We start from the raw sequence: 56724 nt of genomic DNA, 5'->3' as shown, positions 1-56724 counted from the left end.
GATCTCCTCCGTGCGCATCGCCGAGCCCACCAGCAGCCTGTTCTTCGCGGAGAACACCGTCTGCGGCTTCATGTGGGCGGGTGACCACGGCTTCAAGGTCACCAACAACAGCTACTACACCGACCCGTGGCAGTTCAACTGCCCGGACAACATCGACCAGGCCGCCATCATCGAGGGCGTCCGCCGCGCCCAGGCGTACGCCGAGTCGAAGGGCTCCCTGCAGGTCGCCGCCGCCGGGAACTCGAACTACGACCTGGCGAACAAGACGACCGACTCCGAGAGCCCCAACGACTCGACGCCCACCACCCGTACCATCACCAACGCCTGCATCGACATCCCGACCGAGCTGCCGGGCGTCGTGACGGTCTCGGCGCAGGCCAGCGGTGGCGCGAAGGCCTCGTACTCCAACTTCGGCAACGGCGTCATCGACGTCACCGCGCCCGGCGGCGACGGTGCCACCGGCGTCTACTCCACGCTCCCGGGCGGCAAGTACGGCTCGATGAGCGGTACGTCGATGGCCTCGCCGCACGTCACCGGCGTCGCCGCGCTCATCGCGAGCGCCAACCCGGCCTACACCCCGGCCGACATCCGGGCGGCGCTCGGTACCCAGGCGACGGACAAGGCCTGCCCGTCCGACAGCCGTTGCACGGGCACCGCGACGAAGAACGGCTTCTTCGGCGAGGGGCAGGTCGACGCCCTGAAGGCCGTCAGCGGCACGACCCCGCCGCCCACCGGACGGTACTTCGAGAACCTCACCGACGTCGCCGTCGTCGACAACGCCACCGTCGAGAGCCCCATCGCGGTCTCCGGCGTCACGGGCAACGCCCCGGCCACCCTCAAGGTCGGCGTCGACATCAAGCACACCTACCGCGGCGACCTGGTGCTCTCCCTCGTCGCTCCGGACGGCACCGTGTACCCGCTGGAGGACTTCGCGAACAGCGACAGCGCCGACGACGTCGTCAAGACGTACACGGTCAACGCCTCCTCCGAGGTCGCCAACGGCACGTGGAAGCTCCGCGTCCAGGACGTCGCGTCCCAGGACACGGGCCGGATCGACGCCTGGAACCTCACCTTCTAGGCGGCCGGCCACGCCGACAGGCCCCGTATGCACCGAGCCCCCGGGGGCTCGGCGCATACGGGGCCTTCTCCTCCTCGCGACGGCGGGGGTCAGCGGCGCAGCGCGCGGAGCAGGGTGATCGCGCCGAAGGCCGGGACGGCGACGGAGACGCCCAGGACGACGAGGAGCTCGACCGGGCCGAGGCGCGTCGCGGCCAGCAGCACGGCGGCGAAGAGCAGGAGCAGAGGGACGGCGGCGGCGGTGACCGTACCGATGACCTTGTGGCGGTTGTCCCAGTGCGGGGAGGTCCACAGCAGCGCGAGGCCCGCGATCAGGGCCACCCCGCCGGCGAACGCGTTGAACAGGACCAGCAGACCCGCCACGGCGAGCAGTCCCACGGTCAGGCGGGCGCGCGTCGGGCGCTCGGGCGCCGTCGGGGTCAGGGGCACGGGCGGCCGCCCGGCCTGAGGCTCCTCGGCGAGCGCGGAGGCGGCCACCGTGCGGGGTTCGCCGAGCTCGGCCAGGACCTCGCGGAGCCGCTGGTCGTCCCCGGCGCCACTGACCTCGATGTGCTCGCGCAGGTCGGCCAGGAGTTCGGCCCGGCGCTCCACCGGCAGTTCGGCCGTCTCGCGCGCCACGGCGTCGAGGTACTCGGCCACGAGCGGGTGGTCGATGGTGTTCATGCGTGTTCCCCCTGCGGATCGTTGAGAAAGTGGTCGACGGCGTCCCGGAACAGCGGCCACGCCCGGGTGAACTCGGCCAGTGCCGCCCGGCCGACGGCGGTGAGCGTGTAGTAGCGGCGCGGCGGCCCGCTCGGGGACTCGCGGAGCTCGGTGTCGACAAGCCCTTCCCGGCGCAGCCGGGACAGCAGGGGATAGATCGTCCCCTGACTGGTCGTCATCACGCTGACCGCCGACAGCTCGGCGAGCAGCTCCACGCCGTACCGCGGCCTGTCCCTGAGCAGCGCCAGAACGCAGTGCTCCAGAACGCCTTTGCGGAGCTGGCTGGGGACCCTGCCCCCTGCCTCGTTCATTGCTTCACCAGGAACCATGCAATGCAAGATAGCGGTGCGAGGTGGCGGCCAGCAAGTGGAGCCGGCCGACGCGTCCTCTGGCGCGACCCACGACCCGGGCCCCGCTCTCCTGCGCTGTGCGCCCTGTGCCCGGAGCGACGTCCGCGAGATCGGTCCACCTCGACGGTTGGCCGGCCGCATCGTGAAACTCCCTGGTCACACGGGCGTTCGGGCATCTAGGGTGCCCACTGCGACACACGCACGGAGGGAGGGGCGGGGATGGCGGAGACGGCCGAAGATGTCGCCGGGTCGGGCGCGAACGGAGCCGGCGAGGCTCCGGGACCGGCGCTGCGGACGACGGGGGCGGACGAGGTGGGGCAGCAGGACTGTCCCGCATGCGGCGAGCGGATACCCGGCGACCGCCGGTTCGTCGTGTGGTGCGCCGGGTGCGGCTGGAACGTCGACCCGGGAAGCGACGCGCACGAGGACACGGGCGGTCGAACAGACCGTCTGCGGCGGACCCTGGCGCACCGGTACGGCGAGCAGCTCTTCGCCGACCTCGGGCGCGAGTCCGCTCCGGTCCCGGCCCCGGCCGAGCCCATGAACCCGCGCCCGACCTCCGCTCCGACCTCCGCTCCGGCCGCCGGCGCCGGTACGTCAGGAGCCGCCGGCCTGCTCGCGGCCGTCCTCGCCGTGCTCGTGCACGGGAGCACCGTCGTCCTCGCGGTGCTGGGCCTCTGGCTGCTCATCGGACGCTGGGGCGAGGGCTTCCAGCCCGCGGTGGGCGCCCTGTGCCTGGCCCTCGCCGTCACGCTGCGTCCCCGGTTCGGCAGCCTCGCCACGGGCCGGGACGACGCTCCCGTGCTCGAACGGACCGACGCTCCGCAGCTGTTCGCGCTCCTCGACGAGGTCGCCGGAGCGGTCGGAACCCGGGGCGTCGACGTCGTGCTCGTCGACGCGGACGCGAACGCCTCCGTGTGGACCTACGGCCTCCGGCAGCGCCGTGCGCTCACCCTCGGCCTCGGTCTGTGGTCCGTCCTGGACCGTCAGGAGCGGGTCGCCCTGCTGGGCCACGAGTTCGGCCATTACGCCCACGGCGACACCCGCCACGGCGTCCTCGTCGGCAGCGCGCTGCGGTCCCTCGACACCTGGCGGTACATGCTCGCCCCGAACTCCGGGGAGACGATCATGGACCAGTTCGCCAACCTGCTCACGGCCCTCCCGCGACTCGCCGTCCACGGCATGACCCTGCTGCTCGACCAGGCGACCCTGCGCGCCTCTCAGCGAGCCGAGTACCTCGCGGACACCTCCGCCGCCCGCGCGGCCGGGGTGGACGCCGCGGCCGGCCTGATGGACCGGCTCCTCGTCGCCGGCAGCGCCGAGGCCGTGCTCCAGCGCGAGAGCGTCGCCGCCCGCACCCGGATCGGCCGGACCGCCCGCCGCGAGGACCCGGCCGAGGGACTCTGGGAACGCCTCGCGGTCCAGGTCGCCGCCGTACCGGAGCGGGAGTACGAGCGCCTCCGCCGGGTCGCCGAACTGCGGGGCCACAGTGTCGACGCCACCCACCCGCCCACCCATCTGCGACGCCGCCACGTGACCCGGGGCGAACGCGTCCCGCCCGGCGTCGTCCTGGACGCGGCGCGCGCCGCTGCCGTGGACGCCGAGTTGGAGGACGCGGCCAGGAAGGTGGCCCGTGGGGTGATACGCGACGGGCACATCGCCTGAGGCCGGACCCGCACGGCCCGCCGCGCCCCGACATCGCCGCGGTGCGCCGGGGACTCTGCCCTTACGGACCCCGGCCCATCGCCGACGCTGGGGCCGCGCTCACACCGCCGGCGGCCGTACCTGCGCCAGGCAGGGGGCCGGTGACGCCGCACGGGGCACCGTCACCGACGGGAGCGGGCGGCCCGTCAGCGCGCCCGGCCGTCGGCCTGCGGGTAGCCGCACACGTCGACGTCGCCGATGACCACCGGTACGGCGGACGGTTCCGTCGGCCGGCGCACCGGCGCAGGACCAGCGCCGCGAGACCGGGCCGGTCGTGGGCGGCGCGGTCCTCACGGTCGGCGACGTCGCCGCACGCGAGCAGCCCAGGACCTTCGTACGCGGCGGTGAACGCTCCACCGCCCTGGCTGACCCGCATCTCCCGCACGTCCGCGGGCGTGGCGACCGCCCTCTGCGCGGCCCGCTCGGTCATGCCGGAACTCAGCGCGCCCGCAACCTGCGGCAGGCCGAGCCCCGCCCCGGGCGGCGTCTCGGACACGCCCCCGATGGTCCACGGCTACTCCCGGAGCGAGATGGCCTGTACGGGGCAGGCGCGGACGGCCTCCCGGACCAGGGGACTGCCGGCGCCGTCCTCGTGGCCCGGGACCAGGGTGCTGAATCCGTCGTCGTCCTGGGTGAAGACGGCGGGGGAGACCAGGGCGCACTGTCCGGCGCCGATACAGACGCCGGTGTCGATGGAGATGTGCATCGGCCGTTTCCTTTCGTGGGAGGTCACCTCGGAAGGTCTCGGCGGAGGCGCCGAGGCGTCGACGACACGTGACTCACCACGCGACGGGCAGTTCGAGCATCCCCTGGATCGTGTCGCCCGGTTTGAAGGGGATCTCCTCGGCGGGCGCGGCGAGCCGCAGCCCGGGCAGCCTGCGCAGCAGGGTCCCGAGCGCGATCTCCAGCTCCGCGCGGGCCAGGTTCTGCCCCAGGCACTGGTGGATGCCGAAGCCGAACGCCACGTGGTGCCGCGCCGATCGCGCCCAGTCCAGGGAGTCCGGCTCGGGGTAGACGGCGCCGTCGCGGTTGATGACGGACGTGGAGAACACCACGCCCTCGCCCGCGCGGATCACCGTGTCGCCCACCGCCACGTCCTCGCGGGCCACCCGCAGCATGCCGTCGGCGATCGACAGGAACCGCAGCAGCTCCTCCACGGCCGCGGGCACCAGCGCGGGATCGGCCCGCAGCTCCGCCAGACGCTCGGGGTGGCGCAGCAGGGTGTAGGTGCCGAGGGAGATCATGTTGGCCGTGGTCTCGTGCCCGGCGATCAGCAGGATGGACGCCAGCTGCACCAACTCCTCGCGATCGGGCCCGCCTTCCTGGAGTCCGCGGGCGACGAGGTCGTCGAGGACGCCCTCCCCGGGCTTCCGCCGCTTGAGGTCGATGAGATCGCCGAGGTAGCCCTCCAACCGGGCCAGGGCGTCCTCGGTGTCCTCGGCCGTGGGGCCGCGCAGCAGCCGCCGGGACTGCTCCTCGAAGAAGTCGTGGTCCTCGTACGGCACGCCGAGGAGGTCGCAGATCACGATCGAGGGCACCGGCAGCGCGAACGCGCGCACCAGCTCGGCCGGCGGCCCCGCCGCCTCGACCGCGTCGAGGAGCCGGTCCACGGTCGCCTGGATGCGCGGCCGCAGGCCCTCGGTGCGCTTGAGCGAGAAGCTCGGGATCAGCATGCGGCGCTGCACGTTGTGCTCCGGGTCGTCCCACCCGAGCAGCGCGGCACGACGGCGCCGCCGTACGGCGGCGGCGCGCTCGGTCGGGAGCGGGAAGTCCGCACGCGTGGAGTCGGTGGACAGCCGCTGGTCCGAGAGCAGCGCGCGGGCGGCCTGATGGCCGGTCACGAACCACACCTCCCGCCCGTCCCACAGGGTCACCCGCGCCAGCGGGCGGTCCTCGCGCAGGGGGTCGTAGGCGGTCGGCGGGTGGTAGGGACAGGATCGGCTCTGGGGAAACGCCACGGTTTCGGTCATGCGGACCTCGCAGACGGCGGATCGTCGGTTCCGGTGGTCTGGCGTGCACGCCATCTCCACTACATGCCTCAGGCATCTATCTGGTCTATGCGTAGTTCGGCCAAACCGCCGGAACGGGTGGGTCCATTCGGCCTGATCACGCTCAACCGGCGCCCGCCTCTGCGCGTGCGCCCGTCATCACCTTCGTACGCGCCCTGGGACGACGCGTGTTCGCCGACGCGCGCCCGTCCGCGCGCTTCGGCCCGCGCCTCGCTCCGGCTCCGCTGTCATCCCCGCGCCGCTGTCGTCTCCTCGGCCGGCGGCTTCGCCGTGGACCGCGGCGGGGGCACCGACGGCCGCGGGGTCCTGGTCGGCGGGCCGGCGTCGAAGTGGGTCTGTTCGAGGTGGTCGATGAGCCGCTGGAGGGCGGTACGGGGCTGGGGCGCCTCCTCCGGGTGCGCGGCGAGCCGGGTGAGGGCGTGGTGGGCCCGGACCCAGGCGCGGCCGGCGCGGCCCGCGCGGTGGTCGGCGAAGGCGCAGGCGTAGTGGGCGAGGGCGGCCGCCCACGGATCGTCGCGATTGCCCTCCTGGGCCAGGGCGTGGTGCGCGGTCCGCACGGCCGTGTCGGGGGCGGTGTGAGACTGGACGACCGCCAGCGCGGCGAGACTGACACCCGGCGGCGGGCCGCCGGAAGCCGCCCCCGGGATGCAGTCGGCCGCCTGCCGGTAGTACGCGGCGGCCGCGTCCAGGTCGCGCCGCTGCCACGCCAGGGTGCCGTGCACATGCGCGATGCGGCCCACGAGCGCGTCGTCCCCCGCCATGACCGCCGCGGGCCAGGCGAGTTCCAGCTGGTGGCGGGCGGTGGCCGGGTCGTGCGCGGCGGTCAGCCAGGCCGCCAGCCAGCGGCTGCGCGGCACGAGTGGGCTGTCGGCGGGGAGGAGCGGCAGCAGACGCAGCAGCAGGGCGCTGCCCTCCGCGCCGCGCTCGTACGCCGCCCACCAGAACCACAGGTGGAGCACGGTCTCCAGCGCGGCCTCCGCGGCGTCGCCGCCCTCGGCGGACCCCGTCGCCCGGGCGCAGGCGGATGCCGGGAGCGGTCGGGGAGCCGTCGCGCGGTGCACCAGGGCCATGAGGTCGTCGTGTTCGTCCATGACGACCCGGGCCGCCTGGCGCTGGAGCCCCATGTGCCACAGCGTCTCGGCGACGGCCGCCACACCCCGGTAGTGGACCGCGTGGCGGGCCAGCGCGGACGGCATCTCCCCGGCCTGCTCGCAGCGTTCGGCGCCGAAGTCGCGCGCGGCCCGTGCCATGCGGTAGCGGGGCAGGCGCAGCCCACCCGGCTCGCCCAGCGCCTCCAGGACTCCCACCGCGCACAGCAGGGCCAGGCAGGACGGCACCTGATCCGGCTCGACCCCGGCTCCCGCGCAGACGAAGACCGCCGCGGCCTCGGTGAACGAGCCGGCGAAGGCACCGGCGCGCTGCCAGACCCGCCGTACCACCGGCGCGCACAGCGCGTGAACGGCGCCGAGAGCAGCACGCAGCGAACGGTGCCGCCGGAGTACGGGTCCCCGGCCCGCCAGCCAGCACTGGTCGACCTCCAGCCGGGCGGCGAGGTCCCGCACCGTCCGGTCGCCCAGCTGCCCCGCGGCCAACTCGATCGCCAGCGGCACCCCTTCGAGGAGCCTGCACACACGCGTGAGCTCGGGCAGGTCCGCCTCCGCGACCGGTGCCCCGCCGCCCGCCGCGGACAGGAGGAGCGCGACGGCCGCGGCCGGCCCCGTTCCGTCCGCCGGGGGCTCGACCGCCAGCGGTGCCAGCGGCAGCACCCGTTCGTCGCCGAGCCCGAGCGGCCGGCGCGCGGTCACCAGGACCCGCAGCCCGGGCACCGCCGGCAGGAGGCGTTGCACCAGGCCCACGCACTCGGTGTGCACGGGGTCGATGTCGTCCAGGACCAGCAGCAGCCCGTCGGTCCCGGCGACGGCGCACGCCGCCGCGGCGACGTCCGTGCCGTGCGTACCGGGCGGCGCACCCGCGGCGGCCGTGAGGGCGCGCGCGACCCGCGCGGACAGCGCACGCGGCCCCACGGGCACGGCGTCGTGCCACCGCACCCGCACGGTCGCCTGCCCCGCGCCTTCGGCGGGGGAGGTGGCGACGGCCACGGCGAGCCGGCTCTTGCCGACCCCGGCCGCTCCCGTCACGCACACCAGGCGGTGCGTGCCGAGGGCCGCCCGCAACTCCGCCAGCTCCCGCCCTCGGCCGACCAGGCCGCCCGCGGTGTCCACCGGCGGACCCTCCGAGGCCCGCGCCGACGGGTCGCCCGCGCCATGCGCCGGCGGACCGCCGGCAGTGTGCACCGGCGGGCCGTCCGTTCCCCGTACCGACGGGCCGGCCGTTCCTCTTACGGGCGGGTCGTCGGCGTCCCGTACCCGGGCGTCCGAAGCCGCCTCCGCGCCGTCGGCCCACGTCCCCGCAATCGAGTACTCCCACACGATGTAGCCCTTGCTTCCCGTCGCGGCTGCCGCACGCCTCAGTGGTCATGTCAGGTGACCGTAAAACCGCAGGCCCAGCGTGCAGAACCGTCACTGCACGCGGCGTCTTGGCAACCCCAACGCGCGGCCGGTGCACAGGGTGGCGCCCCTGCGCACCGGATCACCCGCCGCGGCGAACCGCCGAACGCCTGATCCAGAGGGCGCCGGCGCCGGCCGGACGCCCTACGAGTCGAGCCCACCCCGCGCGATGACCTCGGCATACCAGCGCGCGCTGTCCTTGAACGTACGGCGCTGGGTCGCGAAGTCGACGTGCACGATGCCGAAGCGCTTGCTGTAGCCGTACGCCCACTCGAAGTTGTCGAGCAGCGACCAGAGGAAATAGCCGCGGACGTCGGCGCCGTCCTCGATGGCCCGGTGCACGGCTGCCAGGTGCGAGCGCAGGTACGCGACCCGCTCCGGGTCACGGACCCGGCCCTCGGGGTCGGCGTAGTCGTCGTACGCCGCGCCGTTCTCGGTGATCATCAGCGGTACGCCGGGCAGCTCGTCGCGCAACCGGACGAGCAGCTCGTGCAGCCCGTCGGCGTCCACCGGCCAGTCCATCGCGGTCCGCGGTCCGGGCGCCGGCAGGAAGCGCACGTGCCGCTCGGCGCCCGCCCAGGGCGACGGCTCCGGAGCCCGGCCGTCGGCCGGGGAGGTGCCTGCCGCGACCACGGTGGGGGAGTAGTAGTTGATGCCCAGCGAGTCGATCGGCGCCGACGCCGTCTCCAGGTCCCCGTCCCGGACGAAGGACCAGTCCGTCACCGAGGCGGTGTCCCGGACCAGGTCCTCCGGCAGGACGCCGCGGAAGACCGGGTCGAGGAACACCCGGTTGCCGACCGCGTCGATCCGGCGCACCGCGTCCAGGTCCTCCGGCGCGTCCGTGTGGGCCCGTACCGCGTGGAGATTGAGGGTGAGGGACACCTCGGCGGAGTCTCCTGGCAGGGCCGCGCGGAGCGCGCCGGTGGCCAGGCCGTGCGCCAGGTTGAAGTGATGGGCGGCGCGCAGCGACGCGAGCGCGCTCGTACGGCCCGGTGCGTGGACACCGCTGCCGTACCCGAGGAAGGCGGCGCACCACGGCTCGTTGAGGGTCGTCCACGTCGTCACCCGGTCGCCCAGCGCCTCGGCCGTGACGGCCGCGTACTCGGCGAAGCGCAGGGCCGTCTCGCGCTGCGGCCAGCCGCCCGCGTCCTCCAGCTCCTGCGGGAGGTCCCAGTGGTAGAGGGTCGCCACCGGCCGGATCCCGGCCTCCCGCAGCTGGTCCGCGAGCCGCCGGTAGAAGTCGAGCCCCCGGCGCACCGCCGGCCCGCGGCCCGTCGGCTGCACCCGCGGCCAGGAGACGGAGAAGCGGTAGTCGGTCACGCCGAGCTCCCGCATGAGCGCGATGTCCTCGCTCACGCGGTGGTAGTGGTCGGCGGCGATGTCTCCGGTGTCGCCGTTGCGGACCTTGCCGGGCAGCCGGCTGAAGGTGTCCCAGATCGAGGGGGTCCGGCCGTGCTCGCGGGCGGCTCCCTCGATCTGGTAGGCGGCCGTGGCGGTGCCCCAGCGGAACCCGGCCGGGAAGCGGAGCGCGGTCGTGGTGTCGGGTGCGGGGAGTGGATCGAGCGCGGTCATGAGGAGGGAACTCCCTGGAGTCGAGACGTCGTCGAGGGACGTGCGGAGGGGGAGGACGGAGATCGGCCGTCGGCGGTCGGACGTGGATATCGGCCTCGGGAGCCAGGAGCCAGGAGCCAAGAGCCAGGCCCCAGGAGCCCGGAGTCAGGCCCCAGGAACCGGGCCAGGCCAAGGAGACCGGACACGGCAGCCGGCGAGCCGAGGCGTTGAACCGGGGCCCCGAGTCCGAGCCCGGAGATCGAGGCCGAGCCTGCCGCCCGGAGGCGCGAGCCCGCAGCTCGAAATCCGAGCCGTGGGGCCCGGATCCCGGACCCCGGAGCCGGAAGGTGCGAGCCCGGGTCCCCAGGGTCCGGAGCCCGTAGCCCCGGGCGCCGGCCCCGGGCACCGGCCCCGGGCACCGGCCCCCCGGGCCCCGGCCAGGGCCCCGATTCCGGCTCAGCCCTTCACCGCGCCCTGCATGATCCCGCCCACGATCTGGCGGCCCAGGAGGCCGAAGACGAGCAGGACCGGCAGGGTGCCGAGCAGGGTGCCGGCCATGATCACGGACTGGTCGTGGACGTATCCGCCGCCGAGCTGGCGCAGGGCGACCTGCACCGTCGGCTCGGAGGAGCTGAGGGCGACGATGGGCCAGAAGAAGTCGTTCCAGGCGGCCATGAAGGTCAGCAGACCCAGCACCGCCATCCCGGGCCGGGCGATCGGGACCACGATCGACCAGAAGATCCGGGCGGTGGACGCGCCGTCGACCCGGGCCGCCTCGATCAGCTCGTCCGGGAGCGACTGCACGAGGTACTGGCGCATGAAGAAGACGCCGAAGGCGGAGACCAGGCCGGGCAGGATCACCGCCTGGAGCTGGTTGGCCCACTGCAGTTCGGCGATGAGCATGAAGAGCGGGATCACGCCCAGCTGGGGCGGGATCATCATCGTGCCGACCGTGACCGCGAGCAGGGCGCCTCGCCCCCGGAACCGCAGCTTGGCGAAGGCGAAGCCGGCGAGCGTGCAGCACAGCACCGTGCCCACGGTGATGGAGCCGGAGACGATGAGCGAGTTGATCAGCGCCTTGCCGATGTCGGCCTCCTCCATCACCGCCTCGAAGTTGCGCATGAGGTGCCGGCCGGGCAGGAGCGCGGGCGGCACCTGCGCCAGTTCGGCGTTGGAGCGGCTGGCCGCGACGATCGTCCAGTAGAACGGGAACGCGGAGACGAGCACCGCGACGGTGAGGAACGCGTACGCGAGCTTCCCGCCCCGCATCGTGCGGCCCGCGCGGGACCGGTGGCGGCGCCCCGCAGGCGCGGTGGACCCCGTGTCCGCCGGGTGGTCCACCGGTGCGTCGGCGAGCGCGGTCATCGGCCGGCCTCCTTGGACGAACGACGTCGTACGAGCAGGGCGTTGGCGCCGACGACGATCAGGATGAGCAGGAACATGACCCAGGCGATCGCGGCCGCGCGCCCCAGGTGGAAGAAGCCCCAGCCCTGTTCGTACAGGTACAGGCCGAGTGTCTGGTACTGGTGCGCGATGCCGCCCGAGACCGAACCTTCGAAGAGCAGCGGCTCACCGAAGAGCTGGGTCGCGCCGATCGTGGACACGACGACCGTGAAGGTGATCGTCGGGCGCAGACCCGGCAGCGTCACGTGGAAGAACTGCCGCCACCGGGACGCCCCGTCCATCTCCGCCGCCTCGTACAGCTCGTGCGGGATGGACTGCATGCCCGCCAGGTAGATCAGCGCGTTGTAGCCCGTCCAGCGCCAGACGACGATGCTGGACACGGCGACCTGCGAGGCGACCGTGCCCGTCTGCCAGTCCACCGGGTCGATGCCGACCAGCCCGAGCGCGTAGTTGACCAGCCCGAAGTCGCGGCCGAAGAGCTGGGCGAAGACCAGGGTCGCCGCGGCGACGGAGGTCGCGTACGGCAGCAGCATCGCCGTGCGGAAGAAGGTGCGGCCGCGCAGCCGGTAGTTGAGCAGGTGCGCCAGGCCCAGGGCCATGAGCAGCTGCGGGACCGTGGAGAGCACCCCGATGGTGAACGTGTTGCGCAGGGAGGTCCAGAAGAACTCGTCGGTGAACAGTGCGGTGTAGTTGTCGAGGCCCCGCCACTCCATGTCGCCGGGGGTCTGCAGTTCGACCCGGTAGAGCGAGACGAACGCCGTGTAGACCAGCGGGAAGAGCCCGAACGCGGCGAAGAGCGTGAAGAAGGGGGCGATGTAGGCGTACGGCGATGCCTTCCGCCACGCGCGCCGGAGCGCGGGCGGTCGGGGCGGTGCGATCGGCTTCGCGGGCGAGACGAGGGTCACGGGCGGCCCTTGGGGTGAGTCGGTGCCGGGGCGGGGGAGGAGTCTCCGGGTCGACGAGGTGCCGGCCCGGAGGGGGGGCGGAGACGCGAAGGCGGCGCCGGGGCGCCGCCCCGCGGCATCAGCCCATCGTGTTGGCGACACCCTTCCGCGCGTTCTCCCACGCCTTCTCCGGCGCTGTTCCCTTGCGCTCGACCTCGCTCAGCGCATTGGTGATCTGCTGGGCGATGTTCTGGTCGTGGGAGCCGAGCACCTGCACCGGGGCGGCCTTCGCGGCGTCGCCGAAGATGCGCCCGATGGGGGCGTCGGAGAAGTACGGGTCCTTGGCGCCGGCGGCCTTGTCGATGGCGCCGGTGGCCGAGGGGAAGTTGCCGTTCTTCTCGAAGAGCCGGGCCTGCTGCTCGGGGGCGGTGAGCCACTCGATCAGCTCGTAGGCCTCCTTCTTGTGGCGGGCGGCCTTCGGGACCGCGAGATACGAGCCGCCCCAGTTGCCGGCGCCGCCGGGCAGCGTCGCGACGTCCCACTTGCCCTTGCCGGCGTCACCGGCCTGGCCCTTGATGTAGCCGAGCATCCACGCCGGGCAGGGGAGGGTGGCGAAGGAACCGGCGGCGAAGGCCTGGTTCCACTGCGGCGACCACTGGTCGAGCTTGGCGCTCAGTCCGTCCTGCGCCGCTCGGACCGAGGTGTCCCAGGCGGTCTTCAGGGCCGGGTTCGTCTCCCAGATCAGCTTGCCGGAGGCGTCGTAGTAACGCTCCTTCTCCTGACCGATCATGATCGAGTACAGGCTGCCGACGGTGTCGATCCAGGCGCTGTTCGCCGGGGCCTTCGCCTTGTACTGCTTGCCGAGCTCCAGATAGCCGTCCCAGGTCGTCCACTTCTTGGCGAGTTCCTCGCGGTCCGTGGGCAGCCCGGCCTGCCGGAAGAGGTCGGTGCGGTAGCACAGGGCCTCGGGGCCGACGTCGGTGCCGAGGGCGAGGACCTCACCGTCGCGTCCGGTGCCCGCCGCCCACTTGGCCTCGGCGAAGCGGCTCTTGAGCTTGTCTGCACCGTACGTCCGGAGGTCCTCGAACCGTTCCGCCTGCTCCTGCGTGACCGAGGCGATGCGGCCGACCTCCACGGCCTGGATGTCGGCGAGGCCGCCACCGCCGGCGAGCCGGGTCTGCAGCGACTTCCAGTAGTCCGCCTCGTCCTCGGTGTCGGTCTGCTTGATCTTCACGCCGGGGTGGAGCTTCTCGTACTCCGCGTAGAGCCCGGCCTCCTTGTAGCCGAAGGAGCCGAAGAGATCGACGGTGACGGTGACGTCGCCGCCCGCACTGTCGGACGAGGTCCCGTCCGACGAGCCTCCGCAGGCGGCGAGCAGGGCCCCGGCCAGCGCGACCGCCCCCAGACGGACGACGGCCCTCTTGGCGGCTCGGGCGATGGGCATGGAAGCCTCCCTTGGCTTCGGAGCGGAGAGAGAAGTACGTCGAGGAGAGACGCGGACCACAGCTTGAGAGCGCTCTCAACGATGCGACTGGAGCGTGCCCGCCAGGTGTCCTTCCCGTCAAGACTCGAAGGCGTAACGGCTTGGATTCGCGGCCGAGTCCGTGTGAGCTGCACCCAACTCGGCCCGTTGCGTGATCTCTTGACAGCGAAGTTTCAGGAGTTTTACGTTCCCCAGCATCTGAGAGCGCTCTCACGCTCCGGATCACGCGCAGACACACCCCAATCCGTCGTGATGACACGAGTGACACGAGGTGCCGTCCATGCCCGCCCCCCGCAACAGACCGGCCGCCGCGCTGGTCATGGCCACGGCCCTGGCCGCCGTCGGCCTCGTCCCGGCCGCGTCCCCGGCGGCCGCCGCCACCATCCCCGTGGGCTCCGGGAGCTATTCCGACAGCCGCCCCGCAGGGACCTCAGGACCCACCACCAACACCGGCACGCCCGTCACCCCCAAGGTGACCCCGGCCGCCCAGGGCAAGCCGGTCCCCACCAACGACTGGTGGTCCTCACTGGCCTTCCAGCGCTACGGGGACAACCCGTACTCGACCCCCATGTACGGCCACCCCCTCACCTACCAGGCCACCGCCGGCGGCCTCGACGTCGGCTACCCCACGAGCCCGCAGATCGTCGGCGACGGGCGCCAGTACGAGTACGCCCACAAGCGCGACCTCACCATCGGCCTCAGCGGCCTCAACTCGCCCGACACCAAGGCCGACGCCTGGTCCGACTGGACCGTCACCCCCTACTGGTCCGACGGCACCCGCACCCTGCGCACCACCATCGGCCACGGCAGCCCCTTCGTGTACGCCAAGGGCACCGGCGGCAACGCCCAGATCACCACCGCCGCCGCACCCACCGTCTTCGCCGACCAGGGCAACGTCCTCGGCATCACCGTCGCCGGTCACCACTACGCCCTGTTCGCCCCGGCCGGCACCGACTGGACCGTCGCCGGGAGCAGCATCACCGCGGGTCTCGGCGGCAAGGACTACTTCTCCGTCGCCGTCCTGCCCTCCACCGACGCCCTCGCCACCTTCCGCAAGTACGCCTTCAGCTTCGTCACCGGCTCCACCGTCAACTGGAGCTACACCGGCGGCACCGTCCGCGCCACCTACACCCTCACCACCGAGGCCAAGGAGGGCACCGAACGCGGCACGCTCCAGGCGCTCTACCGCCACCAGTGGCTCCACACCGCCGACGCCCTCACCGGCTACACGTACGTGTCGCCCCGCGGCACCATGAAGGTCCGTGAGGCGGCCTCCTTCACCACCACCCAGCCCGCTTCGGCCGTGCTGCCCGCCCTGCCCGGGGCCGGCGGCACCGACCCGGCCCGGCTCCGCGCCTACCTCGACGAGGTCGCGAACTCCTCCGACCCCTTCTCCGGCGCCGTCGACACCTACTGGACCGGCAAGGCCCTCGGCAAGCTCGCCCAGCTCGTCCCGATCGCCGACCGGATCGGCGCGACCGCGACCCGCGACAAGCTGCTCGGCCTGACGAAGGGGCGACTCCAGGACTGGCTCACGGCCGGCGGCGCCAACGAGTTCTCGTACGACCCCGCCTGGAAGACCCTCATCGGCTACCCCGCCTCCTACGGCAGCGACACCGAGCTCAACGACCACCACTTCCACTACGGCTACTACGTCTACGCCGCGGCGGTCGTCGCCCAGTACGACCCGGCCTGGGCCGCCGACTCCGCCTGGGGCGGCATGGTCAGGACCCTGATCCGCGACACCGCCAACCCCGCCCGCACCGACGCCGCCTTCCCCTTCCTGCGCGGCTTCGACGTCTACGCGGGACACAGCTGGGCCTCCGGCCACCAGGGCTTCGCCGCCGGCAACAACCAGGAATCGTCCTCCGAGTCGACCAACCTCAGCGCCGCCCTCGTCCTCTGGGGTTCGGCCACCGGCGACACCACGCTGCGCGACCTCGGCACCTACCTCCTCACCACCGAGGCGGAGTCGATCGCCCAGTACTGGTTCGACGCCGACCAGCAGGTCTTCCCGGGCTCCTTCGGCCATGACACCGTCGGCATGGTCTGGGGGAGCGGCGCCGCCTACTCCACCTGGTGGACGGCCAACCCCGAGGAGATCCACGGCATCAACGTGCTGCCCGTGACCGGCGGCGGCTCGCTCCACCTCGCCGCCCGCAAGGACGCCGTCCGCCGCAACATCGCCGAGATGGAACGCGAGAACGGCGGCCCCGCCGTCGAATGGCGCGACATCCTGTGGGAGTTCCAGTCACTCGCCGACCCCGCCGCGGCCAAGGCCAAGTGGGACGCGGGGAACGCCGCCTACACTCCCGAGGCCGGCGAGTCCAAGGCCCACACCTACCACTGGATCAGCGCCCTCGACGCCCTCGGTGCCCCCGACGCCACCGTCACCGGCGACCTGCCCACCTCGGCCGTCTTCACCAAGGGCACGACCCGCACCTACGCCGCCCACAACTACGGCAGCACGGCCCGCACCGTCACCTTCTCCGACGGCAAGACCCTCACGGTGCCCGCCCGTTCGACCGCCACCGGCACCGGAACCGGCGGCTCCGGCCCCGACCCCGTGCCGCCGACGGGCAACACCTTCCAGCTGCGCTCCGGCGGCGCGCTGACCACCGCCACGGGCGGCACCGCGGCGAGCGACACGGTCCCCTCCGCGGACGGCGCCAACCACGACGGCACCCCGTACAAGCCGCTCGTCTACGAGATCCGCGGTGTCCACGGCACCCTCACCCCCGGCGCGGCCACCGCCTTCCGCCTCCAGATGGACGCGGGCACCGTCGTCGGCCTCGGCCAGCAGGCCAGGATCAGCTACGACCTCACGGGCGACGGCACCTTCGACCGGACGGAGACCTACCAGTACTTCGCCACCGACCCGGTCTCCGGCTGGGAGGAGTACGCCCACACCCGCGGCCTGCGCTCGGCCACCGGCACCCTCGGCGACCTCGTGAACGGCACGGTACGCCTGGAGGTGTGGAGCGCGATCGGCAACGGCGCGTCACAGCTCCAGACGGGCACGAACACCTCGGTCGTGGTCATCCCGTACAGCTGACCATCCCGCCGAGCAGTCCCCAGGGCGGCCGTCGCGCACCCGCGCGACGGCCGCCACACCCCTCGGCGGGGGCGCGGCCGGACGTCAGGCCGAGGCCCGCCGGACCAGCGCGGTGGGAGTGACGATCGACTCGGGCGTCGCGCCGCCGTCCGTCCCGTCCCCCGCCTCGTCCAGCACCCGCATCAGGAGCCTCACCATCAGCCTGCCCATGCCCTCGATGTCCTGGCGCACGGTGGTCAGCGCCGGCTCGCAGTCCCGCACCACGGAGGGCATGTCGTCGAACCCGACGACCGCGACGTCCTCGGGAACGCGTACGCCGCGCTCCCGCAGCGTCCGCAGGGCGCCCGAGGCCATGAGGTCGTTCGAGGCGAAGACCCCGTCCACGTCCGGGCAGCGGTCGAGGAGTTCGGCCATGGCCCGGGCGCCGCTCGCCTCGGTGAAGTCGCCCGGGACGACGAGCGCCGGATCGGCGTCCGCCAGCACGTCGCGGTAGCCGTCGAGCCGGTCGAGCGCGGCCATCAGGTCCCGCGGGCCGGCGAGGTGCGCGATCCGCCGCCGCCCGAGCGACACCAGATGGCGCACGGCCGCGCGGGCACCGCCGCGGTTGTCACAGTCGACGTACGGCACCGCGACGTCCTGCCCCGCCGCCGACCTGCCGCCGAACACCGTCGGGATCCTCGCCCGGCGGATCAGCGCCGCCAGCTCGCCGTCGTTGTGCAGGGAGAACGCCAGCGCACCGTCGACATGACCGCCGCCCAGATACCGCGCGATCCGCTCGTGGTCCTCGGGCCCCTCGACCCAGAGCAGCACGAGCTGCGAGTCGTGCGCGGCGAGTTCACGGCTGATGCCCCGCACCTGCTGCTCGAAGAAGGGGTCGGAGAAGATCCGGAACTCGGGTTCCGCGATGATCACGGCCACCGCCCCGTTGCGCCGGGTCACCAGCGTGCGTGCCGCCTGGTTCGGCACGTACCCCAGCTCCTCGACCGCCAGTCGCACCTTCTCGACCAGCGGGGCGCGCACCCCCGCACCGCCGTTGACGACCCGGGAGGCGGTGGCCCGTGACACGCCGGCACGCGCGGCGACTGCTTCCAGCGTGGGGCGGGACCCCGTGCTCGGCTCGGTCAAGGCGGGACTCCTCGGATGGTGCGGCGGTGCGGTCGGCTGCGCCGCGGTGTCGGGTCCGGTGGGCCCGCCCAGGATATCGAGCCTTGAGAGCGCTCCCAAGAGGCAGTCGGGCGGCCGGCCGCGGCAAGCCCGCCCCGTCAGCCCGCCGCGGTCCTGACCAGGGCGCCGATGCGCGCCTCGATCTCGGGAGTGAGGGCGGTGAGGGCGAAGGCGGTGGGCCACATGGCACCGTCGTCGAGCTGCGCCGGATCGTTGAACCCGAGTGTCGCGTAACGGGACTTGAACTTGTCGGCGCTCTGGAAGAAGCAGACGACCTTACCGTCGCGCGCGTACGCCGGCATGCCGTACCAGAGCTTGGGGGCGAGCGACGGCGCGCTCTCCTTGACGATGGCGTGCACCTTCTCGGCGAGGGCGCGGTCCGCCTCCGGCATCTCCGCGATCTTGGCGAGCAGATCGGCCTCCGCGGCGGCGGCCTTGTCCGCGCTCGAAGTGCGCCGCGAGGCCGCCTTGAGCTCCTTGGCGCGCTCCTTCATCGCGCTCCGCTCCTCGGCGGTGAAGCTGTCGGCGGCGGTGTCGGTCCGGGCGGTGCGCTTCGCGGTCTTCGCCGGGGCCTCGCCGGTGGCCTGCGGGGCGGTTTGCGCCGCGGTCTTCTTCGTCTCCGTCATGGCTCCCATGCTAGGGAGAAGGGGCGGCCCGGGGCTTCTCGGAAACTGACCGTCCGTGAGGCGCGTGCCGTGGGTGGGGCAGGGGAGGCGGCGAGGCGTGGTCCGGATCAGGGCCCCCGGCCCACCTGTCCGGGGTCGTGGAGAGGTGGGCGGGAGGGGGAGGGAGGGCGCGAGGGGGTGGGGGGGGTGGGACGACGCGGGCGCATCCAGGGGCCGGGGGCGTCATGAGGTGGGCGCGTCCCGGTGGGGGGCGAGACGGCGGAGGCGCGTCCCGGGGCGGGGGTGAGACGGCGGAGGCGGGTCCCGGGGCGAGGGCCCCGGGACGCGCCTCCGAGCGTCATGCGCGGTGGTACTGCACGGGTCCGGCGACCTCGGCGCCGAGCTCCTCCGCCGCCTGGCGGGCCCAGTACGGGTTGCGGAGCAGCTCGCGACCGAGGAGGACCGCGTCGGCCTGGCCGGAGGCGACCACGGCCTCGGCGCGGGCCGGCTCGGTGATCAGGCCGACGGCCGCCACCGGCAGTCCCGTCTCGTTCCGGACCCGCTCGGCGAACGGGACCTGGTAGTGCGGACCGGCCTCGATCTTGGCGTCGGGGACGTTGCCGCCGGTGGAGACGTCCAGCAGGTCCACGCCGCGGGCCTGCAGCTCCTTGGCGAACCGGACGGTGTCGTCGGCGGTCCAGCCCTCGCGGCCGTCACCCGGGTTCTCGCTGAGCCAGTCGGTGGCGGAGATGCGGAAGAAGACGGGCAGCTCCTCGGGCCACACCGCGCGAACGGCGTCGACGACCTCCAGGGCGAACCGGCTCCGGCCCTCGAAGGAGCCGCCGTACTCGTCGGTGCGGTGGTTGCTGTACGGGGAGAGGAACTGATGGACCAGGTAGCCGTGGGCGCCGTGGATCTCGGCCACCTCGAAGCCCGCCGCGAGCGCACGCTCGGCGGCGTCCCCGAACTCCTTCACGATCGCGCGGATGCGCTCCTGGGAGAGCTCGTCGGGGACGGTCGACTCCTCGGAGAAGGCGACGGCGCTCGGGCCGACCGGCGTCCAGCCGTGCGTCTCGTCGGGGGCGAGCGGACGCCCGCGGTCGACCCAGGTGCGCTCGGTCGACGCCTTGCGCCCGGCGTGCGCGAGCTGGATGCCGGCCCGGGTGCCCTGCGACGTGAGGAACTCGGTGATGCGCCGGAACGCCGCGACCTGGGTGTCGTTCCAGATGCCGAGGTCGTACGGGCTGATCCGCCCCTCGGGGCTGACGGCGGTGGCCTCGGTGATGATCAGCCCGGTCCCGCCGGTCGCCCGCGCGGCGAGGTGCGCGAAGTGCCAGTCGGTCGGGGCGCCGATCGCGTCGCCGTCCGGGGCGGCGCTGTACTGGCACATCGCCGCCATCCAGACCCGATTCGGGAAGGTGAGGGACCTGAGGGTGAAGGGGGCGAAGAGGGAACTCATCCCGGACTCCTTGGGGCGCGTCGTGGCGGTGGGTTCACAAGGGAGGCGCCGAAGATCGGCGCCACGGTGCAGCGTGAACACATGCAGATAATTGCACGCGCGCTTTATTTTCGCTAGCGGGGTAGAGGCAGGGGGAGGTAATCGCGTCGCGGTGGTGGGCGGTTGCCGGGGCCGGGGTCGTGGCGGTGGCCGTGATGGTGATGGTGAGGGTGGCGGCTTGGCGGAGGCGGAGGCGGAGGCAGCGGCAGAGGCAGAGGCAGAGGCCGTGGCGGGGCAGGGGTGCGGGCGGGAGCAGGGGCCGGGGTCGGGGCCGGATCTAGCCAGGTCCCTGTCCTGAGGGCTGCGTCGCCGGCCGGGCCGACACGAGCACCCCGATCTTGTCGATCCGATGCTCGGGGTTCCCCTGGGCGTCGCGCCAGAAGTTGCCCTTGGCGTTGTCCTCCGGCGTCGCGCAGGTCGACAGCGTGATCATCGCCCGGGTGGGCCGCTCGCCTGGCGCACCGGGCACGGCGGCCCGCTGCTCGGCCAGCGAGCGCGCGGACCGGAAGGAGGTCGTCCGCGTGTCGACGACGCGGTACTCGTACACCTGGCCGTTCGCCGTCACGTAGATCCGGTCGCCCTCACGCATGGCCGGCAGCTTGTTCAACGGTCCGCCCGCGGAGAGCCGGTGCGCCGTCACGAGGTAGTTCCCGACCTCGCCCGGCCCGACGCCGCCCCGCTCCCCGTAGGGGCTCGCCGCCACGCCGCGGTCCTGTATCCGTGTCCCGGCCCGGTCGTCCGTCGTCCCCTCGTACGGCACGACGCGCAGCTGCGCGAGACCTATGGAGGGGATGTCCAGTTCGGCCGTTGCGAGCCGGGCGGCCGGCGTGGTGGGTGGGGCGGGAGGAGAAGGGGGCGTCGGCGCGACCGGGGGCGTCGCCTGCTGCGCCAGGGCGGGGCGGGGTGGGGGGACGGTGCCGGCCGGGGGCTCGGGGGAGGGCGGCCGGGACGATCGCGACGGCGCGGGGGCGACGGATCTGCCGGTGTCCACGCCGGCGGGAGAGGAGGACCCCACCAGCACGCCGATCACCGCAGCGGCCACGGCCGCGACGGCCGCGACGGCCCAGCGGACTCGCTGGGAGTGCTTCATGCGGCACCACCGTCCGATCACTGCTCTGCTGCGGCACCCGGACACCTCCACGCTACGTGAAGCCGCTGCACCGGGCGCCGCGGCCTCGCGTGCCCGGGGTGCGCCCACGTGGGCGGCTGAGCACGGGGCAGCGGAAACGACCGCCTGCCCACGGGGTCGAGTACCTGCTCACCACGACCACCGTGCTCCTCATGACCGCCGAGCTCGCCGCCGGTCGACTCCTGGAGACGCCGGCCGTCCCGCCGGTGGTGGCCATGGTGGTCGTGGCCGGCGGAGTCGTACGGGACCGCCGGCCACGGCCGCCTCCGCCGAGTGCCTTCGGGGTGGACCGGGCGGCGTACGAGGTCGCCGACTGCGCCCCGGGCCCGAGAGTGGGTACCGGCAGGGCGCGGCGATCCGCCCTTGCGCGGGCCACCGTGGCGTACGGATGGCCCGCGAGGGTCGGGAGGGGCGGAAGGACGCCGACGCCCCGGTCTGGCCCCCGGCTCTCGGCACGTCCGCCAAGGCGCTCGCCCAGATCACGCCGCCGGCTTCGGGCTCCCCTTCCGGGCGTGGCAGGCGTTCGGCGCGCGCTCCCGTGACGTGGCCGCCTGGCGCCGGGCGGCCGTATCCGCGCGGACGCCGGCGGCCTACGGGTACGGGTTCGGGCGGTGTCAGCGCGGCGCGGCCTCCAGGGACAGGTGGACGCGCAGCGACGCACCGCGTCGCGTCGATCGGCGAGGCCGTAACCGAGAACGGATTCGACCCGCCTGCCGGCTTCATCGGTCGTCAGGGCGGGATCGGTGACCCTCCGGCTTCCCGCCGGAGTCGTCACCGCCCGCCGGTCACCAGCCGGTCGGCGTGGTCCGTGTTTCCCGGCCGACGGGGGACCGTCGGCCCAGGGGCCGGAAAGCCCGACACCGCCCGCCTCGTCGCTCGGACACACCGCGGTGGAAGGGCGCACCGCCCCACGGCGCGGAGCCGCGCGGGCGGCCGCCGCCCGTGCGGGTGAGCGGAACGGGCATCCGGCGCTCCACACCGCCACCGCCGTCGCCGGCCCCGCAGAGTGGAGCGGTGGATGTCGAGGAAGTCGCCGACGAGCTGTACGGACTCAAGCCGACCGAGTTCGTGGCGGCGCGGGACGCGTACGCCGCCGAGGCGCGCAAGGCGGGGGACAAGGAAGCGGCGAAGGTCGTGTCCGCGCTGCGGCGGCCGACGGTCGCGGCATGGGCGGCGAACCTGCTGGCCCGGCGGAGGCCGGAGGAGGCCCGACGCTTCCTGGAGATCGGCGAGACCCTCCGCGAGGCCCACCGCACGCTCGACGCGGAGCAGCTGAGCGCAGCGAGCCGGCAGCGCAACCAGCTGGTCGGAGCCCTCACCCGGACCGCCGCCGGGCTGGCCCGCGACGAGGGCCAGACCGTCGGCGACACGGTGCTCCACGAGATCGACCAGACCCTCCGCAGCGTGCTCGCCGACCCCGAGACCGCCGAGACGTGGGTGCGCGGACGCCTGGTGAGGGTGCCCGAGGCCGCGGTCGACTTCACGGCCGTGGCCCCGGCCTCCCCGCCCGCCCGCCGGAAGCGGGCCGCACCGTCCGCCCCGGAGCCGCGGCAGGACCGGGCGCTCGCCCGCGCCCGGGCGAAGGCCGCCGAGGACGAGGTACGTCGGCGGGAACAGGAGCTCGCCGAGGCGCGGACCGCTCGCCGGAGTGCGGAGGCGCACGAGACGGCGGCGACCGACCGCCTGGCGGCCCTGGAGCACGAGCTGGCGCAGGCCCGCGGCGCCGCGCACGAGGCCAAGGCCGCCACCGCGAGCGCGGGGAAGGCGGTGAAGGGCGCGGAGGCCGCCCTGGCCAAGGCGCGCCGGGCGGCCGAGTTGGCCGCACGCGAAGCGCGGAACCCGGACCTGGAGAAGCCCGAGGGGACGTAACACCCGCGGCCTTCTCCTGGGGCCCCGAACGGTCCGGAAAGGGCGTGGCACCGCACCCTCGGCCCCGCGCACTTCGTCCAGGGACGACTCAGGACGACTCATGGACGACTCCGTCCATCGACGGAGTCGTCCATCGACGGTCCGGTGCGTCCCTGAGGGCCCGTATCGGCCGATGACGGCCTGTACGGATTGCACGGCCGGGGCGGTCCGTGGCAGCCCGGAGCGCATGGACTGCCCGCCAACCCCCAGCCCGCCCGGGACGGCCCGCGAAGGCCCAGACTTCCCGCACGGCCGGGATGGTCGGGCAGGCCCCAGACCGCCCGCGAGGGCGTCCGGGCGGCCCGGACCGCCCACCAGACCCAGACCGTCCGCGAAGGCATGCGGCGCCCCGGTCGGCCCGGCAGGCCCTGACCCGCGACGGCCCTTCGCGCGCAACTGCCCGGACCGCCGGCCGAACGCCGCGTCGGTCAGGTGTCGGCCCCGGCGTGGGCGTGTCGAGGCCCGGCTCGGGGGCCGTGCCAGTCCAGGCACAGGACGGTGGCGTCGTCAAGGAGGTGCCGGTCGCAGGCGACGGACACGGCTGCCGTGAGGGCGCGGACGACCGTGCGCGGATGTTCGCGCGCGGTGGCGTGGAGGAGTGCGGACAGGTCGACGGACGCGGCGCGACGCTCCTGCATCCCGTCGGTGTAGAGCACGAGGCGGTCGCCCGGGCGCAGGTCGAGGTCCTGCACCTGGTAGACGCCTTGTTCGGGGAATCCGAAGGGCAGGTTGACCACCGGGCGGAGTTCCTCGACCTTGCCGTCGCGCATGCGGAGCGGCCGGGGGTGGCCGGCGTTGACGAGCTGGGCTCCGCTGCCGTCGAGGGCGATCCGGATCAGCTGGCCGGTGGCGAAGTCATGGCCGTGGTCGAGGAGGGCCCGATGGGTGCTCTGGGCCTGTTCGGCCAGGTCGGCCCCGGCCCGGCGGGCGCGTCGGGAGGCGCTGACCAGGAGCGTGGCCATCAGTGAGGCGTCGATGTCGTGTCCCATGGCGTCCGTGACGGACACGTGCAGCACGTCGTCGTCCACCGTGTAGTCGTAGGTGTCGCCGGCGATGCTGTCGGCGGGGATCAGGGCGCAGGCGAGGGCGAACTGGGCGGCCTCGCAGCAGGATGCCGAGGGCAGGAGCTGGCGCTGGATCTCGGCGGCCAGACTCACCTGTGTGGTGCGCCGGCCCCAGTGGTAGAGGTCGGTGAAGCGCCGGTCGGTCACGACGAGGTACGCCAGTGCGTGTGCGGCTTCCGCGACGTGCTCCAGCACCCCCTTCCCGAGCTCCGCCAGGGACAGTTCGAGCACGCCAATGGTGTCTCCGCGGTTGGTGACCGGTGCGAGCACGCGGTAGCCCTGATCGGCGTCTCGCAGCCAGAGCACCTCCTGGCTGCGCAGCACCTCCTCGTAGGCGCTGCCCGCGAGGGGGACCTGCTCGGCCGAGGCCCGGCGCTGCTGCTGGGCGCTCGCCTCCTCCCGGCTGACCCTCACCATGAACTGACCGACGATGTCGACGATCAGGAAGGACACCGAGCGTGCCGCGAAGCGTTCGCGCAGGTCGCGTGCCACGACGTGGAGGGAGCCGCCCGGCGCGACCTCCTCCGCCGCAGCCAGCACCTCCGTGAGTCCGAAGCGCTCAGGTGCCACGTCAGCCTCCCTCGGTGTCGCCCGTCCCGTTCCCGTCGAGGCACCGGGATCTCGCGTGGGACGGAAGACGTCAGCGTTGTCGCCCTCTGCCAAGCATGGTCTCTCAGGGCCGGGGCGGTGTGCGCGCCGAGCGTGTCTCCGGACGGAGCCCGCTCACCCGCCGCACGCGGGCGGCGGGACTGCGGCCGGCCCGATGGCGCCCGTGCCGGGCGCCGCCTCCCGCTCTGCCGTCCTGATCCGCGCCTCCCGCCCCCTGCGGTGCGGATCGGGCGGGCATCAGGCGAGGGTCAGGAAGAGCTTCTCCAGTTCCTCCTCCGACATGGGAGGGTCCCCGGCGGCGCTCTCGCTGAGGCACTGGCGCATGCCGCTGGCCACGATCTTGAAGCCTGCCCGGTCCAGCGCGCGTGACACCGCGGCGAGCTGGGTGACGACGTCCTTGCAGTCGCGTCCCGCCTCGATCATCGCGATGACGGCCGCCAGCTGTCCCTGCGCCCGGCGCAGCCGGTTCAGGACGGGTCGTACGACGTCTGCTTCCACCTGCACGGAGATCCTCCTCCGATCGCCCCCACGTTCCGTCTACCTGGTCGTCGTCCCCAATAGAATACCCCGCCGGGTATATTTCAGCGTTCCGCGACCGGCTCGGTGCGCCCTGCGCCCGTACCGTGCGGCGGGCCGCCGGCCCGGCGCCTTCCGACGAGGGTGCAGCCGCCGACCGCCAGGGCGGTTCCGCCGAGCCCGCCCCACACCGCCGGGTTCCCCCAGAAGCCGCCGCCGAGCTGCTGGGCGAGCACGAGGGCACCCATCACGACGACGAACCAGCCGAACGCCCTGCGCATCGCCTCCTGGGGAATCCGCCGGGCGAAAAACCGCGCACCGACGACGCTGCCCACGACGGCCGCCGCCGTCACGGTGAGGGCGAGGCCCCAGTCGAGGTGCACGCCCGACAGGTGTCCGGCCAGACCGGCGAAGGAGTTCATCGCGATGACGAGCAACGAGGTGCCGACGGCGATGCCGATCGGCAGCCCGCCCAGGATCGCGAGCGCCGGTACGACGAGGAATCCACCGCCCGATCCCACCAGGCCCGTGACGGCACCGGCACCCACGCCGAGGACGGCGATGCGCACCGGCGAGGCCGGCCGACACTGCGGCCCCGGCCCGGCAGGCCCACGTGGGCGGCGCAGCATCGCCGTCGCCGTGGCGAGCATCATGACGCCGAACGCGACGAGGAGCGCCGTACCGGGGACGTGCTCCGCGATCCGCCCGCCGCCGTACGCGCCGACCATGCTGAACGCGCCGAAGGCCGCTCCCGTGCGCCAGTGCACACGACGGGCGCGCGCGTGCGGGACCAGCGCGGCCAGACTCGTGACCCCGACGACGAACAGGGACGTCGCGACGGCTTCCTTGGTGTCCAGTCCGGCGAGATAGACCAGGAGGGGGACGGTCAGGATCGATCCGCCGCCTCCCAGGACGCCCAGACTGACCCCGATCAGCAGGGACGCGGCGACGATCAGGACGATCACGGCTTGGCCCGCAGGTCGCCCTGCAGCTCCGCGATCACGGTGCGGATGTCGGTGCGCGGGCCGCGGTTGTAGGGGAGCTTGGACAGCAGCACTCCCATGGCGCAGGAGTTGCTGATCGCCGCGTACGTCAGACCGGCGCCGACGGCCGTGCCGATCAGGTGTGCGCCGGGCACGAACACGCCCACCAGTCCCGTGACCAGCACGAGGGATCCCGCGACGAGCCGGACCTGTCGCTCCATGTCCCACCGCTCGTCGCCCCTGTTCGCGGGTGCTCCGGTCGCCTCCCAGGCGTTCATGCCGCCCTCGAGGACGCGGAGGTTCGGCAGGCCCGCCTCCGTCAGCGCCTGCCGGGCCTGCTCGGCGCGGGCGCCGGAGCGGCAGACCAGCACCACCTCCTCGTCGAGGTGGGACAGCAGCTCGGCCCGGTGCTCGCGCAGGGTCGCGAGGGGCACGTTGTACGAGCCGGGGATGTGCGCGGTGCGGAACTCGGCCGGAGTGCGCACGTCCAGCATGCGCGGTGCGTGCCCCTCCTCGACGAGTCGATGGAGGGCGGCGGGAGAGATCGACGCGGTCTGGGTGGAGTGCTCGGACATGCAGTGCTCCTGTCTCTGGAAGGGAGGGGAGATTTTCGGGAGGGGGATTTCCGGGGCGGGCGATTTCCGGAAGGGGAACGGGGAGGGGGGAAGGGGTGAGGGGGAAGGTGCGAGGGGCGGGCTGAAGCCGGCCCCCGCACCGAGAGGTACCCCGGGGGGTATATTCCTGCTCGGGTGAGGCCCTGGTGGATCCGCGGGGGCGGGGCCGGCCGCCCTCGGACGGGTGCCGCAAGGGCGTCCGCGGGGTGCCAGGCGGGTCAGAGCCGCGTCACGGCTGGGACGGCTCGGCCGTGAGCGCCCATGCGGCGTAGCCGCCCAGGACGTCGGAGACGTCCCCGAAGCCGCGGTGCCGCAGCAGGCTCGCCGCGATGGAGGAGCGGTGGCCGCCGGCGCAGTGCACGACCAGCGGGCGGTCGGCGGGGAGCTCGTCCGTGCGGGCCGGCAGTTCGCTCAGTGCGATGTGCAGGGCGCCGTCGATGAAGCCGTTCTCGCCCCGCTCGCCGCAACTCCGCACGTCGATGACGAGCGGCGGCCGATCGCCGCGCAGCGCGGCACGCAGCTGCGCGGCGGTGAGGCGGCTCGCGGGGGTGACCTCGTCGGCCAGCGCCTCCAGGGCCTTCTCGGGGTTACGCAGGTAGCCCAACGTGCGGTCGAGGCCGATCCGGGCGAGGCGGGTGACCGTCTCCTCCTCCCGGTTCTCCGGCGCGATGACGAGCAGCCGGTCGGCAGGGTCGAGCACGGTGCCCGCCTGCTCGGCGAACCGGCCCTCGACCGGGACGTTGACCGCGCCGCGCAGGTGGCCGCCGGCGAACTCCTGCGGCGACCGCGCGTCGACCACCACCGCGCCGGAGCGCCTCAGCTCGGCGAACTCGGCGGGGGAGAGCGACCGCGCCGCGGCCGTGGCGTCGTACAGGGCGCGGTCCTTGCGGTTCAGCTGGGCGTCGTACGCGAAGTACCCGGGAGCGGCCGGCTGGCCTGCGGTGACGAGTGCGACGAACTCCTCGCGGCCCATCGGGGCGCAGGCGTAGTTGGTGGCGCGCTGCTCGCCGATGGTGGACTGCCTGGCGGTGGAGAGGCTCTTTCCGCAGGCGGAACCCGCGCCGTGGGCCGGGAAGACCCGGACCTCGTCGGGCAGGCCCATGAGCTTGTTCTGGACGCTGTCGTGCAGCATCGCGCCGAGTTCCCCGGCGGTCACGCCCACCGAGGCGAGCAGGTCGGGGCGGCCGACGTCGCCGATGAACAGCGCGTCGCCGGTCAGGACGCCGTACGGGACGGTGTCCTCGGCGTGCTCGTAGACGAGGACGCTGATCGACTCCGGGGTGTGCCCGGGCGTCTCCATGATCTGCAGGGTGACGTCCCCGAGCGCGATCCGCTCGCCCTCGGCCAGCTTCCGGATCGGGTACTCGGTCTCGGCCCGGCGGCCGTAGCCGATCCACGCGCCCGTGCGATCGGCCAGTTCCAGGTGCCCGGCGACGAAGTCCGCGTGGAAGTGGGTGTTGATCACGCCGACCACGGTGAATCCGTGCGCCTGGGCGTCGGCCAGGTAGGCGGAGACGTCACGGCGGGGGTCGACGACGACGGCCTGCCCCGTCGTCCGGTCGGCGATCAGGTACGACGCCTGGGAGAGGCAGTCGAGGTAGTACTGGGTGAAGAACACGACGAAACCTTCGACGGGGTAGGGGCGCGCATCCGAGCGGATGCGGGGGGCGGAGACGGGGCGGAGATGCCCACGCGACCGGTCCGGCCGGCGCGGCACGGCAACCGGTGCATCCCGTGCGGCTGTTGCCTGCGGTCCGGCTGGAGCGCTCGGCTCACTCGCGCCGTCTCGATACCCCCATGGGTATTTACGCATTCGACGGTAAGGGGGTCTTCCCGGCGATGTCAAATACCCCCATGGGTATCCAGTACGCGGACGCAAAATACGGGTGGGGGTATATTGACCTGGGGTGACCGGCGCGAATGCCGGGCATCGGCCGGTCGGTGGCCCGGGCGGTCGGTGACTGTCGACCGGCCTGCGGCGCGAGAAGGGGGCACTGCGCGGCACGGCATGATCGCCGCACGGCTCGTCGTCCCGGCCCTGTGGCAGGTGACCGGACCGTGTCCCGCCCCGGCGTTTCCGCTCTCGTCGTCTCCCCGCCGTCACCGAAGAGGCGGACCGCCTCGCCGCCCCCTCGCGGATGCGCCACGGAGGCGTTCCGCGATCGGCCTCAGGCCGATCGGGCGACTCGGCGTCAGTCGACGGCGCGGCCGTCCGTGCCGAGCGTGGCGGCCTGGTGCCCCGGGGCTCGGGTGTGCCGCTGCTCGCCCCTTCGAAGCGCCGAAGTCCGGTGCGCGCCCGGCGAGATGCCGTGAGCGCGCCGGAGCGATCGACCGAAGTCGCGGACCGGGAGCCCCCGGTGTGCGTCGACGCCCCGGCTCCTGCGGCGTTGTAGACCCGGCTCGGCCGTTCCGCGATGCAAGGCTCCAGGCATGTACCCCCGGTGCGCTTCCCCCCGTCATGCTCCGCGCGAGCTCCGCACCAGCCGGCGCCCCCACGCCCTGCCGGCCGCCGCCGTCGCGGAAGAGGGGGCATCGTCGCCGCCCGGGCGCCGATGGCCACCGCGACGTCGCCATCGAACGTGAGAACGGGACCGCAGGGCAGGAACCGCCGGTGACCGGCATCGATGCCCGTACCTCCGGTCCGTGGTGGGCATCCTGGGTGACGGGCACTCAACTCTGCGTATTGCCTTGCAGGTCGCCGCCATATTAGAGTTTGAGCATGGCTAAGTCTCCGCGCATGACGCTCCAGACTCAACTGGTGCTGCGGACCCTCCTGGAGACGCCCGCGAAGGCCCGTTACGGCCTTGAGCTCTCCGACGCCGCAGGACTGGCCCCCGGTACGATCCACCCGATCCTCGCCCGCCTCGAGAACGCCGGATGGCTCGAGTCCTACTGGGAGGACCCGAGCGAGATCGAGAAGACCGACCCGCCTCGACCCGCCCGGCGCTACTACCGCTTCACCCCGGACGGTGCGGAAACCGCCCGCCTCGCCCTCGCGCAGGCCTACAACGGAGGGGCCACCTCCGCGCGACTCCGCCCGTCCACCGGCGGGATCGGAGGGTGATCGTGGAGAAGCACGAACACCGCTGGGGACCGCTCGTCGCGATCTGCGTGCTTCCGATCTTGCTCCTGGCCGGATACGAGCACGCGAGGCGATACCGGGAAGAATGGAACGCCGAGTTCGACGAGCTGGGCCCCTGGGGCGCGATCCTCCGCTACACGAGCGCCATCACCTTCACGGCCTGGGCCGTCGGAGCCACCCTGGCCGCACAGAAGCACGGAACGAACCGCTCACTGCCCCGCACGCTTTCCCTCGTGGCGATGCTCACCGGAAACCCGGAGCGCTACGAGCGGGAGTACGCGGCGGACTGGTACGACGTACGGACCAGGCCCTTCCTCTTCCGCTGCCGCTACGTGATCAACACGAGCCTTCGCGCCGGAGTGATAGGGGTTCGGTCGCTCAGCGCAAAACTCGGCCGGACATGACAGGCACGCGGGCGGTCCTCCTCGTCCCACACAGCAGTCCGCCGCTCCCCTCTCGGCCTAGGAACCGTGGGAGCGGCGGAACCACCCGGCACCACCGCAAAGGAGAGCACCAGATGTCCGTACAGGATCCCACGGCCGCCGCCGGACCGGAACCCGGACCCGGCCGACAGCTCACCATCCCGCTGCGCTACCCGTCCGGCACCGGCGTAGCCCTCGCCACAGGCATCACCGCCGGCGTCACCTGGGAGTACATTCCGCCGGACGCCACCTGGCCGCTCGTGGTCCTCGGGGCCGTGGCGATGATCTGTGACACGGCGGTCATCGCCATCCGGGCCCGCCGCCGCACCACCTGATCAGCCGGGGGACAGCACCGCAGGCGAACGCCCGCTCGTCGGCCACGAGGGCTTCGCACGGCCGGTGACCGCACCTCAGGTGTCCCCGCCCCCGGGGCGATTCGCCGGCCGTGCGACGCTTCGTTCCGCTCGCCACGCCCCCGTCGTGACGAGCACCACGGCCTCGCCGGTCTCCCCCGTCCGGCGGGGTGGCCTGAGAACTCCTGACGGAAAGACGCGCTGGGTCGTGCTGATCACTCTGCGTACGGGAGAACGTCTGCTGAGCCTGCTGGATGTGATTCCCGACGACTTCACCCCGCTGCCGAAGGTGACCTCACGCGAAGAGGGGTTGCAGGTCAGGCGGCTCCTTGACCGAGCTCCTTCGGTCCGGGAATGGCTGCCGCGGGAGGGCGAGGGCCCGGGCCGGCTGTGACAGCCCGAGCCGTTGCGGGGGCGGAAGCGGCTGGACGACCGCAGGGTCCTGAACGGGATCGCGTGGCATGTCACGGCTGGCCCCAGCGGCTTATCGGGGAGCTCTCGGCCGAAACAGCCGGCCGGACCGATCCCGGGGAGTCCCGATCCCATGAGCACCACTTCGCACCCCTCGACGGCGTCTCACGCCTCAGCCGTGAGGGCGTTTCCCCGCTGACCGAGTGGGGTGGGACCTCGGTGAGGCAGCGCCCCACTCGGTCAGCGCATGAGCGCGAGGACGCGGCCGGCCTGTGCGCCGTGCACCGTCCTCAGGGAAAGCAGGTGCTCGGTGTCGTTCTGGCCGCGGCCGTGGCGGGCGACAGTGAGGTACGCGTCGACGCCGCGGGCGAGGTTGATGCCGAGCATGCCTTGACGCGGTGCGTGAAACAGGACATACCCTCCCCAAAGGAAATCAGGGCAGCATGAGGACCGACGGCACGAAATACAGCGACTTCACTGGCTGGATCGACCCGCCGGACGACGTGCAGCCCGCGCTGAACGGCGACCTCACCTGCGACATCGCCGTCATCGGCGGCGGCATGGGTGGCATGGCTGTCGCCCTGCGCCTCGCGGAGCGCGACCAGGACGTGGTCCTGCTGGAGGCCGAGTTCTGCGGCTACGGCTCGGCCTCGCGCAACGGCGGCCAGATCGCCGGGGCGCCGGGTGGCGACCTCCGGATGCTCACCCTCCAGTCCCCGAAGAAGATGCCGATCATGGCCAGACTGGCGGAGCACGCGGGCCGCTACGTGGAAGACCTCATGAAGACGCACGACATCGACTGCGACTACGTCGCGAACGGCCTGGTGTGGGGTGCGGTCTCACCCCTCATGATGCTCAGGGTGCGCACCCAGGCGGCGATCCTGCGCGCCTTCGGTGGGCACGGGACCGTCGGCAGCCGAGAAGAGCTCGGCCTTCCCGCCGGCTTCGTGGGCGGAATGCGGGAATCCATCGGCGGGATGCTGAACCCGGGCAAGCTCGCTCGTGGTGTGCGCCGCGCGCTGCTCGTTTCCTCCGCCGAGGTCTTCGAGCAGACGCGGGTGAGTGATGTCCGGCGGACGGGCAGCACCGTCGAGATCACGACACCGCACGGCACCGTGCGGGCCGACAAGGTGGTGCTCGCAACCAGCGTCTACGGCGGCGAGTGGGACATCACGCCCAAGAACGCGACGCCGCTGTACGTCATCGAGATCGAGTCGGAACCCATCGCGCCGGAGCGGCTCGCCGCGCTGGACTGGACCAGCCGATCCGGCATCATCACCCAGCACCAGTTGATGACCCACTACCGGCTCACCGAGCGCAACACCATCGTCTGCGGGGTCCGCCAAGCGCAGCGAGGCCAGACCTACCCGCTCCCGGACCGCCTCCCGGACCCGCGTGTCGTGCAGGACATGGGGAAGGATCTGGCCAACCGGTTCCCGTCGCCGTCCGACGTGGCCATCGAGCGGGCCTGGGGCGGTTGGATCGGCATCAGCCCGGACTGGCTGGCCGTCGCCGGGCAGGTGGGCGACAACGTCTTCTACTCGATGGCCTGCAACGGCCACGGCCTCTGTCAGGTGCCGTACGTGGCCCACCAACTCGCCGACTACATCGTCGACGGCGAAATGCCGGAGGACCTCGCCGGCATCTGGTCGGACGCCTCGAAGTACTCACCGGCGATGTCGCTGCTGATGCAGCCGTTCGTCCTCCGAGCCGTCTCGGGGCTGGACCGCTTCAACGACTTCTTCAACGGCAGCAGGACACTGGCCCGCCGGGCGCTCCGTCGCGGCAGGCGCGGTCGGCGGGTGTGACGTCGTTCGGCGGGCCGGTTCAACTTGCGTCACGTTGTGCGCCAGTTGACGGCGGATCGAGGCGGCGACGGACTCGGGTTCGTCGCGGTTCGGCGCATGGTGAGTGTGCGCCGGGGAGTGGCGGTGCCCTTGTCCGCCCGGAACGGAAAGGCCAGGAGATCCAGGGGGCGGCGGCGTAACTCATCGAGGCCGCGCCACGCGCACATGTGCCCGCTCCTGCGCGCGGTGAGAAGCGGACTGCGCCCGGCCGGCCCCGCGGAGGGTGGACAGGCGCGCGGCGCCGCTTGGGCGGCGGGGGCACGGCCGGCCGAAGGGGCGAACCGGGGTGCGGGCAGGTGAGGAGTCCGGCACGGCTCGTCGGGGCGTGCGAAGCGCCCCGACGAGCAGGAGCCGTCGGCTCAGGCGGCGGTGTCGAAGGTGTAGTGGCGGGTGTGGTCGAGCATGTCGGCCGGTGTCACGTCACCCCACGGGCGCATGGTGTCGTTGAGGTCGACGACGTTGGGCGTGCCCGCGGCCGGCAGGTAGGTCGACCGGGGGTGGCGCGCCTGCCAGTCGGCCCACAGCTTGTCGATGAAGGCGTGGTGCAGCCAGAACACCGGGTCGTTCGGAGAGACGCCGGTGGCCATCTGGCCACCGACCCAGACGTGGACGCGGTTGTGGAGGTTCACCCCGCGCCAGCCCTCCAGGTGGTTGCGGAAGCCGTCCGAGGAACTGTTCCAGGGAGCCGTGTCGTACGTCTCCATGGCGAGGACGGAGTCCACCTCGGCCCGGGTGGGCAACTGCCGCCCGCCGGCGCCCAGGTCGCGGCGGAGGTAGTCACGGCCGTCGACGCGGACGTTGACGGTCCAGCGGTTCCCGGTCCGTGCGAAGGCCCCGTCGAGGACCTGGCCGTCGCGGGCCCGCCCGGTGCCGCCGAGGAAGTCGGGGGCCCAGAGCGAGGAACGGGAGGTGCGGTCGGCCGTCCAGTCCCAGTACGGGAGGGTGACGGCGCTGTCCACGGACTGCAGCGCCTGCTCGAATTCTATGAGGAAGCGCCGGTGCCAGGGCAGGAACGACGGCGAGCGGTGCCCCACGCGGTCGCTGGTGTCGGTGTCGCTCATGATGAAGGCGTTGTGCGTGGTGACGAAGGTGTCGTAGCGGCCGGTCCGCTTGAGCTCGAGCAGCGCGTTCACGAAGCGGCGCTTCTCGTCGGCGGTGAGCGTGGCCTGGTTCTTGCGTACGGTCATGGTGGTGCGGCTCCTGGGTCGGATCAGGCGAGGGTGAGCGGTACGAGCGGGGCGCCCTGCAGTTCGCGGACGGCCGCGCGGGCAATCGCCTTGGGCGTCGCGGCGGGCTCGTAGTGGTTGATCACGCTGATCCAGGTGCCGTCGGCGTTCTGCATGACGTGCAGTTCCTCGCCGTCGATCGTGACGGAGTAGCCGCCCCCGTGGTGCCCCCCGTGATGACCGCCGCCGTGCGAGGGGCCGCCCTTGATGCGGCGCCCCAGATAGACCTCGTCGAACTCCGCCGGAGCGGCGGCCGCGGCCGGGCCGGCGGAGAGCGGAGCGGCGACGGCGGACCCGGCGAGTGCGAGGCCCGCGGCGGCCCCGGCGGCGCCTGCGGCGACACCGAGCACCTTGCGGCGGGTGATGCTGGACATGGAAACCCCCTAGTGGTCTGTGCGGCCGGGGGATTGGTCATATGCCCCCGGCAGCTCACATCAGTACGGGGGCGTGCGGGCTCAGCGGAAATCGGCGAGATCCGGTTGGTCGTGAACCGGACAACTTACCCCGAAAAGTCCAGACTTGAACGAAGGTGATCTTGCTGTCCCGGCACGGAAAGCCGTCCGGACGTGAAAATCTTGCGGAGGAAGTGATCATCAGGTGGATGATCTTTCGAGGTGACGAATGGCGTGTGGTGGCCCCCACCCCGTCAGACTGTCCGGATCCGATGCGATCGCGGGCGTCGCCCACCGGCAGCCGGACGATCGCGGTCGGCGTCTAGGGTGAGCGGCATGACCGTCCATGCCCTCGCCCATCGCCCCCTGACGGTGGAAGCCGTCGCCGAGTTCCTGGGCCTGCCGGCCGCGCCGCCCGTCCCGGAAGACGACGAGGACGCGGTCGGCGAAGAGGTGCGGCGGAGAGGCTGGGAGGGGGAGGACCGGCTCGTCTGCGACTCCTACCGCACGGCTCACGGGCATGTGATGTGCAGTGAAACCCTCAGCCCGTTCGGCGACCCGGACGCACGTGCCTTCCTCGTCTTCGGCGAGCTGTACCCGGTGGACCCGCACGATGAGAGCCTGGCCAACGCGTCCTGGCTGAACGGCCTCCTCGACGCGTGGCAGAAGCTGCCCGGGTGGAGCGGCCGACGCCCCGCTACGGCCCGGGACTGCGAAGACCTCCTCGCGCAGGCCGCGCAGATGGTCGGTGACCACCTCGGCGCGTCCCCGGAACGTACGGTGCTCTCCTCGGAGGCCCTGGCGGCCGGACCGCGGCTGACGCAACGCGTCTGGCGCACCGCCGGCCACGCGGTCGTCCTGGGTCCGGCACCCGACAACGGCCCTTACGGCTACCTCACGCACCTTCAGCTGTCGTGCACCCCTCTCGCCTGCGGCCCCGAACTGCCGCCCGCAGGCGACGAGGACGGGATGGCGGCATGGATCGGCGCGCACGTGGACTGGTGACGACCGCCGCCGGCAGCGTGGATCGGCTTGTATCGGCGTCTACGGCGTCTACGGCGTCTACGTGAAGAGCTGTCCGTGCACGGGTTGCGGGCGGCCCGTAGGGCGGCCGCCGGGGAGTCGGCGAGCGTCGCGTCCGAAGGGTGGCCGGGGAAGCCCGACGTTCAGGGTGGGTCAGCGCCGGAGCGCGGTGCCGACCGTCTCGGTGCGGTCGCCTCGGCCGACGACCGGCGCGAGGAGGGTGTTCTGCTACTCGACGGCGAGCATCCCGGCGTCCTCAGGGAATGGCACGAGCGCCGGGTGGGCGCCGGCGCTGCCGGCGGGGTGCAGCCGAGCTGCTGCGTCACCTCAGGGGCGGGATATCAGTTCGATGCGCACGCGCCGACGGTCGGCGTCGCTGTGCTCATGGCCCGACGGCGCCGGACGCGCCCGCCACGTTCCCGTGCAGGGCCCGTTCCTCGGCGCCGGCCAGCAGGAAGAAGGCCGGCGGCAGGACGAGTTCGATCACGGTCAGGGCGATCTGGAACCCGTGCGGCTCGCCCTCCACGGCGAGCGAGATCAGCCGGCCCACGCCGCCCAGGAGGAAGACGCCGGCGAGCCATCGCACGGCCTGGGCGGGGATCGGACGCTGTCGTGCGGCCCAGAGCCAGGACAGGCCATAGCCGACGAAGCTCGCCCCCATGAACCGGCCCCAGCTGTCGACGGTCGCGCCGGCGGACTCGGCGCCGGTAATCGCCGCGTTGCCGAGTGCCACGTGGAGCAGGCCGATCGCCACGCAGGCCCAGCCCATCAGCAGAGTGAGTGCGCGCAGAGCCTTGCCCATGGCCCCTCCCGGGGGTTGCGGTCCGGACGGCCGGGGTGCCCGCCCTCGCACGTGTCTGGTTGACATGCGTCTACTACGTTGGCGCGCCGGTAGACACATGTCAACTAGAATGCGGTCGTGCCTCCCCGCCAGCGACTCACTCCCGCCGAACGCCGCGCCCAGCTCCTCGCCGTCGGCGCACGCCTCTTCGCCGCGCACCCCTACGTGGACGTGCTGATGGAAGAGGTCGCGGAGCGGGCCGGCGTCTCCCGGGCCCTGCTGTACCGTCACTTCCCGAGCAAGCAGGCCCTCTTCGCGGCCGTCTACCAGCAGGCGGCGGACCGACTGCTCGCCGAGACGCGGTTCGACCCCGCCGACTCCCTCGTCGACCAGCTCACCCAGGGCATGGACGTCCATCTCGACTACTTCGTGGCCAACCGCAACGCCGTGCTCACCGCGAACCGGGTCCTCGCGGGCGATCCGGTGATCCAGACGATCATGACGGACGAACTGGACGCGCTCCGCGCACGTCTGCTGGCCGTGCTGCCCCTCGCGGACGAGAGCGCCCGCGAGGCCGTGTCCGGCGTCCTGAAGAGCTGGCTGGTCTTCGTCCAGGTGCTGTGCGTCGACTGGCTCACCCACGAGACCTGTACGCGCACCCAGTTGCGCGACGTCTGCATCGGCGCCGTCATCGGTGCCCTCCGGCCGCTGCTCAGCGAGGACCCGGCCCCCGAAGGCCTGCCACCGTACAGGCCCGACGGGACCGGTCGGCCCTGAGCGCGACACGGCAGACCTGCCGGCGCGGCGAGAAACCCCTCGCGCGGCCGGCTGCGCTGCACGGTGGCAGCAGGCCGCCGACCGATGAGCCGCGGAGCTCTCGTCGGATGCGCGGCCGTGCTGCCGGGGGCGACGGCGGGGCCTCCCGGCGGGAGATCCCCGTCCCCGCCGGGAGGTGGTCCGAACCCGGCGGCCGGACGGCCGGGGCGGCGGTCCGGGGGAGGGCTTGTCCGGCTACGACGCCTTGTACGCGAGGAGTTGGACCTCTCGGAACTGCCGCTTGTCGGTCGGCTTCGGCTCGATCACCAGCCGGGCCGACTCCTGCAGGCCATGGGCGCGCAGAAGACCGGCGAGGCGGTCGGGGCACCAGCGATAGGCCGTCACCACCGTGTGGTCGTAGGCCTGCGTCTCGTGGTGCGGCCCGTCGGTCGCGGGGAACTCGATCAGCAGGTGGCCGCCGGGAGCCAGGACCCTGGCCATCTCGCTCACCACGACGGGCAGGTCCTGGGGTGGCGTGTGGATGACGGACCAGCGGGAGAGCACCCCGCCGAGAGTGCCGTCGCCGATGTCCAGCGCGCCCATCGAGCCGATCTCGAACCTCAGCTCCGGGTTGGCCTCGCGAGCGAGCCCGACCATCACGGGGGAGGCGTCGACACCGAAGGCGTTCAGGCCGAGCCCATGGAGGTGGGCGGTGATGTGGCCCGGTCCGCAGCCGAGATCCGCGACGTTGCCGCCGCTCGCCCGGACCAGTTCCGCGAAGGCGCCGAGCAGGGCACGCTCCAAGGGGCGTTCGTCCAGGGTGTCGTGGAACATCTCCGCGTAGGTCGATGCGACGGCGTCGTAGGCCCTGCTGGTGGCGCTCAAGGAGTCGAGTTCGGTCACCCGGAGACCGTAGCTGCCCGGCAGGCCCGCGTGCGGGTCGCCGGTGAAACCCGGCGCGAGGGCCGCCCGGGCCCGCCGCGTGCCCGGCCCTGTCTCGCCCGTCGCGTGCAGACCAGGTGTACCCACACAGGCCCGCCCCCGGCGGCACGCCGTGACGCCGCGCCCGGGCCGTCAGCAGCACCCACCACTCGTCCGCGTGACCGAACATCATCGGCGTCGCCCCCGGTGTCGCCTTCCCCTCACGCCTTCCTCCCCCGCCGCACCCCGGTGAGAACCTGTTCCGCGGAGCCCGCGCCCGGGAGATACCGCCCGGCGACGAGGCCGCGTCCACGGCATGCCTCGTCCTCCTCGTCGGCGACTCCGGGGCCGGGCGTCGGGGCGGCGATGCCTGCGGACGCCCGGACCCGGGTTCCTAGGCGTCAGATCATCATCAGCAGCCGGGTCTGGGGCACGAGCTTGCGGTTCACGCTCGTGCTCTGGACGAAGATGGTGAAATCGTCGTTGTGGTCGGGCTTGACGCGGACCTCGACGTCCGGCAGGCCGAGCAGGGCGCGGGCCTCCGGTCCGGTGTACACACGGTCCGTCTTCTTCTCGAGCACCGCGATCTGCTTGCGTGCCTGGATCTTCTCGGACTTGCTCAGCTCGTAGAACGCGCAGCCGGTGCGGTACGTGTGACCGGATTCGACGACCCACTCGCGGATCGCCACGTCACGCGTCACCGGGACCAACTGGTAGGCGGACGGATCCGCCGGGGTGAGTCCGGCCGCCTTGATGGTGTCCTTGTTGACGGCCTCCGCGCCCACGGAGAACACGGCCCGGGACCCGCGGATGCCCTTCGTACGTCCCACCATGAACTTCTCGGTGGCCTCCTGGATGACCTGCCCGGCCTCCTCCAGGCCCTGCGTGCTCGTGGCGTCCCAGATGGCGATGTTGTCCTTCGGGAATCCGCACTGCATCGCTTCGCGCTTGCCCATCTGGTCCGGCACGAGGACGGCGACCGTCCAGTTGTCCTGCTGCGTCTCGAACATCCCGGCCACGGCCTCGACGAGCTCCCGCGGCTTCTTGCTGGGGGCGTCGGGGCAGCGGTGGCTCGCGTTCTCCTGGCCGTCGGTCAGCACGAACGTCAGGAAGCTGTGGTCCCCGTACAGTTGGGCCGTCTCGGCGAGCTCGCGCTGCGACTTGAGTGCGGCCGCCAGCAGCGCGGTCATCCCGCCGGCCCGGTACAGCTGCTTCAGCGACGGCATCCGCAGCACGTCCTTGTCGTAGACGACGCACTCCACCTTGTCGGCGAAGACGTACACCGTGACGCGGGTCTCCTGGTCCAACTCCCGCGAGCGGCGGGCGAGATACTCGATCTGGCGATCGGCGACCTCGACGACCTTGCCGCTCAGGTGGGACATGGACGAGCTGGCATCCAGCACGAGGGCAACGTGGTTGATGTAGTTCTGGCTTCCGGACACGGGTAGCTCCCCCTCTTTCCGAATCGGTACCCCTACCGTCTCACCCACCACTGACAGTCGACCTCGGCCACGGGAGCGGCGCCGGAGCCCACCCATGGGGGCGGCGCCGGAACTCACCCATGGGGGCGGAGAAGGGGGAGGAGGGAGAGGGGAGAGGGAGTCGGAGGGCCGCTGTCGCATCAGGGGCCGGATCGTGCTCCGGGGCCCGTACCCGGACGCGGCGGCCGCGGTAGTGCCTGCGGGAGGCCGCCGGGGTCAGGGGGCCGGGGTCAGGAGGGCCGACGGGGTCAGGGTGACGGGGTCAGGAGGCCGACGGGGTGTCGAGAGGGACGTCCAGACGGTCGGCCAGGCCGGTGAGGGCCAGGCCGAGGGGGAGCGCGACGCGGCTGACGGCGTGCCGGTCGCCTCGCGTCGGGTCCCGGTTGATGATGAACACCGGCTTGCCGGCCTCGGCCGCCTGACGGACGAACCGCAGCCCGGACATCACCGTCAGGGAGGAGCCGAGCACCAGCACCGAGCTCGCCTCGCGTACCAGCGTGCGGCAGTGCTCGACCCGCTGCGGGGGGACGGATTCGCCGAAGAACACGACGTCGGGCTTCAGGATGCCGCCGCACGCCGCACAGGGCACCACCTGGAAGTCCCCTACCTGCTCGTCGGTGAGGTCGGCGTCACCGTCGGGGTTGATGCCGGCGGCCACCGGTTCGAAGCCCCGGTTGGCCTGTTCCAGTCGCCCGGCGAGTTCGTGCCGCGTGATGACGGCCTGGCAGGACAGACAGACGACCCGGCCCAGACTCCCGTGGAGTTCCACGACGCGCTCGGTGCCGGCGGCCTGGTGCAGCCCGTCGACGTTCTGGGTGATCACACCGGCCAGCAGACCGCTCCGGCCGAACGCGGCCACGGCCCCGTGCCCGGCGTTCGGCCGCGCCCGGCCGAAGGTGCGCCAGCCGAGGTGGCTGCGCGCCCAGTACCGGCGGCGGGCCTGTACGCCGCCGATGAAGTCCTGGTAGGTCATCGGGGTGTGCCGGCTCAGGCTGCCGCCCTCGCCCCGGTAGTCGGGGATGCCGGACTCGGTGGAGATCCCGGCGCCGCTCAGCACCAGCACTCTGCCGGCGCCGAGCGCGTCGGCGACCGGCCCCAGGTCCGTGGTACCCGGCGGCAGGTCCTCGGTGGGGGTCCAGCTCAAGGTGGGCCGCGTGCGCATGCGGCCAGGGTACGCAACCACCCGGGCAATCGCCCGTGCCGCCGACGGGACCCGGCGCCGGTGACCGGGACCGGCCCGGAGAGACGCCGGCGGGGCGGGCCGGGAGGCCATCACGCCCGCACCGGCTTCCGCCACGCCGCGAGGCCGGGCTGCTCGCGGAGGGTGACGCCCCCCCCCAACGCCATCAGCCGAGGGACCACCCGGGCTCGCCGGGCCCGGGCACGGGCCAGGCCGCCTCCGTGACCACGGGACTCGTCTGCCTCCGTGCCCGGGCTCGGCCGCACTCCGTCCCCGGACAGCCGCGGGCACGAGGCTGCCCCGCCTCCGGACCCGGGAAGGTCCGTCCCCGGACCCGGGAAAGTCCGTCCCCGGATTCGGCCGACCGCGGGCAAGGCTGTCCCGTCTCCGGGCCCGGCGGGTCCGGCCCCGGACTCGGCCGTCCCCCGGCCGGGCTGGCAATCGGAGCCTCGGGGTGCGGCGCCGCTTCCGCGCGGGTTGTCATACTGCTGCGATGCAGCCGCCCCCCTCGCGAGTCGTGCCGCCGGCGCCCGGCGCCGTACCCCGACCCGAACCCATAACCGCCGATCCCCGGCACGAGGCGAAGCCCGCGCTGCTCACCCAGTCGTGGCTCGACCTGGCGTTTCTGCACTGGGCCTTCGATCCTGCGGACGTGGCGCCGCTGCTCCCGGCCGGGACCGTGCCTGACACCCACGCGGGGGTCACGTACGTCGGCCTCGTCGCCTTCCGGATGCACCGCGTCGGCTGGTTCCGCCTGCCGGGCATTCCGTACCTCGGCAGTTTCCCGGAGACGAACGTCCGGCTCTATTCCGTCGACGAGCACGGGCGCCGAGGCGTGGTCTTCCGCTCGCTCGACGCCTCCCGGCTCATCCCCGTGGCGATCGGCCGCTGGGCGTTCCGTATCCCGTACGTCTGGTCGAAGATGGCCGTCCGACGGGACGGCGACACCCTCACGTACAGCAGCCACCGGCGCTGGCCGGGACCGCGGGGCGCTCGTAGTGCCCTCTCCGTGCGGGTCGGGGAGCGCATCGCGGAGCCCACCGACCTCGAACACTTCCTCACCGCCCGCTGGGGCATGCACAGCACCTGCTTCGGGCGTCCGCTGTACCTTCCCAACGCGCATCCCCGCTGGCCGCTCCACCGCGCCGAGCTGCTGTCGTACGACGAGGACCTGCTGGCCGCGGCCGGGCTGATCCGCCCGCCCGGCGGGCCGGTCAGCGTGCTCTACTCGCCGGGCGTCCCGGTCCGCTTCGGCGGCCCGCCCCGCATCCCGGCCCAGGCCTCGGCGCCGGCCCGGGAGTCAGTGGCGGCTGCCCCCACGTCTGCGACTCCGCCGGAAGCGTCGTCGGGGTCCTGAACGACCCGGGCGGTTCCGTCGGAGCCTTCGCGTTCGTCGAGATACGCCTCCAGCTGAGCGGCTCCGGCCAGCAAGGTGCGCCCGCGGGCCGACAGGCGCCCGTGCCAGTCGGACAGGGCGGCCTGGAGCGGCTCGAGTCCGCCGGCCGCCCGTACCTGAGTGATGAGCGGGGCGATCTGCTCCAGCAGGTAGCCACCGCGCCGGAGCTGGTGAGTCAGGCGGGCGTCGCGTACGTCGGCCTCGTCGTAGACGCGGTATCCGGTCAGCGGGTCGCGGGTCGGGCGCACCAGCCCAGCGTTCTCCCACTTGCGGAGCGTCGCGGGTCCGACTCCGAGCTTCCGGGCGAGCGGCCCGATGAACGTTCCACCCGACCCCGCCGCCGCGACCGGTTCGGGTCCCGACCCGCGTCCCGACCCCGTGACGGGTCCGGGCTCCGCCACGATCTCCGAGCCGTGCCCGGGCGCCGGCTCCGCCGCCAGGTCGCGCAGGGCGTTCTCCACGGCGCGCAGGGTTCGCCGGTCGTCGAGGAGTTGCGCGTGGCTCTCGTCGATGAGGCGGAACGCCTCCTCCAGGGTGCCCTGGTTCACGGCCCGCATGATCGACGTCGCGGTCCGGTGGCCGTGGCCGGGTACGAGGGCGAGAAAGGCGCGCAGCGCGGCCGCGTGCAGCGGGGTGTAGGTGCGGTAGCCGTGGGGTGTGCGACCGGCGGGCGGGAGGATGCCGGCCTCCTCGTAGTTCCTGACCGCCTGCGTGGACAGGCCGTGCCGGCGTGCCAGATCGACCGGCCGCAGGCGTCCGCCCGTTTGAAGGTTTTGCCGCATGCTGCCGCCGCCATCACGAGAAAGTTTCCACCGGAGGTTCAACGATAGCGTTGAAGGCATGGCGACTCACATCAAGGACACCGCCCATGCCGTCGACGCTGCCGCCCTGATGGGGGTGCTCCGGACCCGGCCCCGGCTGCTCGCCCTGGGCGAGCCGACCCACGGCGAGGACACCCTGCTCGACGTCCGCAACGAGCTCTTCCGGCAGCTCGTCGCGCAGGAGGGCTACCGGACGATCGCGATCGAGAGCGACTGCCTGATGGGCCTGGTCGTGGACGACTACGTCACGTCGGGAACGGGCACTCTCGACGAGGCCATGGAGCGTGGATTCAGCCACGGCTGGGGCGCCTCCTCGGCCAACCGCGAGCTCGTGCGCTGGATGCGCGCCTACAACGAGGGCCGCCCCGCCCCCGAGCGGGTCCGCTTCGCCGGCTTCGACGGGCCCCTGGAGATCACCGGCGCGGCCGCCCCCCGGCAGGCTCTGACGGCGCTGCACGGCTACCTGTCGACCTGGGGGGACGCGGACCTGCTCCCCTGCACGGCCGACACCCTCGACCGGCTGCTCGGGGACGACGAACGGTGGACCGAGCCCGCCGCGATGACGGACCCCGGCCGGTCGGTCGGGCGGTCTGCCGACGCCGGTCGCCTGCGGCTGCTCGCCGACGACATGGCGGCCCTGCTCGACGAGCAGGCGCCCGGCCTGATCGCGGCGACCTCACGCGAGGACTGGGACCGGGCGAGCCTGTACGGGCGCACCGCCACCGGTCTGCTGCGCTATCACCACTGGATGGCCGACACCTCGCCCGCGCGACTGACGCGCCTGGTGGGCGTCCGTGACGAGATGATGGCCCGCAACCTCCTCGCCCTCGCCGCCCGCGGCCCCGCACTCGTCCACGCCCACAACTCCCACCTCCAGCGGGAGAAGAGCACGATGCGGATGGGCGGGAAGCCGCTCGAGTGGTGGAGCGCGGGCGCGCTGGTGAGCAGCCGCCTCGGGGACGGGTACGCCTTCGTCGCCACCGCGCTCGGCACCATCCGGCACCAGGGAGTGGACACCCCGCCGCCGGACACCATCGAAGGACTCCTGTACGAGCTCCCCGACGCGCACCACGTCGTCGACGCCGCCCGACTCGCCACCGCCCTCGGCGACACGACCCCCCGGCGCCGGGTGTCACCGTGGTTCGGATACGCCTCGTTCGACCCGGCCCATCTGGCGGGGAGCGACGGGATCGTCTTCGTGAAGGATGCCCTGCAGAGCTGAGGCGTCTCCTGCGCCGTCCTCGCTGGGAGGCCTCGCCGCGCCAGGGAACGGCCCGCAGCCCGCGGTTTGAAGGGGCTTCGGCGCCGCCAGTCTGTGAGGGAGGCCGCCGGCAGGAGCGGTCGGGGGGACGGAGGAGCGCCGCGATGACCGAACTCCGCATGCCGGAGGCGCCGTTGAGCTGGGTTCCGGCCACGCTGAAGAAGGGGGAGTGGCTTCTTCCGCCGCCGGACGGGCAGCCGGACGAAGCCTGGGTGGGGGCCGTCCATGGCCGACTCTGGCAGGGCACGGGCTTCGTCCTGGTCCCCGGTCTGCAGCTCGGGGGGCTTACCGAGCGGCAGTGCGTCGAACGGTGCGCGCGGATCGTCGGCCAGGTGTGTGCCCCGGTGGGCCTGCGCCTCCAACGGTCGGCGGGCGAGCTGCTGACCGCGGCGACGGCCCCCGCCGTCCCGCGAACGCCGGACACGGACGCCCCGGCCACCCCCGACGGGGACGACCGGCTCCTCCTCCCGCACACGGACCGCGGCGAGCGCCCCCGCCCGCCCCGGCTTCTGGCACTCCTGTGCATCCGGCCGGCGTCCGAGGGCGGAGAGTCCCTCCTGGCCAGCGGCCCGGCCCTCCGCGACCACCTGGCAACCGAGCGGCCGGAAGCCCTCCGCGAGCTCTCCGGGGACTTCCGCTTCGGCCGCGGCCCGGACTTCGATCGCGTCCGCCCGGTCTTCCGCCTCGACGGCGGAACGCCACGGGTGCACTACAACCGTTACTGGATCCGCCGCGGCCAGGACGAGACCGGCACCCCTTTCAGCCCGGCGCGGGCTGATGCCCTGGACGCGATGGACGCCCTGCTGCACGATCCGGCCGTGGTGCTGAGCCTGCCGCTGCGTCGAGGCGACCTTCTGCTGGTGAACAACTCCGCCGTGCTGCACGGCAGGAACCCCTTCCACGACGCCGGTGCGCCGGGCGGCGGACGCTGCTACGCGCGCATCTGGGCGGACTGACGCGCGCGACCCGAGGGCGGCGAGGCGGCGGACCTTGTCGGGTGCGGGCCCGGTGGGACGGTGGGGCCCGCCGGGCCCGGCCTGCACACGGCGGCGGCCCCTGCCGGGGCGCGGCCTCGACGAGGGGCCGGGCCCCGGCCGAGGGCGCCCGGTGCGACGCCGGACGGATGTCCGATGCCGTCCAAGCCGACGGCGATCGACCGCAATCGACGGAGATCAACCGCGACCAACGGCGAGGGACCGCAATCGACGGCAGTCGAGCTGGATGTGGCCGGCCCTCGGATCGGTCAGTGGAGGACCTGGAGGGCTCCCGGGAGTACGCGGGCGGTGAGCGGAAGGGTGGCTTCGACCTCGCCGTCGGCGCCGTACGGGACGGGGCGGTCGGCCTCGATGCGCACCTCCTTGCCCTGGACGACGCGCACTTGGGGGCGGTGGATGTGGCGGCCGCTGTCGAGCTCCTGCATCAGGGAGAAGAAGAGGCGGCGCGGGGCGTCGTGGATCATGACGATGTCCAGCAGGCCGTCGTCGAGGCGGGCACCCGGGGCGATGTGGCGGGCCGAGCCGTAATAGCCGGAGTTGGCGGCCACCACGGTGTATCCGGTGTAGGCGTGTTCGTGACCGTCGACGGTCACGCGGTAGCGGGTCGGGCGCCAGGTGGTGATCGCGCGCAGGGCCCCCGCGTAGTAGGACGCCGTGCCGCGCAGCAGGCGGGCCTGGTTCGCGTGGCGGTTGGCGAGCGCGTCGATGCCCGCGTAGAGGCTGCCCAGCACGACGGTCCGGTCGTGGACGGCGGACGTGACCTCGATGGTGTCGACGGGACGCGGCTCGCCCTCGAGGAGCAGACGGGCGAGCTGTTCCGGTTCGTCGGGCAGCTCCAGGGCCCGGGCGAAGTCGTTGCCGCGACCGGCCGGTACGAGTCCGAACAGCGCTCCGGTGCCGCTGAGCGCGCCGCCGATGCCGCCGGCCATGCCGTCGCCGCCGACGGCGAGTACGACCCGTCCGCGCTCGGCGGCCTGCAGGGCGAGTTCGCGGGCGTGGGCGAGACTGCGGCTGTACTCGGTGTCCAGGGCGGCGCCGGCCTCCCGCAGCAGCCGGGCGACCTTCAGCAGGGCCGCTGCGCCGGTGGCGCTGCCCGCGGTGGGGTTGACGACGGCCGTGAACTGTCGCATCAGATGCCTCCGGGCGAAGGGGGTGGTGCCGGGCGGTGGGTGGGTGTGTACAGGCGTGCAGGGCGGCCCTCGTGGGCTGACGGGTGCCCACGGAGAGCGGGCGGAGGGGCCGGCGGTCGGGGATGCGTGACGGCTCGGGGGCCGGGGGAGGGGTGTGGCGGGGATCCGGCCCGGGTGATGGGACCGGGTCCCCGCGCGCTCCGGGCTTCCGCCCGGCCGGAAGATCGCGAGGTTCCCCGCGCCGGCCCCCGCCCTGCGGATCACGCACCGACCGAGCCCCCGAGCCCCTGTCAGCCTCGCGAGCCCCGTCCGTACCGGGCCCGCGAAGGGTGCCAGGTCCGTTGGAGCGGAGGCCGCTGGGCGGGGCCCGCCGGAGCCACGCCCTCCGGAGCCCGGTCCGCGCGACCGGCGCGACCCGTCCCGCCGGGTCCGGGGTCAGTCCGTGGGCAGCAGGACGCCCGGGTTGAGCAGACCCTCCGGGTCGAGGCGGTCCTTGACCGCCCGGAGGGCGGCGATGCCGAGGTCGCCGACTTCGCGCTCGTACCAGTCGCGGTGGTCGGTCCCGACGGCGTGGTGGTGGGTGATGGTGCCACCGGCCGCGATGATGGCGTCGTTCGCGGCGTGCTTGGCGCGGGTCCAGTGCGCGACGGGCTCGTCGCCCTGGGCGGAGACCACGGTGAAGTACAGGGACGCGCCGTTCTCGTACACGTGCGAGATGTGGCACATCACCAGGGGCGGCGTCCCGGCCTCGGTGAGGGTGTGGGTGAGCGCGTCGCGTACGGCGGCGTACAGACCGGGGAGGCGCGACCAGTAGGCGGCCGTCTCCAGGGTCTCGGCCAGGGCGCCGGTCTCGAGGAGGGAGTCGCGCAGGTACGGGGCGGAGTAGCGCCCGTGCGCCCAGCGCTCGCCCGGCTCGTCGCCCGCGAAGGTGCCTCCGCAGGCGGTGAGGACGGCGGCGGCGGCATCGCGGCGCTGCATGGTGTCCTCCTCGGTGCCTTCGAAGCCGACGATGGCGAGGCAGCCGGCGTTCGGTGCGTCCCCGGACCCGGCGGCGGCGCCGATGGCGTCGGGCTGGGCGAGCCCGATGAGGGTCTCGGTCTCGTCCGAGAGGCGGAGCACGGTCGGGCGCGGACCGTCCTGGGCGAGCGTGCGCAGGGCGGCGGCACCCTCGGAGAAGGACGCGAAGCGCCAGCCCTCGTAACGCCGCACCTGGGGCACGGGGCGGATCCGGACGGTGACCGCGGTGATGACGCCGAAGGCGCCCTCGGAGCCCAGCATCAGCTGGCGCAGGTCGGGACCGGCGGCCGAGCGGGGGACGCGGCCCGTCTCGAGGGTGCCCTGGGGCGTGGCGAGGGTGAGGCCGAGGACCATCTCGTCGAAGCGGCCGTAGCCGGCCGAGGCCTGGCCGCTGGAGCGGGTCGCGGCGAAGCCGCCGATGGTCGCCCACTCGAAGGACTGCGGGAAGTGGCCCAGGGTGTAGCCGTGTCCGGCGAGCAGCGCTTCCGCCTCGGGCGCCCTGAGACCCGGCTGCAGGGTGGCGGTGCGCGATACGGGGTCGATGTCGAGCAGCTGGTTCATCCGCCGCAGGTCCAGGGCCACGAACCCGGCCTGCGCCCGGGGGGCGAGGCCGCCGACGACGGAGGTGCCGCCGCCGAACGGGACGAGCGCCAGGCCGTGTGCGGCGCAGGCGCCGAGCACGGCGAGCACCTCGTCGTGGCCGGCCGGCAGGACGACGGCGGCCGGGGCGTCGTCGGCGACGTCGCCGTTCCGCATGCGTACCAGGTCCGGGGTGGACTTGCCGCGGGTGTGCCGGATCCGGCTCTCCGCATCCACCCGCACCCCGTCCTCCCGTCCGCCGACGGCCGCGATCAGGGCCTGGTGCGCGGCGTCGTCCAGCGCGGGCAGCGGGAGGGCGATCTCCTCCAGCCGGGACGACGCGGCGGTGAGCGGCTTGACGCCCAGCCAGTCGCGCAGCAGGCCGGTCACGGCCTCGGGCAGCGGCGTCGCCTTGGCCGGGTCGCCCCAGCCGTTGAACAGCATGTCCATGCCTGTCGTCCTCATCGGTCGTTTCGAGGGGTGCGGCCCCAGGAACCTCTCGGGCGGGCCGTCCCCCATGGCCGTACCGGGCCCGGTCGCGCCGGGCCCGGTGATGCCGCGTCGGGCTGCGGTGGACCGGCCGTCATGTCGTGCCGGAGCGCGCCGGGCCCGCCATGCCGAGGTCGTGTCGAGGGGAAGTGGCCGCCCCGGGGAACCCCAGGGGCGTTACACTGTTACACATGACGCCCAACCGTCACAACCACTCGGCTCGCCAGAGCTCCTCCGACAACGACGCGGTCCTCGACGCCGTACGCGACTGCGTCATGGCCGTCGGCGTCCGCCGTACGACGATGACCGACGTCGCCCGCCGGGCCGGCGTCTCCCGCATGACGCTGTACCGGCGCTGGCCTGACGTGAGATCCCTCGTCGGCGACCTGATGACCCGCGAGTGGATCGACGTGGCGACGGGCGCCATGCCCGCACCCCGCACCGACACCGCCACCCGCACCCGGATGGTCGACGGACTGGTGGCAGGCGTACGCGCCTTCCGGACGCACCCGCTCTTCCACAAGATCCTCGACGTCGACCCCGAGCTGCTCCTGCCGTACATGCTCGACCGGCGCGGTGCCAGCCAGGACGCCCTGCTCGAACTGCTGACCGGCGCGCTCCGCGAAGGACACGCCGACGGCTCGGTCCGCACCACCCACCCCGAACGCCAGGCACGCGCCGTCCTGCTCACCGTCCAGTCGTTCGCCCTGTCGCTGCGGACCATGACGGACGAGGACGACGACGAGCTGAACTGCACGGCCTTCTACGCCGAGCTGCACACCATCCTGGAAAGGATCCTCACCCCATGAGCCCGACCAGCCCCACCGCAGCCGGCTCCCCGAGCCCCACCGGCGCCTCCGCAACCGGATCTTCGAGCTCGAGCGGTCCCATGGCAGCCGGCTGTTCCAGCCCGGCACGTCCGGGCGGGTCGGGAAGGCCGGCACGTGCGCAGAGCGTGGTCACTTCGGCCGGTCCGGGAGGCCCGGCACGTCAGGACGGCACGGCCGGTCCGGCGCGTCCGGACGGCGTGGCCGGTCCGGTCGGCGGGGCAGGTCCGGTTCCCCGGGCCGGTACAGCCCGATCCGCCGGCCGGGCGAACGCGGCGAAGCCGTCCCGGGCGACCGGCGCCCCGACCGCCCCGACCGCGTCGGGGTCCTCGCTCAACGCCGCCCGCCGCGCCGACGACCTCGCCCGCGCCACCGACGGCCGCACCGTCGACGTGCTGGTCGTCGGCCTGGGCGCCACCGGTGCGGGAGCCGCCCTCGACGCCGCCGCCCGCGGCCTGAGCGTGGTCGCCATCGACGCCCACGACCTCGCCTTCGGCACCTCGCGCTGGAGCTCCAAGCTCATTCACGGCGGGCTGCGCTACCTCGCCTCCGGACAGCTCGACGTCGCCCACGAGAGCGCCGTCGAACGCGGCATCCTCATGGAGCGCACCGCCCCCCACCTCGTACGCGCCCAGCCGTTCGTCCTGCCCCTGACCCCGATGGTCAGCCGTGCGCAGGCCGCCCTGGCCTGGGCCGGATTCCGCGCCGGCGACACCCTGCGTCTGGCCGCCCGCACCGCCCGCGCGACGCTGCCCGCGCCGCGTCGCCTCTCCACCGCCGAGACCCGCCACCTCGCTCCCGCGCTGCGCGCCGACGGCCTGCGCGGCAGCCTGCTGTCCTGGGACGGACGCGTGACGGACGACGCCCGCCTGGTCACCGCCCTGGCCCGCACCGCGGCGGCGCAGGGCGCCCGGATCCTCACCCGCGTCCGCGCCCTCGACCTCACCTCCACCGGCGCCCGCATACGCGACGAACTCACCGGCGAGGAAGGCGAGATCCGCGCCCGCGCCGTCATCAACGCCTCCGGAGTCTGGGCCGGGGAACTCGTCGACGGCGTACGCATCCGCCCCTCCCGCGGCACCCACCTCGTCCTGCGTTCCGAAGACCTCGGCCCGCTCCCGGCCGGCCTGCACATCCCCATCCCCGGTGAGACCAACCGCTTCGTGCTCGTCCTGCCCCAGGGCGACGGCCGCGTCTACGTCGGGCTCACCGACGAACCCGTGGACGGCGACATCCCCGACGTCCCCGAGGTTCCCGAGACCGACATCGGCTTCCTCCTCGACGTCCTCGGCTCCGTCCTGGACGTCCCCGTCCGCCGCGACGACGTCGTCGGCGCCTTCGCGGGACTGCGCCCCCTGCTGGACACCCCGCCCACCCGGCCCGGCGCCGCCCCCCGCACCGCCGACATCTCCCGCCGCCACGCCGTCCTCACGTCCTCCGTCGGGGTGACCACGGTCGTGGGCGGCAAGCTCACCACCTACCGGCGCATGGCCCAGGACGCCGTCGACGCCGCGGTCGCGACCCACGGTCTGCCCGCGGGGCCCTCTCCCACGGCCACCCTCCCCCTCGTGGGAGCCGCCACCCCGCGCACGCTCTCCGCCCTTCGCGCCCCCCGCCGCCTCGTCCAGCGCTACGGTACCGAGGCCGCGGCCGTCCAGGCCCTCGCCGAACGGCACCCCGACCTCGCCGCCCCCCTCCTGCCCGGCCACCCCGTCACCGGCGCCGAAGTCCTCTGGGCGACCCGCCACGAGGGCGCGCTCGACGAGTCGGACCTCCTCGACCGCCGCACGCGCATCGGCCTGGTCCCGGAGGACCGCGCCGAAGCCCTGGCCGCCGTCAGGGAGATCGTCGAGGACGCCCTGCCGCGACCGAACTGACCAGGACGGCCGCCCACCCCTGCCGGGGGGACACGGCGCGGGCGTCGGCCGGACGTCTCGCACGAGCCCTCGGCCCGAGCGCCTGACAGTCGGGGCTCTGCCTGATGACGCATCAGGCAGAGCCCGGCAACTGCCCGTTCCCTTCGAGCGACGGGCGCCTCAGACGGCCGGCAGGGAGGGGTCGGGTGTCCAGGGGACGGGGGCGGTGATGGACCAGCGCTCGTGGTCCCGCCAGCCACCGTCGATGTAGAGGTAGGCGGGTGAGATCCCTTCGAAGCGGAAGCCCAGCCGCCGGACCACGGCCAGGGACGCCTCGTTCCCGGGCTGGATGTTGGCCTCCAGCCGGTGGAGCCGCAGGTCGCCGAAGGCGTGCCGCAGGGTCAGGGCCAGCCCTTCGGTCATGTAACCCCGCCCCGCGGAGGGGGCGAAGGCCGCGTACCCGAGGGACGCGCCCTGATAGCGGCCCCTGATGATCGAATTGATGTTGACCATGCCGGCCGCTGCGCCGGTCTCCCGGACGCGTATCAGAAAGCCTCGGTTGGTGCCGTCGTCGAAGCGGCGCATCCAGGCGTGGAACGCCTCCGCGTCCGCCGGCAGCTGCATCCACGGATGGTGCAGCTCGGCACTGGCCCGCACGAGCGCGCAGAACTCGTCCTGGTCGGAAAGGGTGAGCGGGTGCAGTGCGACCCGTGACGGCGTAGTGATCACGCCCCTACGTTAGGGCAGCGGGCCGGTGGGCACCCGGGTGATTCCCTGACCCGGTGCCTCACCGGAGGAACGCGTCCTCGCCCTGGACCCGGAAGACCGTTCAGGCGTCCTCGCTCGCACGGCGCGCCGTGACGGCACCCTCATCCGGCCGCCGTCCGGCCGCCGCACCGCGGAACGACCGGGCGGTGTTCTCCGGCCCCTCACTCCGGGCAGATCTTGTTGCACTTGCCGTCGTCGTTCCGTGGCCACTCGCAGCAGGCGTGGTGCGCGGAGCGTGTGGCCTCGACGGTGTCGCGATCGACGAACTCCGTGACGATGCGACCGTCGTCGACGCGTGTGACCCCGACCTGCTTCCTGAAGTCGATCTTGAGGATGTCGAGCTCCAGCCTTCGGCAGGTCACCGCGTAGCGCCTCGCGGCCTCGGGGTGCCTGGCGAACAGTTTGTCGACCTCTTCGAAGAAGTCTGGGTCGCGTTCCGGCCCGCAGGCAGGCTTGGTGTTCATGGCTGCGCTCCCGGCGTCGTCTGCTTGGAGCCCCAGAACCATCGTCTCGCAGCATGCAAGCGGGTGCCACCGATCCCCTGACCGTCTCCGGTTCGACCATGCCTGGGGTGTGGGCGATCCGCGGTCGGTCCGGGCAGCAGCGGCCGCGATCGTGCGGGTGCAGGACGGAGCTCGTCCGGGCTTCACCTCAAGGCCGGGTAACGGCAGCGCAGACGGCAGGAGTTGCGTGCGAGACTGCGCGCTCGGACGGAAGCAGAGGTAGGGGGTGCCGGATGAGCCGGCGGAAGGTGGAGTGGGGGAGGTCCTTGCCGTTCGTGACGCTGGTCGGCGCGATCGTGCTGTCGGCGGCGGCCTGCTCACCCGAAGTGCGTCCGCTCGCCGCGGTGTACGCGGACGAGGACGGGGCGCCGCACGCGCTCCTGAGGACATGCGACGAGGACGGCCGCGTACGCGCTCCCTGGTTGCGGGGCACGCTCCCGTCAGAGGCCCCGGACGGCACGGCGGACGAGGGTCGGGGGGCCGGCACGGCGGACGAGGCGTCCGAAGCGGAGGCGTCCGCGATGGAGGAACCGTGGACCGGCTGGGAGACCGGAGGCATCCACAAGGCAGCGGACTTTCCCCTCTTCTCGCCGCCCGCGTCGTGGACGGCGGAGACCAGGGGCCGGCAGGCCCTGCAACCGGGACACGAGTACGAGCTGGGGTTCGCGGACCCCAGTGACTCCTACGTCTACAACGGGGTGGTGACCTTCGACGCCGGACAACTGGCGCTGGTACCCCCGGGACACGTGCTGACCATCCGCGGTGCGATGACGCGCGAGGCCTTCGAGGACGCCGCGCGCAGCGCGTGTTGACCGCTCATCCCGTGCTCGCGAGGATCCGGGCAGGCCCCGCGCCGTGCGAATTACGCGGGGCCGCCTGGAGAAACACCCATCGGGGTGTCACTGCGACGGTACGGCGCGCGGCGCGGGTGCGCACGTCGGGCCGTGGCCCGGAGAGTCGACGACCTGGTCGAAGTAGGTCCAGCCGTCCACCTGGACGTTCCTCTGCCCCGGCCCGGTGTCCAGGACGGATGCGGCGGCCTCGAGAAGGCTTCGCACCGTCCCCGGTTCATAGAGGTTGAGATGGTTACGGTCGGACAGCCGGACGGCCGTGCCCGACTCGAAGTAGCAGTGGGAGATGACACGGTCCGGTGTGGGCCGGAACACGAGCGACAGACGGCGTCCGGACCGTCCGCCCCGGCACGCAGGGTCCGGGAACAAGGCCAACGTCAGGCGGCAGTCCTCGTAGTCGGGTCGCAGGCGTTGGCGCACCGACCAGTACCAGATTCCCCGGTCGGTGACGAGGCGCCGGAGACGTCGATCGTTCTTCACCGGGTCACCGTAGAGACCGCCGAAGCCGATGCGCAGCCGATTTATCGCGCCCTCTCACGGGGCAGGCGGCGTTCTCGCGCCTCGGTAGGAGACGGCGGTGCGTGCGGGCGGCCTGGGCGTGCGTCGCGCGCGGTCGCTGGGGTGGCCGGGTCCGTGGAAGAGCGCCGGTCATCCAGACCCTTGAACGGTGGGGTGCGGGCCGGTGGATGGCCAGGCGACCGGGAGGGCGAGTTCGGTCAGGGCCTGGAGGGCGGCTCGGGGGAGTCCGAGGCGCTGCCGGGCCTCGTGGACGGCGGTGAGCTGGTCGGCCGTCTGCGGTCCCCAGTCGAAGAGCTGTACCGCCTGTTCCGGCGTGGCGAGGGCCCGCCGGCAGCGGTAACCGGCTTCCACGGCGGGCCCGAGGCCGGTGAGGGCGGCGGCCCACCGTACGCGGGCGCAGGGGGCGTCGGGTTCTGCCAGATGGCCGACGTAGACCGGATCGGTCAAATGGGCGACTGCGCCTTCGGCGGCGGTGCGGACCAGGGTGGCGGCCACGTCGCCGTCGTCCGCCGGCGTGGGCGGGCCGCCCGGCAGTGCTGCGAGACCCGTGTCCGGGTCGAGCAGGAGCAGGACTCGGCCGTCGGGCGCGAAGAGCCAGCCCGAGCAGGTGCCGACGGGAAGACCGGCGGGGACGGGACCACGATGCAAGGCGGCGTGGTCCCGGGGCCGCGGGGTGCTCAGGGTGCCCGCGCGGTCGAGGACGCCCGGGGCGATCGGGACGCCGTTCTCCAGGATCACCGCGCCGGCGCCGTTGACGCGGGCGCGGAGCGCGGACAGCGCGCGGCGGGCATCGCGGGGCGTCATCAGGTCGGGCAGCCGGGCGGGTTCGACGAAGTCGATCGCCTTGATCTCGCTCTCGGGGAGCCGGATGGCGCCGATCCGTGCGTCGTCCCAGGTGCCGCCGTCGAAGACGTGCAGCAGCTCACCGGGAAACCGTAGCGCCGGCGGTGCGCCCATGGTCTCGCGGGACACCCAGTCGACGCCGAGGCCGCGGTCGACGACAGCGGTGACGCCCAACTCCTCGTGGAGCTCGCGAGAGGCCGCGTGGGCGGGCGATTCGCCCCGGTCGACGGCCCCGCCCGGCAGCAGGCAGGTTTCCAGGTAGTCGACGTGCTGGACCAGGACCTGCCCGAGCGCGTTCGTGATCAGCACGGAGGTGCCGGCCCACAGGGCGGCCGAGGCGCGCAGCGCCCCGTATTCCTCGTCGGTCGGTGCCGGGCCCGAGGGGTCGTCGGGCATGGAGGTCGGGGTCATCGTTCTCCCGTGGGTGAGGGTTCTGCAGGAGGTCAGACGGTGATCCGGTGCGGATCGCCCGGGGCCGGACGGCGGGTGGAGCAGTCGTCCATGAGCCGGGTCCGGTCGGCAGCCGATTCGGGATCGCGGGCGTCCCCGTAACCCAGCAGGCGCGGCGCCCCGGTGACCAGGACGCCCGGGGCGTCGCCGAGTTCGGGCGCGCGGCGGCTGTCCACGGGCCAGGTGGCGGTGACGACCGCGGTGCGGGTGCCGAGGGCGTGGTGCTGAGCGAGGACGCCTCCGGCCGGCAGCGACTCGTCGTCCGGGTGGTGAACACCCCGAGCAGGGAAGGGAGGGAACGGACTCATGCCGGGCTCCTCGGATGAGGCGAGAGGGAGATCATGCCCAGGAGCGCGTACGGAAATGCCGGGAAGATCCGGAGTCGGCCCGGCTCCGTCCCTGCGTCGGGCCGGCGGCCGTGTGGTGCGGTGCCCGGGTCGCGCGGCGGGGAGGGGCGGCTCTGATGGTCCGCCCCAGCCTGCTGCTCCGCCCCAGCCGTACGGCGACGGAAGGCGCGTCATGCACGACGTGGCGCCCGGGGGAAGAAGGCGCTGAACCGGCGACGGGGTTGGCCGACGAAGCGGCTTGTCGGCGGTCCGTGGCGCGCATCGAGACCGGAAGGCCCCTGAGCGCCGGACCTCCCGACGTGGGCCGGCGGGGCCTGACGGGCCGCCGGGCCGAGGCGGCGCCTCTCAAGTCCCCCTCCTCTCCTCTCCTCTCCCGTGGAGTCGCCGCCTGCGGAGGGCCGCGCCTTATCGACCGGCCCTCGTCCCCGATTCCACGCTCGTCCCCGACTCCATGCCCGTCCCCGCTTCCAGGCCCGACGGCGGCCCCGGCCGGTCCCACTCCGGCTTCCGGTCCCGCTCCTCCCGCACGTCCTCCGGGACGGGGTCCGACCGGTGTCCCCGCCGCACCGGCCACCAGATGCCCCGCCCGAGCAGTGCCGCGGCCGCAGGCACCAGCAACAGCGACAGGACGAAGGCCGACAGCAGGATGCCCAGCGCCGTGGCGAAACCGATCTGGCGGGTGGAGGGGTCGGCGTTCACCGCCAGGCTGCCGAACGAGGCGGCGAGGACGACGCCCGCCGTGGAGATCGCCGGCGCCGTGTGCCGTACCGCGCGGGCCACCGCCGCGCGCGCCGTGCCCGGCCGGGCCATCTCCTCGCGCAGCCGGTCGCTGATGAGGATGTTGTAGTCGGTGCCGAGGGCCACCACGAACAGGAACAGGACCAGCGGCAGCACGAAGTTCACGCCCGGCTCGCCGCCGAGGTGCTGGAAGACCAGTGCGGAGGCCCCGAACGTCGCCGCGAAGCACAGCCCGACCGCGAGCATCAGGACGACCGGAGCCAGCAGGCTGCGCAACAGCACGAGCAGGATCAGCGCGATGAGCGCCGCGGCCACCGGGAACACCGTCCGCAGGTCCTCGTCGACCGCCCTGGCCACGTCGGCGAACACGGCTGCCGTGCCGCCCACATGAGCCGTCAGCCCGACCGGTGTGGCCTTCCGTACGGCGTCGCGCACCGGGCCCGCCACGAGGTCGCGGGCGTGTCGGCTCTGCGCGTCCGCCTTCAGGTACATGTCCAGGCGGGCGGCGGTGCGATCGGCGTTGAAGACGGGGTTGCTGACCTCGCCCACGCCGTCGACCCGGGCCAGCGCCTTCGGCAGGTCGCCCAGAGCGGCCGCGTCCAGGGTCCGGCCGCTCTCGGCGGTGACGTACACCGTCGTCGGG

50 protein-coding genes and 1 pseudogene (2 of these 51 only partly in view) are annotated in these 56724 nt (G+C 73.2%); 17 read left to right on the top strand and 34 right to left on the bottom strand.

Annotation, left to right across the window (positions count from 1 at the left end; genetic code table 11):
- Positions 1-1078, top strand: partial view of a S8 family serine peptidase gene (locus ACGF1Z_RS12615; protein WP_393002932.1) — the 3' portion only. The gene continues 719 nt to the left of window position 1, outside the view; only the last 1078 of its 1797 coding nucleotides appear in the window; the start codon falls outside the window, past its left edge; it ends in the stop codon at positions 1076-1078.
- Positions 1079-1167: 89 nt separating this feature from the next.
- Here ACGF1Z_RS12615 and ACGF1Z_RS12610 read toward each other — a convergent pair whose 3' ends face one another.
- Positions 1168-1740 carry an HAAS signaling domain-containing protein gene (locus ACGF1Z_RS12610; protein WP_393002930.1) on the bottom strand — a complete coding sequence of 191 codons (573 nt, stop codon included), beginning with the start codon at positions 1738-1740 and terminating at the stop codon, positions 1168-1170.
- Positions 1737-2108: a PadR family transcriptional regulator gene (locus ACGF1Z_RS12605; RefSeq protein WP_393002928.1), complete on the bottom strand. Its 372-nt coding sequence runs from the start codon at positions 2106-2108 to the stop codon at positions 1737-1739. Before ACGF1Z_RS12605 ends, ACGF1Z_RS12610 begins: the two co-directional genes overlap by 4 nt.
- A gap of 240 nt (positions 2109-2348) precedes the next feature.
- Between ACGF1Z_RS12605 and ACGF1Z_RS12600 the strand changes: the two genes are divergently transcribed.
- Positions 2349-3794, top strand: a complete 1446-nt coding sequence (locus tag ACGF1Z_RS12600) for a M48 family metalloprotease (RefSeq protein ID WP_393002926.1) — start codon at positions 2349-2351, stop codon at positions 3792-3794.
- Positions 3795-4347: 553 nt separating this feature from the next.
- Here ACGF1Z_RS12600 and ACGF1Z_RS12595 read toward each other — a convergent pair.
- The 7 genes from ACGF1Z_RS12595 to ACGF1Z_RS12565 form a co-directional block, all read right to left on the bottom strand.
- Positions 4348-4539, bottom strand: a complete 192-nt coding sequence (locus tag ACGF1Z_RS12595) for a ferredoxin (RefSeq protein WP_393002924.1) — start codon at positions 4537-4539, stop codon at positions 4348-4350.
- Between the two features lie 73 nt (positions 4540-4612).
- Positions 4613-5803 (bottom strand): cytochrome P450, encoded by a 1191-nt coding sequence (locus ACGF1Z_RS12590; protein WP_393002922.1) that lies wholly within the window; start codon positions 5801-5803, stop codon positions 4613-4615.
- A 266-nt stretch (positions 5804-6069) separates the two neighbouring features.
- Positions 6070-8064, bottom strand: a complete 1995-nt coding sequence (locus ACGF1Z_RS12585; protein ID WP_393002920.1) for an ATP-binding protein — start codon at positions 8062-8064, stop codon at positions 6070-6072.
- 429 nt (positions 8065-8493) lie between these two features.
- Complete coding sequence (locus tag ACGF1Z_RS12580) at positions 8494-9921, bottom strand: GH1 family beta-glucosidase (RefSeq protein ID WP_393002918.1); 1428 nt, start codon at positions 9919-9921, stop codon at positions 8494-8496.
- Positions 9922-10356: 435 nt separating this feature from the next.
- Positions 10357-11265, bottom strand: a complete 909-nt coding sequence (locus ACGF1Z_RS12575) for a carbohydrate ABC transporter permease (protein ID WP_393002916.1) — start codon at positions 11263-11265, stop codon at positions 10357-10359.
- Positions 11262-12209 carry a carbohydrate ABC transporter permease gene (locus ACGF1Z_RS12570; protein WP_393002914.1) on the bottom strand — a complete coding sequence of 316 codons (948 nt, stop codon included), beginning with the start codon at positions 12207-12209 and terminating at the stop codon, positions 11262-11264. Before ACGF1Z_RS12570 ends, ACGF1Z_RS12575 begins: the two co-directional genes overlap by 4 nt.
- A 118-nt stretch (positions 12210-12327) precedes the next feature.
- Positions 12328-13632 (bottom strand): extracellular solute-binding protein, encoded by a 1305-nt coding sequence (locus ACGF1Z_RS12565; protein WP_393002912.1) that lies wholly within the window; start codon positions 13630-13632, stop codon positions 12328-12330.
- A gap of 319 nt (positions 13633-13951) precedes the next feature.
- Between ACGF1Z_RS12565 and ACGF1Z_RS12560 the strand changes: the two genes are divergently transcribed.
- Entirely contained in the window at positions 13952-16726 is a 2775-nt protein-coding gene (locus ACGF1Z_RS12560; RefSeq protein ID WP_393002910.1) for a glycosyl hydrolase, read from the top strand.
- Between the two features lie 84 nt (positions 16727-16810).
- Here ACGF1Z_RS12560 and ACGF1Z_RS12555 read toward each other — a convergent pair whose 3' ends face one another.
- The 4 genes from ACGF1Z_RS12555 to ACGF1Z_RS12540 all read right to left on the bottom strand — a co-directional run bounded on the left by ACGF1Z_RS12555 (position 16811) and on the right by ACGF1Z_RS12540 (position 21083).
- Complete coding sequence (locus ACGF1Z_RS12555) at positions 16811-17851, bottom strand: LacI family DNA-binding transcriptional regulator (protein ID WP_393002908.1); 1041 nt, start codon at positions 17849-17851, stop codon at positions 16811-16813.
- Positions 17852-17988: 137 nt separating this feature from the next.
- On the bottom strand, positions 17989-18384 hold the full coding sequence (locus ACGF1Z_RS12550; protein ID WP_393004143.1) for an iron chaperone: 396 nt from the start codon (positions 18382-18384) through the stop codon (positions 17989-17991).
- Positions 18385-18853: 469 nt separating this feature from the next.
- Positions 18854-19954, bottom strand: a complete 1101-nt coding sequence (locus ACGF1Z_RS12545; RefSeq protein WP_393002906.1) for an NADH:flavin oxidoreductase/NADH oxidase — start codon at positions 19952-19954, stop codon at positions 18854-18856.
- A 316-nt stretch (positions 19955-20270) separates the two neighbouring features.
- Positions 20271-21083: a class E sortase gene (locus ACGF1Z_RS12540; RefSeq protein WP_393002904.1), complete on the bottom strand. Its 813-nt coding sequence runs from the start codon at positions 21081-21083 to the stop codon at positions 20271-20273.
- Positions 21084-22136: 1053 nt separating this feature from the next.
- Between ACGF1Z_RS12540 and ACGF1Z_RS12535 the strand changes: the two genes are divergently transcribed.
- Positions 22137-22991, top strand: coding sequence for a hypothetical protein (locus ACGF1Z_RS12535; RefSeq protein WP_393002902.1), 855 nt, complete (start codon positions 22137-22139; stop codon positions 22989-22991).
- Between the two features lie 467 nt (positions 22992-23458).
- On the opposite strand, the gene ACGF1Z_RS12530 is transcribed toward ACGF1Z_RS12535, so the two are convergent.
- The 5 genes from ACGF1Z_RS12530 to ACGF1Z_RS12510 form a co-directional block, all read right to left on the bottom strand.
- Positions 23459-24664, bottom strand: a complete 1206-nt coding sequence (locus ACGF1Z_RS12530) for a PP2C family protein-serine/threonine phosphatase (RefSeq protein WP_393002900.1) — start codon at positions 24662-24664, stop codon at positions 23459-23461.
- A gap of 276 nt (positions 24665-24940) precedes the next feature.
- Positions 24941-25207 carry a metal-sensitive transcriptional regulator gene (locus ACGF1Z_RS12525; protein ID WP_393002898.1) on the bottom strand — a complete coding sequence of 89 codons (267 nt, stop codon included), beginning with the start codon at positions 25205-25207 and terminating at the stop codon, positions 24941-24943.
- Between the two features lie 77 nt (positions 25208-25284).
- Positions 25285-26184: a sulfite exporter TauE/SafE family protein gene (locus ACGF1Z_RS12520; RefSeq protein ID WP_393002896.1), complete on the bottom strand. Its 900-nt coding sequence runs from the start codon at positions 26182-26184 to the stop codon at positions 25285-25287.
- Positions 26181-26777, bottom strand: a complete 597-nt coding sequence (locus ACGF1Z_RS12515) for a rhodanese-like domain-containing protein (protein ID WP_393002894.1) — start codon at positions 26775-26777, stop codon at positions 26181-26183. The genes ACGF1Z_RS12520 and ACGF1Z_RS12515 overlap by 4 nt, the downstream gene beginning before the upstream one ends.
- Before the next feature lie 268 nt (positions 26778-27045).
- Complete coding sequence (locus ACGF1Z_RS12510) at positions 27046-28434, bottom strand: rhodanese-like domain-containing protein (RefSeq protein ID WP_393002892.1); 1389 nt, start codon at positions 28432-28434, stop codon at positions 27046-27048.
- 1101 nt (positions 28435-29535) lie between these two features.
- Between ACGF1Z_RS12510 and ACGF1Z_RS12505 the strand changes: the two genes are divergently transcribed.
- From ACGF1Z_RS12505 to ACGF1Z_RS12490, 4 genes are all read left to right on the top strand, one after another.
- Positions 29536-29880 carry a PadR family transcriptional regulator gene (locus ACGF1Z_RS12505; protein WP_393002890.1) on the top strand — a complete coding sequence of 115 codons (345 nt, stop codon included), beginning with the start codon at positions 29536-29538 and terminating at the stop codon, positions 29878-29880.
- Between the two features lie 2 nt (positions 29881-29882).
- On the top strand, positions 29883-30302 hold the full coding sequence (locus tag ACGF1Z_RS12500; protein ID WP_393002888.1) for a hypothetical protein: 420 nt from the start codon (positions 29883-29885) through the stop codon (positions 30300-30302).
- A gap of 113 nt (positions 30303-30415) precedes the next feature.
- Entirely contained in the window at positions 30416-30655 is a 240-nt protein-coding gene (locus tag ACGF1Z_RS12495; RefSeq protein ID WP_393002886.1) for a hypothetical protein, read from the top strand.
- Between the two features lie 226 nt (positions 30656-30881).
- Positions 30882-31067, top strand: coding sequence for a hypothetical protein (locus tag ACGF1Z_RS12490; RefSeq protein WP_393002884.1), 186 nt, complete (start codon positions 30882-30884; stop codon positions 31065-31067).
- A 257-nt stretch (positions 31068-31324) separates the two neighbouring features.
- Here the strand turns inward: ACGF1Z_RS12490 and ACGF1Z_RS12485 are convergent, their stop codons facing one another.
- Positions 31325-31471, bottom strand: a complete 147-nt coding sequence (locus tag ACGF1Z_RS12485) for a hypothetical protein (protein WP_393002882.1) — start codon at positions 31469-31471, stop codon at positions 31325-31327.
- A gap of 56 nt (positions 31472-31527) precedes the next feature.
- On the opposite strand from ACGF1Z_RS12485, the gene ACGF1Z_RS12480 reads away from it, so the two are divergent.
- Positions 31528-32892, top strand: coding sequence for an NAD(P)/FAD-dependent oxidoreductase (locus ACGF1Z_RS12480; protein WP_393002880.1), 1365 nt, complete (start codon positions 31528-31530; stop codon positions 32890-32892).
- A gap of 398 nt (positions 32893-33290) precedes the next feature.
- Here the strand turns inward: ACGF1Z_RS12480 and ACGF1Z_RS12475 are convergent, their stop codons facing one another.
- Both ACGF1Z_RS12475 and ACGF1Z_RS12470 read right to left on the bottom strand, forming a co-directional pair.
- Positions 33291-34118, bottom strand: a complete 828-nt coding sequence (locus ACGF1Z_RS12475) for a tyrosinase family protein (RefSeq protein ID WP_393002878.1) — start codon at positions 34116-34118, stop codon at positions 33291-33293.
- Between the two features lie 23 nt (positions 34119-34141).
- Positions 34142-34531, bottom strand: coding sequence for a tyrosinase cofactor (locus tag ACGF1Z_RS12470; RefSeq protein WP_393002876.1), 390 nt, complete (start codon positions 34529-34531; stop codon positions 34142-34144).
- Between the two features lie 354 nt (positions 34532-34885).
- Between ACGF1Z_RS12470 and ACGF1Z_RS12465 the strand changes: the two genes are divergently transcribed.
- Positions 34886-35554, top strand: a complete 669-nt coding sequence (locus ACGF1Z_RS12465; RefSeq protein WP_393002874.1) for a hypothetical protein — start codon at positions 34886-34888, stop codon at positions 35552-35554.
- A 400-nt stretch (positions 35555-35954) separates the two neighbouring features.
- On the opposite strand, the gene ACGF1Z_RS12460 is transcribed toward ACGF1Z_RS12465, so the two are convergent.
- The gene (locus ACGF1Z_RS12460; RefSeq protein WP_393002872.1) at positions 35955-36374 is read right to left on the bottom strand and encodes a DUF4345 domain-containing protein; all 420 of its coding nucleotides are present in this window, start codon (positions 36372-36374) and stop codon (positions 35955-35957) included.
- A 117-nt stretch (positions 36375-36491) separates the two neighbouring features.
- Between ACGF1Z_RS12460 and ACGF1Z_RS12455 the strand changes: the two genes are divergently transcribed.
- A complete protein-coding gene (locus ACGF1Z_RS12455) occupies positions 36492-37130 on the top strand; it encodes a TetR/AcrR family transcriptional regulator (RefSeq protein ID WP_393002870.1) in 639 nt (212 codons plus the stop codon).
- A 234-nt stretch (positions 37131-37364) separates the two neighbouring features.
- Here the strand turns inward: ACGF1Z_RS12455 and ACGF1Z_RS12450 are convergent, their stop codons facing one another.
- From ACGF1Z_RS12450 to ACGF1Z_RS12440, 3 genes are all read right to left on the bottom strand, one after another.
- Complete coding sequence (locus ACGF1Z_RS12450) at positions 37365-38012, bottom strand: class I SAM-dependent DNA methyltransferase (protein WP_393002868.1); 648 nt, start codon at positions 38010-38012, stop codon at positions 37365-37367.
- A 419-nt stretch (positions 38013-38431) separates the two neighbouring features.
- Complete coding sequence (locus tag ACGF1Z_RS12445) at positions 38432-39472, bottom strand: vWA domain-containing protein (RefSeq protein WP_393002866.1); 1041 nt, start codon at positions 39470-39472, stop codon at positions 38432-38434.
- Positions 39473-39773: 301 nt separating this feature from the next.
- Positions 39774-40673, bottom strand: coding sequence for an NAD-dependent protein deacetylase (locus tag ACGF1Z_RS12440; protein WP_393002864.1), 900 nt, complete (start codon positions 40671-40673; stop codon positions 39774-39776).
- 511 nt (positions 40674-41184) lie between these two features.
- Here ACGF1Z_RS12440 and ACGF1Z_RS12435 point away from each other — a divergent pair.
- A complete protein-coding gene (locus ACGF1Z_RS12435) occupies positions 41185-42048 on the top strand; it encodes a YqjF family protein (protein WP_393002862.1) in 864 nt (287 codons plus the stop codon).
- 29 nt (positions 42049-42077) lie between these two features.
- Here ACGF1Z_RS12435 and ACGF1Z_RS12430 read toward each other — a convergent pair.
- A pseudogene (locus ACGF1Z_RS12430) lies at positions 42078-42869 on the bottom strand (TioE family transcriptional regulator); the annotation flags it as partial.
- A 58-nt stretch (positions 42870-42927) separates the two neighbouring features.
- Here ACGF1Z_RS12430 and ACGF1Z_RS12425 point away from each other — a divergent pair.
- Together ACGF1Z_RS12425 and ACGF1Z_RS12420 are read left to right on the top strand one after the other, a co-directional pair.
- The gene (locus tag ACGF1Z_RS12425; protein WP_393002860.1) at positions 42928-44130 is read left to right on the top strand and encodes an erythromycin esterase family protein; all 1203 of its coding nucleotides are present in this window, start codon (positions 42928-42930) and stop codon (positions 44128-44130) included.
- 143 nt (positions 44131-44273) lie between these two features.
- Positions 44274-45125 carry a TauD/TfdA family dioxygenase gene (locus ACGF1Z_RS12420; RefSeq protein WP_393002858.1) on the top strand — a complete coding sequence of 284 codons (852 nt, stop codon included), beginning with the start codon at positions 44274-44276 and terminating at the stop codon, positions 45123-45125.
- A gap of 287 nt (positions 45126-45412) precedes the next feature.
- Here ACGF1Z_RS12420 and ACGF1Z_RS12415 read toward each other — a convergent pair whose 3' ends face one another.
- Together ACGF1Z_RS12415 and ACGF1Z_RS12410 are read right to left on the bottom strand one after the other, a co-directional pair.
- Positions 45413-46294 (bottom strand): YegS/Rv2252/BmrU family lipid kinase, encoded by an 882-nt coding sequence (locus tag ACGF1Z_RS12415; protein ID WP_393002856.1) that lies wholly within the window; start codon positions 46292-46294, stop codon positions 45413-45415.
- Positions 46295-46729: 435 nt separating this feature from the next.
- Positions 46730-48340, bottom strand: a complete 1611-nt coding sequence (locus tag ACGF1Z_RS12410; protein ID WP_393002854.1) for an FAD-binding oxidoreductase — start codon at positions 48338-48340, stop codon at positions 46730-46732.
- Between the two features lie 230 nt (positions 48341-48570).
- Between ACGF1Z_RS12410 and ACGF1Z_RS12405 the strand changes: the two genes are divergently transcribed.
- Both ACGF1Z_RS12405 and ACGF1Z_RS12400 read left to right on the top strand, forming a co-directional pair.
- Positions 48571-49188 (top strand): TetR/AcrR family transcriptional regulator, encoded by a 618-nt coding sequence (locus ACGF1Z_RS12405; protein WP_393002852.1) that lies wholly within the window; start codon positions 48571-48573, stop codon positions 49186-49188.
- A gap of 218 nt (positions 49189-49406) precedes the next feature.
- Complete coding sequence (locus tag ACGF1Z_RS12400; protein ID WP_393002850.1) at positions 49407-51083, top strand: glycerol-3-phosphate dehydrogenase/oxidase; 1677 nt, start codon at positions 49407-49409, stop codon at positions 51081-51083.
- Positions 51084-51242: 159 nt separating this feature from the next.
- On the opposite strand, the gene ACGF1Z_RS12395 is transcribed toward ACGF1Z_RS12400, so the two are convergent.
- Positions 51243-51791, bottom strand: a complete 549-nt coding sequence (locus ACGF1Z_RS12395) for a GNAT family N-acetyltransferase (RefSeq protein ID WP_393002848.1) — start codon at positions 51789-51791, stop codon at positions 51243-51245.
- Between the two features lie 200 nt (positions 51792-51991).
- Positions 51992-52294, bottom strand: coding sequence for a hypothetical protein (locus ACGF1Z_RS12390; protein WP_393002846.1), 303 nt, complete (start codon positions 52292-52294; stop codon positions 51992-51994).
- A 314-nt stretch (positions 52295-52608) separates the two neighbouring features.
- Between ACGF1Z_RS12390 and ACGF1Z_RS12385 the strand changes: the two genes are divergently transcribed.
- Positions 52609-53145, top strand: coding sequence for a hypothetical protein (locus ACGF1Z_RS12385; RefSeq protein ID WP_393004141.1), 537 nt, complete (start codon positions 52609-52611; stop codon positions 53143-53145).
- 87 nt (positions 53146-53232) lie between these two features.
- On the opposite strand, the gene ACGF1Z_RS12380 is transcribed toward ACGF1Z_RS12385, so the two are convergent.
- From ACGF1Z_RS12380 to ACGF1Z_RS12365, 4 genes are all read right to left on the bottom strand, one after another.
- Positions 53233-53664 (bottom strand): hypothetical protein, encoded by a 432-nt coding sequence (locus ACGF1Z_RS12380; protein WP_393002844.1) that lies wholly within the window; start codon positions 53662-53664, stop codon positions 53233-53235.
- Between the two features lie 168 nt (positions 53665-53832).
- Complete coding sequence (locus ACGF1Z_RS12375) at positions 53833-54957, bottom strand: NUDIX domain-containing protein (RefSeq protein ID WP_393002842.1); 1125 nt, start codon at positions 54955-54957, stop codon at positions 53833-53835.
- Between the two features lie 32 nt (positions 54958-54989).
- Positions 54990-55304, bottom strand: a complete 315-nt coding sequence (locus ACGF1Z_RS12370) for a hypothetical protein (RefSeq protein ID WP_393002840.1) — start codon at positions 55302-55304, stop codon at positions 54990-54992.
- Between the two features lie 444 nt (positions 55305-55748).
- Positions 55749-56724 carry the 3' end of an MMPL family transporter gene (locus ACGF1Z_RS12365; RefSeq protein WP_393002838.1) on the bottom strand. It continues 1316 nt past the right edge of the window, so the window shows 976 of its 2292 coding nt (coding positions 1317-2292); the start codon falls outside the window, past its right edge; its stop codon occupies positions 55749-55751.

The organism is Streptomyces sp. NPDC048018, from assembly GCF_043202995.1.
Lineage (GTDB): Bacteria > Actinomycetota > Actinomycetes > Streptomycetales > Streptomycetaceae > Streptomyces.
This window is presented reverse-complemented; position numbering and strand designations above follow the sequence as displayed.

Bases quoted from the DNA above. Each gene is read 5' to 3' on its own strand.
- ACGF1Z_RS12425 (WP_393002860.1), top strand. From the start codon at position 42,928: ATGGCGACTCACATCAAGGACACCGCCCATGCCGTCGACGCTGCCGCC.
- ACGF1Z_RS12515 (WP_393002894.1), bottom strand. From the start codon at position 26,777: ATGTCCGAGCACTCCACCCAGACCGCGTCGATCTCTCCCGCCGCCCTC.
- ACGF1Z_RS12560 (WP_393002910.1), top strand. From the start codon at position 13,952: ATGCCCGCCCCCCGCAACAGACCGGCCGCCGCGCTGGTCATGGCCACG.
- ACGF1Z_RS12475 (WP_393002878.1), bottom strand. From the start codon at position 34,118: ATGACCGTACGCAAGAACCAGGCCACGCTCACCGCCGACGAGAAGCGC.
- ACGF1Z_RS12420 (WP_393002858.1), top strand. From the start codon at position 44,274: ATGACCGAACTCCGCATGCCGGAGGCGCCGTTGAGCTGGGTTCCGGCC.
- ACGF1Z_RS12495 (WP_393002886.1), top strand. From the start codon at position 30,416: ATGTCCGTACAGGATCCCACGGCCGCCGCCGGACCGGAACCCGGACCC.
- ACGF1Z_RS12435 (WP_393002862.1), top strand. From the start codon at position 41,185: ATGCAGCCGCCCCCCTCGCGAGTCGTGCCGCCGGCGCCCGGCGCCGTA.
- ACGF1Z_RS12415 (WP_393002856.1), bottom strand. From the start codon at position 46,294: ATGCGACAGTTCACGGCCGTCGTCAACCCCACCGCGGGCAGCGCCACC.
- ACGF1Z_RS12480 (WP_393002880.1), top strand. From the start codon at position 31,528: ATGAGGACCGACGGCACGAAATACAGCGACTTCACTGGCTGGATCGAC.
- ACGF1Z_RS12485 (WP_393002882.1), bottom strand. From the start codon at position 31,471: ATGCTCGGCATCAACCTCGCCCGCGGCGTCGACGCGTACCTCACTGTC.
- ACGF1Z_RS12550 (WP_393004143.1), bottom strand. From the start codon at position 18,384: ATGAAGGAGCGCGCCAAGGAGCTCAAGGCGGCCTCGCGGCGCACTTCG.
- ACGF1Z_RS12540 (WP_393002904.1), bottom strand. From the start codon at position 21,083: ATGAAGCACTCCCAGCGAGTCCGCTGGGCCGTCGCGGCCGTCGCGGCC.
- ACGF1Z_RS12375 (WP_393002842.1), bottom strand. From the start codon at position 54,957: ATGACCCCGACCTCCATGCCCGACGACCCCTCGGGCCCGGCACCGACC.
- ACGF1Z_RS12565 (WP_393002912.1), bottom strand. From the start codon at position 13,632: ATGCCCATCGCCCGAGCCGCCAAGAGGGCCGTCGTCCGTCTGGGGGCG.
- ACGF1Z_RS12610 (WP_393002930.1), bottom strand. From the start codon at position 1,740: ATGAACACCATCGACCACCCGCTCGTGGCCGAGTACCTCGACGCCGTG.
- ACGF1Z_RS12580 (WP_393002918.1), bottom strand. From the start codon at position 9,921: ATGACCGCGCTCGATCCACTCCCCGCACCCGACACCACGACCGCGCTC.
- ACGF1Z_RS12460 (WP_393002872.1), bottom strand. From the start codon at position 36,374: ATGGGCAAGGCTCTGCGCGCACTCACTCTGCTGATGGGCTGGGCCTGC.
- ACGF1Z_RS12470 (WP_393002876.1), bottom strand. From the start codon at position 34,531: ATGTCCAGCATCACCCGCCGCAAGGTGCTCGGTGTCGCCGCAGGCGCC.
- ACGF1Z_RS12390 (WP_393002846.1), bottom strand. From the start codon at position 52,294: ATGAACACCAAGCCTGCCTGCGGGCCGGAACGCGACCCAGACTTCTTC.
- ACGF1Z_RS12575 (WP_393002916.1), bottom strand. From the start codon at position 11,265: ATGACCGCGCTCGCCGACGCACCGGTGGACCACCCGGCGGACACGGGG.
- ACGF1Z_RS12440 (WP_393002864.1), bottom strand. From the start codon at position 40,673: ATGCGCACGCGGCCCACCTTGAGCTGGACCCCCACCGAGGACCTGCCG.
- ACGF1Z_RS12545 (WP_393002906.1), bottom strand. From the start codon at position 19,954: ATGAGTTCCCTCTTCGCCCCCTTCACCCTCAGGTCCCTCACCTTCCCG.
- ACGF1Z_RS12605 (WP_393002928.1), bottom strand. From the start codon at position 2,108: ATGGTTCCTGGTGAAGCAATGAACGAGGCAGGGGGCAGGGTCCCCAGC.
- ACGF1Z_RS12505 (WP_393002890.1), top strand. From the start codon at position 29,536: ATGGCTAAGTCTCCGCGCATGACGCTCCAGACTCAACTGGTGCTGCGG.
- ACGF1Z_RS12465 (WP_393002874.1), top strand. From the start codon at position 34,886: ATGACCGTCCATGCCCTCGCCCATCGCCCCCTGACGGTGGAAGCCGTC.
- ACGF1Z_RS12600 (WP_393002926.1), top strand. From the start codon at position 2,349: ATGGCGGAGACGGCCGAAGATGTCGCCGGGTCGGGCGCGAACGGAGCC.
- ACGF1Z_RS12590 (WP_393002922.1), bottom strand. From the start codon at position 5,803: ATGACCGAAACCGTGGCGTTTCCCCAGAGCCGATCCTGTCCCTACCAC.
- ACGF1Z_RS12370 (WP_393002840.1), bottom strand. From the start codon at position 55,304: ATGAGTCCGTTCCCTCCCTTCCCTGCTCGGGGTGTTCACCACCCGGAC.
- ACGF1Z_RS12595 (WP_393002924.1), bottom strand. From the start codon at position 4,539: ATGCACATCTCCATCGACACCGGCGTCTGTATCGGCGCCGGACAGTGC.
- ACGF1Z_RS12410 (WP_393002854.1), bottom strand. From the start codon at position 48,340: ATGGACATGCTGTTCAACGGCTGGGGCGACCCGGCCAAGGCGACGCCG.
- ACGF1Z_RS12405 (WP_393002852.1), top strand. From the start codon at position 48,571: ATGACGCCCAACCGTCACAACCACTCGGCTCGCCAGAGCTCCTCCGAC.